At 47.3% G+C, this 57671-nt stretch carries 46 protein-coding genes (2 of these 46 cut by a window edge); 1 reads left to right on the top strand and 45 read right to left on the bottom strand.

Annotation, left to right across the window (positions count from 1 at the left end):
- The 15 genes from JYE50_RS12345 to JYE50_RS12275 form a co-directional block, all read right to left on the bottom strand.
- Positions 1–100, bottom strand: partial view of a glycosyltransferase family 4 protein gene (locus JYE50_RS12345; RefSeq protein ID WP_084096317.1) — the 5' portion only. 1193 nt of this gene lie to the left of the window's left edge; the window shows 100 of its 1293 coding nt (coding positions 1–100); the start codon lies at positions 98–100; its stop codon lies beyond the left edge, outside the window.
- Between the two features lie 111 nt (positions 101–211).
- Complete coding sequence (rfbB, locus tag JYE50_RS12340; protein ID WP_084096316.1) at positions 212–1261, bottom strand: dTDP-glucose 4,6-dehydratase; 1050 nt, start codon at positions 1259–1261, stop codon at positions 212–214.
- 51 nt (positions 1262–1312) lie between these two features.
- Complete coding sequence (gene rfbC / locus JYE50_RS12335) at positions 1313–1951, bottom strand: dTDP-4-dehydrorhamnose 3,5-epimerase (protein ID WP_084096315.1); 639 nt, start codon at positions 1949–1951, stop codon at positions 1313–1315.
- 19 nt (positions 1952–1970) lie between these two features.
- Positions 1971–2858 carry a glucose-1-phosphate thymidylyltransferase RfbA gene (gene rfbA / locus JYE50_RS12330; RefSeq protein ID WP_084096314.1) on the bottom strand — a complete coding sequence of 296 codons (888 nt, stop codon included), beginning with the start codon at positions 2856–2858 and terminating at the stop codon, positions 1971–1973.
- Between the two features lie 100 nt (positions 2859–2958).
- Positions 2959–6828 carry a glycosyltransferase gene (locus JYE50_RS12325; protein ID WP_084096313.1) on the bottom strand — a complete coding sequence of 1290 codons (3870 nt, stop codon included), beginning with the start codon at positions 6826–6828 and terminating at the stop codon, positions 2959–2961.
- 14 nt (positions 6829–6842) lie between these two features.
- Positions 6843–7670, bottom strand: a complete 828-nt coding sequence (locus tag JYE50_RS12320; protein ID WP_084096312.1) for a methyltransferase domain-containing protein — start codon at positions 7668–7670, stop codon at positions 6843–6845.
- A gap of 22 nt (positions 7671–7692) precedes the next feature.
- The gene (locus JYE50_RS12315; protein WP_179138371.1) at positions 7693–8625 is read right to left on the bottom strand and encodes an acyltransferase; all 933 of its coding nucleotides are present in this window, start codon (positions 8623–8625) and stop codon (positions 7693–7695) included.
- A gap of 114 nt (positions 8626–8739) precedes the next feature.
- Entirely contained in the window at positions 8740–11454 is a 2715-nt protein-coding gene (locus JYE50_RS12310) for a leucine-rich repeat protein (RefSeq protein WP_084096310.1), read from the bottom strand.
- Between the two features lie 259 nt (positions 11455–11713).
- The gene (locus JYE50_RS12305; RefSeq protein WP_283399232.1) at positions 11714–12898 is read right to left on the bottom strand and encodes a glycosyltransferase family 4 protein; all 1185 of its coding nucleotides are present in this window, start codon (positions 12896–12898) and stop codon (positions 11714–11716) included.
- Positions 12899–12926: 28 nt separating this feature from the next.
- Positions 12927–13997 carry a glycosyltransferase family 4 protein gene (locus JYE50_RS12300; RefSeq protein ID WP_084096309.1) on the bottom strand — a complete coding sequence of 357 codons (1071 nt, stop codon included), beginning with the start codon at positions 13995–13997 and terminating at the stop codon, positions 12927–12929.
- 1 nt (position 13998) lies between these two features.
- Positions 13999–14373, bottom strand: coding sequence for a hypothetical protein (locus JYE50_RS12295; protein WP_084096308.1), 375 nt, complete (start codon positions 14371–14373; stop codon positions 13999–14001).
- Between the two features lie 19 nt (positions 14374–14392).
- Complete coding sequence (locus tag JYE50_RS12290) at positions 14393–15568, bottom strand: ABC transporter ATP-binding protein (RefSeq protein ID WP_283399236.1); 1176 nt, start codon at positions 15566–15568, stop codon at positions 14393–14395.
- Between the two features lie 113 nt (positions 15569–15681).
- Positions 15682–16461 carry an ABC transporter permease gene (locus tag JYE50_RS12285; RefSeq protein WP_084096306.1) on the bottom strand — a complete coding sequence of 260 codons (780 nt, stop codon included), beginning with the start codon at positions 16459–16461 and terminating at the stop codon, positions 15682–15684.
- A 2-nt stretch (positions 16462–16463) separates the two neighbouring features.
- The gene (locus JYE50_RS12280) at positions 16464–17540 is read right to left on the bottom strand and encodes a mannose-1-phosphate guanylyltransferase (RefSeq protein ID WP_084096305.1); all 1077 of its coding nucleotides are present in this window, start codon (positions 17538–17540) and stop codon (positions 16464–16466) included.
- A gap of 262 nt (positions 17541–17802) precedes the next feature.
- Positions 17803–19026 (bottom strand): glycosyltransferase family 4 protein, encoded by a 1224-nt coding sequence (locus JYE50_RS12275; protein ID WP_084096304.1) that lies wholly within the window; start codon positions 19024–19026, stop codon positions 17803–17805.
- Positions 19027–19207: 181 nt separating this feature from the next.
- Between JYE50_RS12275 and JYE50_RS12270 the strand changes: the two genes are divergently transcribed.
- Positions 19208–21412 (top strand): hypothetical protein, encoded by a 2205-nt coding sequence (locus tag JYE50_RS12270; RefSeq protein ID WP_084096303.1) that lies wholly within the window; start codon positions 19208–19210, stop codon positions 21410–21412.
- A gap of 279 nt (positions 21413–21691) precedes the next feature.
- Here JYE50_RS12270 and JYE50_RS12265 read toward each other — a convergent pair whose 3' ends face one another.
- The 30 genes from JYE50_RS12265 to JYE50_RS12120 form a co-directional block, all read right to left on the bottom strand.
- Entirely contained in the window at positions 21692–23761 is a 2070-nt protein-coding gene (locus tag JYE50_RS12265) for a sulfatase-like hydrolase/transferase (RefSeq protein WP_143763653.1), read from the bottom strand.
- An 82-nt stretch (positions 23762–23843) separates the two neighbouring features.
- On the bottom strand, positions 23844–25244 hold the full coding sequence (locus tag JYE50_RS12260) for a hypothetical protein (protein ID WP_084096301.1): 1401 nt from the start codon (positions 25242–25244) through the stop codon (positions 23844–23846).
- Positions 25241–26818, bottom strand: coding sequence for a hypothetical protein (locus JYE50_RS12255; RefSeq protein WP_084096300.1), 1578 nt, complete (start codon positions 26816–26818; stop codon positions 25241–25243). The genes JYE50_RS12260 and JYE50_RS12255 overlap by 4 nt, the downstream gene beginning before the upstream one ends.
- A 262-nt stretch (positions 26819–27080) precedes the next feature.
- Positions 27081–28208: a UDP-galactopyranose mutase gene (gene glf / locus JYE50_RS12250; protein WP_084096299.1), complete on the bottom strand. Its 1128-nt coding sequence runs from the start codon at positions 28206–28208 to the stop codon at positions 27081–27083.
- A 31-nt stretch (positions 28209–28239) separates the two neighbouring features.
- Complete coding sequence (locus JYE50_RS12245) at positions 28240–30393, bottom strand: glycosyltransferase-like membrane protein (RefSeq protein ID WP_084096298.1); 2154 nt, start codon at positions 30391–30393, stop codon at positions 28240–28242.
- Between the two features lie 45 nt (positions 30394–30438).
- Positions 30439–30630, bottom strand: a complete 192-nt coding sequence (locus JYE50_RS15580) for an NAD(P)-binding protein (RefSeq protein ID WP_084096297.1) — start codon at positions 30628–30630, stop codon at positions 30439–30441.
- 40 nt (positions 30631–30670) lie between these two features.
- Complete coding sequence (locus JYE50_RS12235) at positions 30671–32248, bottom strand: ABC transporter permease (protein ID WP_084096296.1); 1578 nt, start codon at positions 32246–32248, stop codon at positions 30671–30673.
- Positions 32241–33035 carry an ABC transporter ATP-binding protein gene (locus JYE50_RS12230; RefSeq protein ID WP_084096295.1) on the bottom strand — a complete coding sequence of 265 codons (795 nt, stop codon included), beginning with the start codon at positions 33033–33035 and terminating at the stop codon, positions 32241–32243. Before JYE50_RS12230 ends, JYE50_RS12235 begins: the two co-directional genes overlap by 8 nt.
- A gap of 86 nt (positions 33036–33121) precedes the next feature.
- Positions 33122–34156: an extracellular solute-binding protein gene (locus JYE50_RS12225; RefSeq protein ID WP_179138370.1), complete on the bottom strand. Its 1035-nt coding sequence runs from the start codon at positions 34154–34156 to the stop codon at positions 33122–33124.
- A gap of 90 nt (positions 34157–34246) precedes the next feature.
- On the bottom strand, positions 34247–35140 hold the full coding sequence (locus JYE50_RS12220) for a phosphocholine cytidylyltransferase family protein (protein ID WP_084096293.1): 894 nt from the start codon (positions 35138–35140) through the stop codon (positions 34247–34249).
- A gap of 57 nt (positions 35141–35197) precedes the next feature.
- Positions 35198–37438, bottom strand: a complete 2241-nt coding sequence (locus JYE50_RS12215; protein ID WP_084096292.1) for an iron-containing alcohol dehydrogenase — start codon at positions 37436–37438, stop codon at positions 35198–35200.
- A 44-nt stretch (positions 37439–37482) separates the two neighbouring features.
- Positions 37483–38604, bottom strand: a complete 1122-nt coding sequence (gene aepY, locus JYE50_RS12210; protein WP_084096291.1) for a phosphonopyruvate decarboxylase — start codon at positions 38602–38604, stop codon at positions 37483–37485.
- Positions 38605–38654: 50 nt separating this feature from the next.
- Positions 38655–39836: a saccharopine dehydrogenase NADP-binding domain-containing protein gene (locus tag JYE50_RS12205; RefSeq protein WP_084096290.1), complete on the bottom strand. Its 1182-nt coding sequence runs from the start codon at positions 39834–39836 to the stop codon at positions 38655–38657.
- Positions 39836–40597 carry a DUF6564 domain-containing protein gene (locus JYE50_RS12200; protein ID WP_084096289.1) on the bottom strand — a complete coding sequence of 254 codons (762 nt, stop codon included), beginning with the start codon at positions 40595–40597 and terminating at the stop codon, positions 39836–39838. The genes JYE50_RS12205 and JYE50_RS12200 overlap by 1 nt, the downstream gene beginning before the upstream one ends.
- 2 nt (positions 40598–40599) lie before the next feature.
- Positions 40600–41601, bottom strand: coding sequence for an NAD-dependent epimerase/dehydratase family protein (locus tag JYE50_RS12195; protein WP_084096288.1), 1002 nt, complete (start codon positions 41599–41601; stop codon positions 40600–40602).
- A gap of 50 nt (positions 41602–41651) precedes the next feature.
- The gene (locus JYE50_RS12190) at positions 41652–42533 is read right to left on the bottom strand and encodes a LicD family protein (RefSeq protein ID WP_283399231.1); all 882 of its coding nucleotides are present in this window, start codon (positions 42531–42533) and stop codon (positions 41652–41654) included.
- A gap of 2 nt (positions 42534–42535) precedes the next feature.
- Complete coding sequence (locus JYE50_RS12185; protein WP_084096287.1) at positions 42536–43267, bottom strand: metallophosphoesterase family protein; 732 nt, start codon at positions 43265–43267, stop codon at positions 42536–42538.
- Positions 43268–44128 carry a LicD family protein gene (locus JYE50_RS12180; RefSeq protein WP_084096286.1) on the bottom strand — a complete coding sequence of 287 codons (861 nt, stop codon included), beginning with the start codon at positions 44126–44128 and terminating at the stop codon, positions 43268–43270. It abuts the gene before it with no gap.
- A gap of 12 nt (positions 44129–44140) precedes the next feature.
- On the bottom strand, positions 44141–45433 hold the full coding sequence (gene aepX / locus JYE50_RS12175; RefSeq protein ID WP_084096285.1) for a phosphoenolpyruvate mutase: 1293 nt from the start codon (positions 45431–45433) through the stop codon (positions 44141–44143).
- 22 nt (positions 45434–45455) lie between these two features.
- Entirely contained in the window at positions 45456–46382 is a 927-nt protein-coding gene (locus tag JYE50_RS12170) for a LicD family protein (RefSeq protein WP_084096284.1), read from the bottom strand.
- Between the two features lie 57 nt (positions 46383–46439).
- Complete coding sequence (locus tag JYE50_RS12165) at positions 46440–47939, bottom strand: flippase (protein WP_283399230.1); 1500 nt, start codon at positions 47937–47939, stop codon at positions 46440–46442.
- A gap of 39 nt (positions 47940–47978) precedes the next feature.
- On the bottom strand, positions 47979–49136 hold the full coding sequence (locus JYE50_RS12160; protein WP_084096282.1) for a hypothetical protein: 1158 nt from the start codon (positions 49134–49136) through the stop codon (positions 47979–47981).
- Positions 49137–49213: 77 nt separating this feature from the next.
- The gene (locus JYE50_RS12155) at positions 49214–50320 is read right to left on the bottom strand and encodes an acyltransferase family protein (protein ID WP_084096281.1); all 1107 of its coding nucleotides are present in this window, start codon (positions 50318–50320) and stop codon (positions 49214–49216) included.
- 173 nt (positions 50321–50493) lie between these two features.
- The gene (locus JYE50_RS12150; RefSeq protein WP_084096280.1) at positions 50494–51498 is read right to left on the bottom strand and encodes a glycosyltransferase family 2 protein; all 1005 of its coding nucleotides are present in this window, start codon (positions 51496–51498) and stop codon (positions 50494–50496) included.
- Between the two features lie 8 nt (positions 51499–51506).
- A complete protein-coding gene (locus JYE50_RS12145) occupies positions 51507–52610 on the bottom strand; it encodes a glycosyltransferase (protein WP_179138369.1) in 1104 nt (367 codons plus the stop codon).
- A gap of 259 nt (positions 52611–52869) precedes the next feature.
- On the bottom strand, positions 52870–53760 hold the full coding sequence (locus JYE50_RS12140; RefSeq protein ID WP_084096278.1) for a glycosyltransferase family 2 protein: 891 nt from the start codon (positions 53758–53760) through the stop codon (positions 52870–52872).
- 10 nt (positions 53761–53770) lie between these two features.
- Complete coding sequence (locus tag JYE50_RS12135; RefSeq protein ID WP_084096277.1) at positions 53771–54526, bottom strand: DUF4422 domain-containing protein; 756 nt, start codon at positions 54524–54526, stop codon at positions 53771–53773.
- Positions 54527–54545: 19 nt separating this feature from the next.
- Positions 54546–55985 carry an exopolysaccharide biosynthesis polyprenyl glycosylphosphotransferase gene (locus JYE50_RS12130; protein ID WP_084096276.1) on the bottom strand — a complete coding sequence of 480 codons (1440 nt, stop codon included), beginning with the start codon at positions 55983–55985 and terminating at the stop codon, positions 54546–54548.
- Between the two features lie 41 nt (positions 55986–56026).
- Complete coding sequence (locus tag JYE50_RS12125; protein WP_084096275.1) at positions 56027–57415, bottom strand: O-antigen ligase family protein; 1389 nt, start codon at positions 57413–57415, stop codon at positions 56027–56029.
- 32 nt (positions 57416–57447) lie between these two features.
- A protein-coding gene (locus JYE50_RS12120) for a nucleoside-diphosphate sugar epimerase/dehydratase (RefSeq protein WP_143763651.1) crosses the window boundary here: on the bottom strand, positions 57448–57671 show its end. It continues 1597 nt past the right edge of the window; 224 of the gene's 1821 nt are visible here — the last part of the coding sequence; its start codon lies off the right edge, out of view — the gene reads right to left on this strand; the stop codon is at positions 57448–57450.

The raw sequence follows: 57671 nt of genomic DNA, 5'->3' as shown, positions 1-57671 counted from the left end.
GGATATTCGCCGGAATCACTTTCTTAAACCACACGTCCGGTGACATCATCAGCCGTTTGACCCACATCCGGATATCATGCCTGACCCGATTAATACCCATGCTTTTCCCTCGCCTTTAGATTATTCTGAATATCCACAGACTGCCATGGACTTTCATTTCTCAAAACAGCACCCTGTGCTGTTTTTTCCGCCATTATTCATTGTTCAGTTTTCATTTTTCATTTGCGGAAGATGATTCCAACATCTTCGCACTGTACATTTTTTCGTAGTAGTTCCGGTACTCCCCGTTGACGATCTCTTCCCACCACTCACGGTTGTCCAGATACCACCGGATCGTCTTTACAATGCCGTCTGCGAACTTTGTTTCCGGCAGCCAGCCCAGCTCATTGTGGATCTTTGCCGGATCGATCGCGTAACGCATATCATGGCCCTTGCGGTCTGTCACATAGGTGATCAGGCTTTCCGGCTTGCCCAGCTCCCTGCAGATGAGCTTCACAATGTCGATGTTCGCCATCTCGTTGTGCCCGCCGATGTTGTACACTTCACCGACCCGGCCCTTATGGATGATCAGGTCGATCGCCTTGCAGTGATCTTCCACATACAGCCAGTCCCGCACGTTCTTTCCCTCACCGTATACCGGCAGGGGTTTGTCATTCAGCGCGTTGGCGATCATCAGGGGGATCAGCTTTTCCGGGAACTGATACGGGCCGTAGTTGTTGCTGCACCGGCTGATCGTGCAGGGCAGCCCGTAGGTCCGGTGATAAGCCATTACCAGCAGGTCCGATCCCGCCTTGGAGCTGGAGTAGGGACTGCTGGTATGGATCGGCGTCTCCTCCGTGAACAGCAGGTCCGGCCGGTCCAGCGGCAGGTCTCCGTACACTTCATCCGTGGACACCTGGTGATACCGGGTGATCCCGTATTTCCGGCAGGCATCCATCAGCACAGCCGTACCCATGATGTTCGTCTGCAGGAAAACGCCCGGATCATCAATGCTGCGGTCCACATGGGTTTCCGCCGCGAAATTCACAACCATATCCGGATGTTCTTCCTCAAACAGCCGGAACACTGCTTCCCGGTCGCAGATATCCTCCTTCACAAACCGGAAATGCGGGTTATCCATCACGCTTTTCAGCGTAGAGAGATTCCCCGCATAGGTCAGTTTATCCAGGCAGATGATCCGGTATTCCGGATATTTCTCCAGCATATGGAATACGAAATTGGATCCGATAAAACCCGCGCCGCCGGTTACGATGATCGTCATAGTTCAATTCCTCCGGAATCGATTATCAATTCATAATTCACAATTCATAATTCATAATAAAAGCAACTGTGAATCCCGATTGCTGCATTTGTGTATATATGGGCCAAACTTATAATTCTGAATTCTGAATTCTGAATTAAAAACGAAATTGCAGTCACTGTCTTCAAGCAACGGTGATTTCGTGTCTTTCTCACTCAGCAGTTCCGTCCTCACTTCGCCCCAGTCCACGCCGATAGCCGGATCATTAAACCGGATGCCCCTGTCACATTCCCTGCTGTACAGGTTATCCACCTTGTATACAAACTCCACATCGTCTGTCAGCGTCTTGAACCCGTGGCCGAATCCCCTGGGGATCATCAGCATCCGCCGGTTTTCAGCGCTCAGTTCCACGGCAACCCACTGTTTATATGTGGGGCTTCCCTTCCGCAGGTCCACCGCCACATCCAGCACGGCGCCGCGGTTTGCCCGAACCAGTTTGGCCTGCGCCATGGGATTGTTCTGGAAATGGATGCCTCTCAGTATCCCTTTCTGTGAGGAAAAGCTCTGGTTATCCTGCACAAAGTCATAATGGAGATCCAGCTCCTCAAAGTTCCGGGTGCTCCAGGTTTCCATGAAATATCCCCGCGCGTCTCCGTGCACATCCGGCTCAATAATGTATACTCCCGGCAGTTTCGTTTCGATTTTCTTCATTGTCTTATTCGTCCTGTTTTCAGTATATAAATTTCCTTTCCGCTACGGCCTTCAGATGTCCGCCGTAGGGGCTCTTTCCGTATTTCGCCGCGCTTTCCAGCAGCTTGTCGCGGTCGATCCAGCCGTTAATGAACGCGATCTCCTCCGGGGCGGAGATGACCACGCTCTGCCGCTGCTGGATCATCCTCACGTAATCCGCCGCCTCCAGCAGGCTGTCCATCGTGCCGGTATCCAGCCAGGCATATCCCCGGCCCAGGATCTGTACATCCAGCAGGCCATCCTGCAGATACATCTCATTCAGTGTGGTGATCTCCAGTTCCCCCCGGGCGGAAGGTTTGATCTGCCCAGCCCGGCTGCTGACTCCGGCCGGATAAAAGTACAGGCCTGTCACAGCGTAATTGGACTTGGGTTCCACCGGTTTTTCCTCAATGCTCAGGACTTTTCCGTTGTCATCAAACTCAACCACGCCAAAGCGTTCCGGATCCGGAACATAGTATCCGAACACAGTCGCCCTGCCGTTTTGTTCAGCGTTTTTCACCGCGGCCGTAAGCGTTTTGCGGAAGCCGTTTCCGTAGAAAATATTATCTCCCAGGATCATAGCTCCGGCTTCCCCGTTCAGGAATTCCTCACCGAGGATAAAGGCCTGCGCGAGGCCGTCCGGACTGGGCTGCACCTTGTAGGAAAGCGTCAGGCCAAACTGGGATCCGTCTCCCAGCAGGTGCTCAAACCGCGGCGTGTCCTCCGGGGTGGAAATGATCAGGATATCCCGGATTCCGGCAAGCATCAGCGTGCTCAGCGGATAATAGATCATCGGCTTGTCATACACCGGCAGCAGCTGCTTGGATGTCACCATCGTCAGCGGATACAGCCTTGTTCCGGCTCCGCCGGCCAGGATAATGCCCTTCATGCCGTTCCTCCTCATCCTTCCCTGTACGGTTCGTTACAGATTATTGTACCATAATCATCCGGTTTTATGAACTCAATCCCGTTCCCCCGCAGGCTTCCGGTCAGGAGATCCGGTCAATCGTATTGATAACCTGCAGCTGATACCGCTCCACAGTTTCTTTTTCCGCGTCGGTCAGCGTTTCCCCGTCTGGCACCAGGACCGCCTCCGTCCGGGCATAATCCTCTCCGTCCACGATCCAGTCCATGGGGATCACATCATATCGTGTCATCCGGTCCATATACAGAGGCAGCTTCTTTCCCTTCACCAGGAGGATCTTCCTGCCCTTCACCGGTTTCGCCGGACGGATCCGGTCAAACAGTTCCGCCATATTCCGCGCGTGGCAGTGGAAATCATTATCCGCCATGCGCTGTTTTCCGGTCTCACCCATCCGTTTACAGGCGTCCGGGTCATTGCACAGCAGGCGGATCTTCGCTGCCAGGTCCTCCGCGTTTCCCGCTTCGACCAGGTATCCGGTCACACCGTCCTCCACCAGTTCCTTCACGCCGCCAACATCGGAAGCGATCACGGGGATCCCGCAGGACATCGCTTCGGTAATGGTCACCGGCTGGTTTTCCGGTGAAAGGGCGGGAAGACAGAACAGGTCTGTTTCCCGGTATATCCCGCGCATTTCCTCGTTGGACAGTTTCCCCCGGAAAACAATCTTTCCGGTCAGTCCCAGCTCTTCTATCAGTTTCCGGTAATAGGGCTCCTCATCGCCCTTTCCGACCAGGTTGATCAGGATACTCAGGCCTTCCGTCAGCGCCGCCGCACGGATCAGCACGTCCACACCCTTATGCGGGCCGAAGACACCCGCGTATGTGATCCGGAACTGTTTTCCCGGAACCTTTTCCAGGTTCGCGTAGGACGCGTAATCAATCCCGTTCTTCACCACGTGCATCTTGTGGGCGTCAAACCCCGCGGCTATATAAGCCCTCGCCAGGTAGGCGCTGGGCGAAACAAAGGCATCCGCTTTTTCAAAAACATGCCGGTAATAGCTCTTCCGGACCCCCATGGGAACCTGCATGCCGTCGGATTCAAACATCACCCGGCAGTTCTCACAGGCAGTCACGTCGCTGCACAGCCGCCCGTTCTCCATAAGCCTTGTGTTCTTATAGCAGAATCCCCAGTTGTCATGCAGCGTGAAGACCGTCTTTGCCTTATACTGCCTTGCAATCTCAACCATTCCCATGGACATTCCGGTCACATGGTGGAACTGCACAACCTCAGGTTCCCAGGCTTCACACAGTTCCCGGAATACCTCGTTCACCATCGGGTCAAAGAAGCAGATCCCCCGCTGTTCCATGCAGGTGATATCCCGACAGATCCGGATCACCTTCACCCCGTCAACGGTTTCACCGTATATGGTCCCAGGCACATGCTTTCCGTCCACGTCCAGCGAGAGCACAATGCCCGTTGCCAGTCCGTCCCCCTGTATGGCCCTCAGCTGGTGATGCGCGATGATCTCCGCACCGCCGATAACTCCCGGGGGATACAGGTGGCTCACTGTGACCATACGGCGGCCTGTATGGTTTGCGCGCATCCGGCTGATCTCGCACAGGATCCGTCCGGGGATCCTTCCGCGCGCCGGATCAGGCGTATACCTGGGCAGGCCGCGCAGCCAGTCTGCCATCTCATCCGCATATTCCGCCCAGCCGCGGATCGTCCGTTCCGTTGCTTCATGCTGCAGGCGGACCAGGTATTCCTCATCCGTCAGCATTTTGTACAGGGCATCCGCCATCGCTTTCCGGTCTGTCACATCCGTCAGGCAGCAGCCTCCGGCCGCCGCCAGCTCCCCGATGCTTCCGTCCCGGCTGCACAGGCAGGGTTTTCCCGCCCACAGGCTTTCGATGATCGGCATACCGAAACCCTCAACCTCTGAGGGATAGGCCGTAAACGTACAGGCTGTATATTCCGCCCGGAGTGTCGCGTCATCCACGACCCCCAGCCATTTCACATTCCTGTGGTCCGCGCAGAAAGCTTCCACAAAGGCGGGGATCTCTTCCCGCTCCTCATATCTTTTGCCGACCAGGTGCACGCTTGTTGTCTTTTCCAGTTCCGGATGCGCCGCAAAAAGCACCTCAAGCGCTTCCAGGAAACGGATATGGTTCTTCCGGGGTTCCAGGGTGGAAACAAACAGGATCTGTTTGTTTGCCGGCATACGTTCCGCCTTCTGCTGTTTCCGGGGCATGCCGTCTATTTCAGCTGCCAGGCCGACAGCCCGCACCCGGGTGCCGGTTTCAATCCCGTTCTGCGCCCAGTATTCCGTCAGATCTGTTCCGTTATGCTCCGCCGTGGGCATAACACTGTCCATCTCCGCCAGGCAGAGCATATAACCCCTGTGGTTGGCCAGGATCTCATCATTGCAGAATTGCGGATAGAGCACCGGGATCGCGTCATGAAACACCGCGGAAACGCTGATCCCGTGGTCATGAAGCCAGGGGATCGCGCATTCCAGCATCCTGTACTGTGCCGTCTCAATGACCAGCAGGTTTCCCGGTCCCGCCGGAAGCCTCTGCAGGATATCCCCCATCTTCGTGCGGTTCTGTTCCGAACCGGACCGGTAAAGGATCTTTTTCGGATCCGGTCCGTCAAAACGGGACAGGGTATCAATTTCCTGCTTTGTCGGAAGCACAAACTGTCCGATGCTGTCATCCCACAGCACAAAAACCGTATTCACCCGCTCCTGCAGGTGCCTGGACAATTTCCGCGTCACCCGCATAATGCCGCCGTTGGCGGTATCCCTGCACGCGTTGGTCACGTCAACATAAAGGACAAAGGCAGACCGGACGGATTCCTGTATCTCATCCATCATCTGCTTTGCCCGGTTTTCCCAGGTAAACTCCCTGCGGTACTGTTCACAGAGCTGCCGGAACCGGTCCTCGTCAAAAGCCTGTCCGCCGCTCAGTTCCCGGATCACTTTTTCGGTCATTTCCCCCATATCCCTGCACAGGAAATAAGGATCCACCACCACTTCCGGATGCGCGCCGATATCCAGTGCGAATGTCTTGGTGCCCAGGAACTGCATCTCGCCCAGCGGAAGATCAAACCCTTCCCACAGGCTTGGAATGATCCCCACGTCCGACAGCTCCATCAGCTGTTTCATGGTCTCATCATCCACAAACCCAGTGCACAGGTAATTCCGCCGGATGTCCTCCGGTACTGTCTCCAGGCTCTTTTCGTCCGCCAGCACCAGGATCCGGTGATCAATATCTTTATCTGTCAGTGCCTTCGACAGCTGTACTGTCGCGGCGCAGTTTTTATAGTTTCCGTTTTCCCACCGCCCGGGCTGGAAAAGGATCCGCATTCCGGCTTTCTTCAGTGCCCGGACTTCCTCCACCACATGGTTGTCCTGCAAGTCCAGTTCCTCATTGGCCCACAGCCGTCCCGCAATATGGTCCACGCCGTTGAGCACGCAGGTGGTCGGCACTTTCCCTTTTGTATCCGGTTTGCTCTGGGTCTCCTCCAGGAAGCGGCTCACCGCGATGATCTTGTTTGCCTGGCAGAGGGTTTCCTTCCGCAGCTGTCTCAGACGCTTCTGGTTTTCCAGGTTCGGACCGCTCATTCCCTTCACGGGAACCGCCCCGTGGTCATGCGCAACCACGCATCCGCACTTTTCCCGCAGGAACGGAATGCACAGGTAAAAAGGCCAGCCCGCCACCAGCGCGGCGTCAGGCCGGTTGCTTTCATTAAACCATTCGTCCCAGTGCTCCCGGAGATAGTCCAGGGTATACTCATTCCAGGTACGGTAATCCGGCGCGTCCGGAATACGGATAAAGCGGTCAGAGCATTTGCTGACAGAAGCCGGATCCATCCGGTTGCCCATCATGATGATCTCATGACCGTCCTTCCGCCACTGGTTCCCCAGCATCAGCAGGCACCGGTCCACGCCGAAGCGGAACAGGAACCGTTCATTGCAAACCAGTATTCTCATGAGCAATCTCCATCTTATTCATTCCGAAGGATAGCAATGCTGTTTCCGCTGCCCGCCTGTACCGTCTCCGCGGCTTTCAGCCCTGCGCGGCCGGCGAGCCCGGTCACCGTTTCCGGAGTCATCACGGTCGCAAAAGCCGGATCCCGCAGCATGCTGTATTCTCCGGCCTGTTCCGGATCCGCTGTCTCAATGATCAGCGTTCCGTCTTCCCGCAGCACGCGGGCAGCCTCCTCCAGCGCCCGGCAGACCTGTTCCGGTGCCAGGCGTTCTGTCAGGTGGATCATTGTGATCAGGTCCGCCGATCCGCTCTGGCAGTTCCGGAGCCAGGTGACCGGCTCAGCATAAACGGCTGTCAGGTTCTTTTCAGCGCATGCGCTGACCGCGGCCGCGTCATCGTCCACACCCAGTGCCTGTATCCCAAGGCCTTCCAGTTCAGCCAGGGTATCCCCCCGGCCGCAGCCCAGGGCCACCGCCTGGAACACTTCATCCTCCCGGCGGTTCTGCTCGATCACCTTCCGGTATATCTCAAGGCGTTCCGGTTCATCTGCCTGCCGCTGTGCTTCCTCCCGGAGCCAGGTCCCGCTCAGGGAAACCTCCCGAAGATCCCGAAGCGCCTCCAGGCGGCGGATCCTTTCCTTCAGTTCCCTGTTCTCCGCTTCAATAACAGACTTTTCCTGCTCCAGTTCACCCACACGCGTTTCTGTCCGGGTTGCGTGCAGCATTCCCTTGGCTGTCACACCGGCAGCATGAACAGGCGGAATCCTTTTTACTTTCCGCCATAAACCCTTCAGCAGCTGGACAGGATGCCGAAGATAATACAGGATCAGTTTCAGGTAAAACAACAGTATTTCCTCCCCGGAATGCTTAATAGACCGACAGCAGGACCTCTGCCCCCGGCGTCAGGAGGCGGAAACGGATTTCCGTCACTTCATCCGTTAATACAGGCAGCCCGGTCTCCGTTTTTCCTTCCATGCCGGAAAGCACCAGCCGCTGTTCCCCGCCGGGACCGGAAATGAGGATCTCCGCTTTTTCAGTATCCTTCATCCGGTATTCCACCGTTGCCTGGCTCAGGCGTGTCAGCGCAACGCCTTCCCCTTTCAGGAACCGTGCGGGATGGGACAGGATCCCTGTTGATTTGGAGGTCCATCCCGCCGTAAACAGGATTCCCCCGTTCCGCTCCAGCGCGCTGAGGACTGCCGGCGCTTCCGCCCCGGCGCCGTCCGCCGGATCCAGCCGACCCGTTTCCTTTGCGGGAATGCCTGCGTAAACAGCGCCCGCGGGCACAACCGTTCCGGGAACCACCACCGCGCCGGCCGCGATCACCGCGTTATCGCCGATCTCGCATGGGCCCAGCACAATACAGCCGGAGGCCAGCCATACCCCGTTTCCGATGGTGATGTCACAGCCCTCCGACAGTTCCGCGTCCCTGCGCAGGTAGCCCGTCAGTTTCGGATCGTGGCTTCCCGCCAGCAGGCTCACGTCGGACCCGGCAAAGGTATACTGCCCGATCCTGATCCGGCCTGAATTCGTATTAAAAAAGCAGGTGAATACATCCGCCGTTTCATCGATCTCCAGCCGCGCCGGATCACCCCACACCGTGGGCGTGATACTCAGCTGCCGGTTCAGTTTCTCCAGCAGTTCCCGGTTCCCGAGCAGCTGTTCCATAAACCAGTCTATGTTCAGCTCATCCACCCGTTTGCCCAGGCTGCTGTCCGTTTTCGCGATTCTTCCGGCCAGCTCGTCAAAACGTTCCGGCGCATGGAGGAACGCGCCGAGGATCTTTTTGATCTTTCCCATCTTCACTCTTTCCGGAATACTTTCCTGATACTGTAAATCTCCCTCCAGGGGGCAGCCCGGAGCTGCCCCGCAGGAGGGAGCGTACATGTTTGATTTTACGTTCAGTTTCGGAAATTACTTCTTTTTCTTCGTGTTCTTGGCCGGCTTGATGTTATCCAGGTTGTACTTCTTCAGCAGCACCTTGAACTCATCGGAGGAAGCGAAGCCGTTCACAACGTTTTCTCTCTTCATACCGGCGTTCAGCTTCGGCAGCCAGTAGGCCATACCGACAGAATCGGGCTCACGGTCAAAGAAGAGGTGATACAGCACTTCCAGGAACTGGGTATTGTTCCAGTTCTTCTTCTTCGCTTCATCGGAGAACACGAAGCCGGAGGCGACCTTCGCGGGAGTATCCTTGCCCGTCAGCAGGCGTTCGCACCAGTATTCGATACCGGTTTCATCATACTTCCGGCCCAGGGCCTTGGTGTAGCAGCGGGCAACGAACGCGGTGGCCAGCTTGTTCTTGTCGCGGTACTTGGTCACGGCAACGGTGCCGGGCTTCATCTTGTAGAAGTCACAGATACCTTTGAATTCATTGGAAGTAGCGAATCCGTTGATCACATAGTCAGTGGTGAATCCGCTTTCCAGGAAATCCAGCCAGTATTCAACTTCCCATGCTTCGGGGGTACGGGCCTGCATAACCTGATACAGGAGCTTAACCTTCGCTTCATTGGAAAGGTTCTTCTTCTTGAACTCGTTACTGTCGAAGAAGTTCTTCACGATGGAGGCACCGGTTTCCTTGCCGGCGGAAATGGGCTTCGCCCAGTACAGCACTTCGCTGTCAGCGGGTGTACGGCCCTGGATCAGATTGTAGCAGCGAACCACATAGTCCCAGACTTCGGAGGTGATCAGGGTGACGCCGGCGTGATCCTTGGCGTAATCAGCAGCCTTGGACTCCTGCGGCGCAACGATATAACCGGCGCTGCCCAGGGCGTTGGTGCCCAGGTAGACCTTATCCTTGCCCTGGCACTCTTTCCAGAACATAACGCTGTCAGCGTTCCGTCCGGTGAAGGCGTCATTACCGACCTGCACCAGTTCCTTGGGCAGGCGGATGATAGAAGCGGCAGTGCAGTTCGCAAAGGCTTCACGGCCGATTTCAACCACATTGGAGGGGATATTGATCTCTCCGATGCTGCTGCAGCCGCTGAAGCAGTAGTTGTTGATCACAGTCACGCCCTTGGACAGGGTCAGCTTGGTCGCGGCAGAGCAGCCTTCGAAAGCACGGTTGCCCAGCACGGTCACGCTGTCGGGGATCACGATCTCCTGCAGCTTGTTGCAGCCGGCGAAAGCACCCTGGCCGATCTTGGTCAGCGTGGAAGGCAGGTCAGCATAGGTCAGCGCGGTACATCCCTTGAAAGCGTTGTCGCCCAGGGTTTCCAGCTTTGTACCGGACGGAACACCGGTCAGGCTGGTGCAGCCGCTGAAGGCGTCATGCTCGATCGTCTTCAGACTTTCCGGCCAGGAAACGGTCAGCAGGGCAGTACAGCCTTCAAAGCACTCCGCGGAGATCGTGTCGATGCTGTTGTGCATGCTCACGCTCAGCAGGGAGGTACAATTCCGGAAAGCGCCGGCATCCACCATGATGCTGTCCGGCAGAGTCACGTTCAGGATCTTCTTGTTGTTGGCGAAAACAGCCTCGCTCAGACGTTTCACCGCAACACCCTTCACAGTCAGCGGCAGGGTGATGGAGGTGGAGGTACCGTTGTACTCGATGATCGTACCGTCATCACGAACCACATAGTCGTCAGGAGAAGCTCCTTCCAGGGCCTCTTCCTCAACGGTCTCTTCTTCGATCTCGGCTACCTCGGTAGGAGTAGCGGCTTCTTCTTCAGCAGCGGGCTCCTCAGCAGCGGCAGGCGCTTCTTCGGCCACAGGCTCTTCAACCACAGCGGGTTCTTCCGCGGCGGCAGGAGCTTCTTCTACAGCTTCCTCAGCAACCACTTCTTCAGCAGCGGGGGCTTCCTCAGCTTCCTCAGCGGCGGGTTCTTCCTCCGCAGCTTCTTCAGCAGCGGGTTCCTCAGCAGACTCTTCCTCTGCGGCGGGCTCTTCTTCAGCTTCTTCCGCGGCAGGTTCCTCAGCGGCTTCTTCAGCAGCAGGTTCTTCAGCAGCGGGTTCTTCTTCAGCAGCTTCAACCGCAACAAAAGCAACAGCCTTCAGCTGGGCTTCGGTCAGGTCTTCCTCACCGGCATCCTTCAGCGCGTCAGCCTTAACCCAGGCGGTCTTAACCACGCGGGCGCCGTTCTCTTCCACAGCATAGCGGATGCTGGCAGCATCTTCTTCAACACCGGTCAGGATGACCAGCGCGCCGCCGTTCAGGGTACCGATCTCATTGGTCAGTTCCTTGTCAGCATACAGCACAGTGCCGCCGGCGAGTTTCCTCGTCATGGATTCTTTCTTCTGCTCTTCAGCGGGAGCAGCTTCCTCGGCAGGAGCAGCTTCCTCAGCGGGAGCAGCTTCCTCAGCAGGAGCAGCTTCTTCAGCAGGAGCGGCTTCTTCAGCGGGAGCGGCTTCCTCAGCAGGAGCGGCTTCCTCAGCGGGAGCAGCTTCTTCAGCAGGGGCAGCTTCCTCAGCGGGAGCAGCTTCTTCAGCAGGGGCAGCTTCCTCAGCGGGAGCGGCCTCCTCGGCAGGAGCAGTTTCTTCAGCCGCAGGCTCCTCAGCGGGAGCAGCTTCTTCCGCGGCAACTTCCGCAACAGGTTCTGCCGCTTCAGCAACGGGTTCTTCCGCAAGCGCGGTCAGACCGATGCTGCTCACAAACAGACACAGCGCCAGGAGCAATGCAAGTTTCTTCATCGTTCTCTTTCTCCTTCTTACCAGTTGGTTTGCTGTTAACTCCGGGGAAATAAAATTTTCCTCTTTTGTAACAACTCATCATACGGAGTTAATTTATTATACTCTCCGCCTGTAAGCTTTTCAAGCTTGTTTTCGCTTTATATTTTCTTGTTTTCAGGTATGTTTTCGCCTATTTTGTGGGCGGTTTTTGCCCCGAATGTCCGCAAATACTACATCTTGTGTTGTAAAACTTTATTAACACTTATGAAATTTTTTGTATTCACATTCCCGCAAACATTTGCAGGAGTGATATGTATTTTTTGGTTATTACATCCCAGGTAAACCGGCCGCGTACATATTCCCTTCCGTTCTGTCCCATCGCGTCCGCAATCCGGTCATGGGAAAGCAGGTATTCCGCGCATGCGGCGAATTCCCTGTAGTCCTTGTAATATAAGCCTCCGTTGGCATCCTTAACAAAATCCGTTGTTACCGCGCACTTGCCGTTCACCAGCACCGGCCGGCCTGCGAACCAGCTTTCCATCAGCACAATGGAAAAGCTTTCCATTTCGCTGGGATTGCAGAAGAATGCCGCGGCAGCATAAGCGTCATATTTATCCTGCTTATCCACAAAGCCGAGATCAATGATGTTTTTCGGATCCGGGTTTTCCACCTTGCCCCCGCCGATCAGCACCAGCTTGACTTCTTCTTCCCGTTCCTTCCGGAATTGGGCGAAGTATTTCACCAGCACGTCAACCCGTTTTCCGGGTTCTTTTCGTCCGGCATACAGGATAAACGGATCCCGGATGCCGAACTTGCGGCGGAACCGCTCCGGATCGGCTTCCCAGTCCGTATCAATTCCTTCTCCTGCCACAGGGAACCTGTCTCCCTGCACACCGTAAAGCTTCCGGGCCAGTTCCTGCTCCGGACGCGCGTGAAAGATCATGCCGTGCACTTTGGAAAAAGCATCCCGGAAGCAGCGCATATAAGCGTATGCTTCATCGTGCAGACAGGGGATCAGGACGGACTTTTCCGGATGGATCTGGCAGCCGTAATACGTTGTTCCGAACATATAGGGGATAAAAACAAACAGGCCGTATTCATCCCCGTGCTCACGCATGTATTCATACAGGTCCGGGCTGTTCACCATTTCCCGGCAGTAGATGCTTTCTTCGGCAATGCTGACACTTCTGCCGTTGACGAGTTTCCGGTTCACCCGCTCAAACAGCTCCTCGTTGCGCCTCCGCGTCCGGAACCTGCGTACGGGGATACCCGCCTCAACGGTCAGTCCGGGTTCATGATAGTCCAGGCTCCAGTCGCTGGCAAAGCTTTCCGCGCAGGTCGTCAGCACTTCCAGCGGCACACCCGCGTCCGCCAGGTGGTGGATCAGTCCCCGCAGTTCCGCCTCCGCGCCGCCGCCGATCTTTTCACCGTACCAGGGCGCCACAAAGCCTGTCTTTTTCATCATCCTCTGTTTCCCTTTCTCCCGGCTGCCTTTATTCCGTCATGTGTTTCAGGCATTCCAGGAACCTGGCCTTCACCGTTTCGTAAGCGTATTCCTTCAGTTTTTCCTCCTGGCCCTTCCGCAGTTCCTGCCGAAGCGCCTCATCCGTCAGCAGCCGGTTAACCGCGGCTGCCGCGACTGCCGGATCCTTTTCCGGCAGGAGCAGTCCGCCTTTTCCCAGCGTGTCCGGAATGGCGGAAGAACGGAAGGCCGCAATCGGAATACCAAAATACATCGCCTCCACAAGCGGCACGCAGAACCCTTCATGCTCGCTCATGCAGACAAACACATCCGCCAGGTGATAGTAAGCCAGGATCTCCGCGAAAGTCACATGCCCCGGCATGATCACGCTGTCTTCCACACCCAGCAGCCTGATATAGTTTTCCAGCGCCTTGTCATACAGCTTCACACCGCCCGTGCGGCCGATCAGGAAAAGACGGCTTTCCGGTTCATAATCCCGCTTATAGCAGGCAAACGCCCGGATAACATCCTCCGCCTTTTTGTTCGGGGAAACGCGGCCAAGGAACATCCAGTTTTTCTTTCCGTCCCCCCGGTACCGTGCCAGCACTTCCGCATCCGGTTCCCGGTCATAGTCCGCGAACGGGATGATGATCGGACACACGTCGATCGGGCAGGTATACCCCATCCGCCGGAGTTCCTGCCGGTTATAGTCCGATACCGCGACGCAGTATTCCATTTTATCCGCAAGATACCGGATCCCGTCATATCCGTATCTCACATTCCGTTCCGTATCACGGCTGTAACGGCGGAAAAAACGCGGCGGGGTGATGTTGTGATAGATCATCATCTGCCGTCCGCCGAATTCAGGCAGTTTAAAATTCAGGTCGGTTCCCACCGAACCATGATAGATCAGCACGTCATCCGCGGCCAGCACGGGCATCTCACGAATGTCCAGCGCTTCCGCCTCCATCCGCGGTCCCATTTCCTCCGTGTAGATGGCGGTCTCATAGCCCTCTTCCCGCAGGATGTCCCGGATCGCCAGCGTAGTGTTTCCGATCGCGTCCCCGAAGTACAGCGCGGGGAGCACCTGTATCACCCGCATGTTATTTCCCTTTCTCCAGCTGCTCTATTCTCAGATACAGGTCATCGATTTCCTTCTGCTGATCCTCGATCATGCCTGTCATCTCATCCATCCGCAGGCTCATCTCTTCATGGATCTGCGTCAGCCGGTTCGTCAGCGGGAAAAGCGCGCACCGGACCGCTTTGGAAACCAGTTTCGTATACAACCGTTTCAGCGGATTGCCGCCTTCCGCCGGATAAGCGCAGCTTACAGTCCAGTCGGTTTTACGCAGCACGGATGTGGGAATGTCATCCAGGCCGGGGATCGGTTCATAGGGGCCCTTCTTCCGGACCTCCTCCCGGATCTCTTCCATGATCGCCTCAATATCCACCTGCGGCTTCTCCATCTTTTCGCTCATCCGTCTCGGCCTCTCTTTCTCAGCGTATCTCCCACCGGTGCGGCAGGGCAATCTCACCCGGCGTCTGTGTCCTGCCCGCGATATGCAGCGTGCAGATGTCCCGCCGGAAGTCATAGTTGAAACCGTCCGGCCGGTGAATGGCCAGGTCAAAGGTATAGTCGCCGTTGGTCACCGGCAGGTTGTCCACGATCAGGTCGATCGATCCCTCCCCCTTCAGCGTCAGCGGCGAGGAGGTATCGATCAGCGTGTTTGTTCCGTACACCAGCGCCCCGTCCCCGCGGTAGACCGCCAGGCCGACCACAGCGTCTGTCAGTTCCTTCTTCGCGGTATATTCAATATGGATCGTGAAAGGATCTTCGGGAGAGAACTCCTTTGCTTCCTGTCCGTCTTTTCCGATCACCGTAATCGCGGTCATCCGGGCCTCCCCGCTGCCCCAGCGTTTCAGATGGCCTTCCGCGTCTATCTCCGCGTCCTTCAGGTCAGATTCCCCGCCGCTGTTTTTCTGGCTCATCCAGGCCATATAGTGCGGATGAACATCCCGCGGCGCGCCTTCCATCCGGATCAGGCCCTCGTCGATCCAGATACTCCGTTCACAGATCTGCTCGATCTGGGCCATCGCATGGCTCACGATCACGATCGTTGTTCCCTGGCCCTTGATCTCCTGCAGTTTCCGGAAACACTTGGCCTGGAACGCAGCATCACCCACCGCCAGGATCTCATCGATCAGCAGGATGTCCGCGTCCACATTGATCGCTACAGCGAAGGCCAGCCGCATATACATACCGCTGGAATAAGTCCGTACCGGGTCATCAATAAACTCTTCCAGTTCGCTGAAGGCGATAATGGTTTCCAGCCGCTCGTCGATCTCCTTCCTGCTCAGGCCGAAGATCGACGCGTTGGTATAGATGTTTTCCCGGCCGCTCAGGTCCGGATGGAAACCGGCACCCAGTTCGATCAGGCTGGATACCCGGCCTTTGATCTGAATGGAGCCCTCATCCGGATACAGGATCCGGGTCAGCATCTTCAGGGTTGTACTCTTGCCGCAGCCGTTTTCACCGACCAGGCCGACAGCTTCTCCCTTTTTCACCTGGAAACTGATCCCGTTCAGAACCCAATGTTCTTCATACCGCCGGCGTCCGGCAAACAGGAGTCTTTCCTTCAGGGTGTTACCCCGGTCCCGGTAAACCCGGAACATCTTCTTTACATTCCGGACATCAATAACAACCTCACCGGTCTTTTCCGACACCGCGTTTCCTGCCCCGTCATCCTTTAATTCTGAATTCTTAATTCTTAATTCTGAATTCATAATCACATCACCTCCGAGAACCGCCGCTTCAGCTTTCCGAAGACGATAAAGCCGATCACAAGGAACACCAGGCCTACTCCCAGGGAAATACCCAGGGCTCCGATTTCCGGAACACTGCCCCGGTACAGAATGTCCCGGTATGACGTCACAATGCTCGTCATGGGATTCAGCTGCAGGATCGTTTTGAGCTTTCCGTCACCGATATTGATGTCATACATGATCGGCGTCATGAACATCCACGCCATGGCAATGATGCCCATCACGTGTTCCAGGTCCCGGAAGTATACGTCAACCGCGCTCAGGATCATCGTAATGCCCAGCGCCAGGATATATTCAATGATCATCACAACCGGCAGGCACAGCAGGCCCACCAGGCTGAACTGTACGCCGGAAAACAGCGCCACAATGATCACGATGATCTCACAGTACAGCATGTTCACAAAAGAACTTGTCACATAGGAGATCGGCACCACTTCCCGGGGGAAATAGATCTTGTTCACCAGGCTCTGCTGCTGGATGATGCTGCTGGAGCCGCCCGTCAGACAGGCGGAAAAGAAGTTCCACGGGATCAGCGCCACAAACAGGTACAGTTCGAACTTCTCAATTTCGTTTTGCAGGATGCTGCCAAAGACAACCGAATAGACAAGCAGCTGGCACAGCGGCACGATAAACGTCCACAGGAATCCCAGTACGCTCGCCTGGTACCGTCCCCGCAGGTCCTTGTGCACCAGGGACCGGATCATGCTCCGGTACGCCCAGATCTCCTTCAGTGTTTCCTTCATTTTCACAGCAACTCCGTTCTGTTCACTGCCCTGAGCACTTCCAGCACCTTCTTGATGTCTCCGGCGCTGTCCTTCGCGCATACCAGCAGCGCGTCCTCCGTATCCACCACGATCGTGTCTTCCATGCCGACCATGGCGATCATCTTTTTCCCGCCCTGTACAATGCACCGCGCGGTGTTCACCGAAACGATATCACCCTTGATCACATTGCCCATATCGTTTCCGGGATTAATCCGGCCGACCGCAAGCCAGCTGCCCACGTCATCCCATCCAAAGCTGGAGGGAAGCACATAGACGTTCTCCGCCTTCTCCATTACACCATAGTCAATGGAAATGGACTGCATCTGCGCGAAAGCGCTTTCCACGGTTTCCTCTTCCGCTTCCGTTCCGATGGCCTTTTCGATCTTCTCCAGCAGTTCGTAATTCCCCGGAAGCTTCTCTTCCATTTCCTTCAGGATCGCGGAAGCCTTCCAGATAAACATACCGCTGTTCCACAGGTATTCCCCGCTGGCCAGGTATGCTTTGGCGGTTTCCAGGTTCGGTTTCTCCACAAAACGCTTCACGCGGAAAGCGCTTTCAAATCCTGTCCCTTCCTCCGTGTCATACTGGATATAGCCGTAGCCCGTATCCGGCGTCTTGGGAGAAATGCCCAGCGTCACCAGGCCGCCGGTCTCCTCCGCCGTCCGCACGGCATTCTTCAGCACCCGCCTGAACAGCGTCTGCTGCTGCACCAGGTGGTCCGACGGGAGTACGATCATCATCGCGTCCCCGTATTTCTTCCGGATGGTCACCGCGCCCCAGCCAATGCAGGGAGCTGTGTTCTTTGCCATCGGCTCGCACAGGATGTTTGCTTCCGGAATCTCCGGCAGCTGTTTCCGGATCAGTTCCCGGTATTCCCGGTTCGTGGCAATATAGATATCCTCCATCGCCACCAGCGGCAGGATCCGTTCCACTGTGCTCTGGATCATCGTCTGATCCGTTCCCGTCAGGGAAAGGAACTGCTTCGGCATGCTCTTCCGGCTCATCGGCCAGAACCGCTCGCCCCGGCCTCCGGCCATGATCAAAGCCGTCGTCTTCATTCCTGTTTTCTCCTTCTGCCCGTCTGCGGGCAACTCTTCACTCTACACTCTTCACTGGTCACTTATCACTTAATCCGTTCCTTCCCTCGTTGTCATCCTGAGCAAGTGAACGGAGTGAACGTGTCGAAGGATCTCCTCCGGGGCCTTGTTAAGACATCATTGTCCGCAGGCACACGCCCCCATTGTCATTCCGACCAAGGGCACTTTGTGCCCGCGTGGAGGAATCCCTTACTAAGCGCCGCAGGCGCACATTTTCAGGTTCTCAGCAGAGCCCCGCCCGCAGGCGAACCTCCTGCCTCCTACTTCCTACCTCATTCTGGATCAGCTCTGAAAACTTGTCCAAAATCCTTCCCCAGCAGTAGTTTTCCTTCACATACCGCCGCCCGTTTTCACGCATAACCTCATATGCTTCCGGATGTGCCAGCAGCCAGCTGACACAGCCATCAAACTCGGCATATCCGTTGAAATAGAGACCCGCGTTGCTTCTCACGCAGTGCCCTTTCAGCACCTTGCACTGTCCTGTCACGATCACAGGCCGCCCCATCATCATGCTTTCCAGCACGACCATGCTCAGGCTCTCATACTTGCTGAACAGCACCAGCGCAAACGCGTCCCGCATGAGCGCCAGTTTCATCTCGTCGCTCACAAAACCCAGCGGAATAATATCCGGGTCTTTCGGAATATCCATCACCGGCTTCCCGACAAGCACCAGCTTCAGCCCGCTTTTGCTGTTATCCCTGTACCTCCGGAAAGCTTCCATCATCTCCCGGCAGCCCTTGCTCTCATCGATCCGCCCGGCATAAACCAGGTATCGGGTTCCCCGGAGTTCCTCCGGAATCTCCGGCAGGGGAACAGCCGGTTCATCTATCCCGACGCCTGCCAGGATGCCTTTCTTTCCCCGGATGGAAGGGAAGCGTTTTTCAGCGAACGCCTTCTCTTCTTCCGTGTTCCAGGCAATGGCTTTGGCTGCGTTGAACACTTTTTCATAATGACGCAGATAGACCGGCGGTTCATCATGCACCGTCGGGATCAGCATCGCGTTTTCAAAATCATCCGTCAGCCCGGTTGCTGTCAGATAATACAGATAAGTCATAAAGAACACAACCCGGTATGTCCGGCGTTCTTCCCGCAGCACCCGGATCAGTTCCGGACAGAAGGGGCCCTGTTCCTCAATCCATTCTTTTTCTTCCTCATCCGTATGGGACGGATCGGAAAACACCCGGTCAGAGATCCGGTCAAAACGTTCCTTGTTACGTTCCCGCTCCACCGGAAAGCGTTTCACCTGCACACCGGAGATCATTTCCTCTCCCGCGGCATAGTGGTTCTTCCAGGTGATATAGTCCAGCGCGCAGGTTGTGTACACCGTCACGTCATACCGGGCAGCCATCCGTTCTGCAAGCTGCCTGCAGTGCAGTTCAGCGCCGCCGTTGACTTCCAGTCCATACCGCTGGCATACAAAGGCTATCTTTTCCCTGCCGCCTGTCATGCATTTCCCTCCCCGGTTTAACGTTTTGATTATATCCCACAACCCGTTCGTTGACAAGGAAAGTGTACTTTCCCTGTCCTTTATGGTATATTGTTTTCAGTACAATTCCGCTGTGCCGCCATCCTTTCGCGGCGTATTCACACAACAGATTCTGATTGATCAAGGACGGTGCAAAGAACGTATGACAGAAAAGCGACAGAATAAACTCACCCTTTTCTTTCTTCTCCTGCTGATCCTTTCAGCCGTTCTTCGTGTTATTCTTTCAATCTTTCCGAAAGCGGCCGTCACCTACAATGACGAGCTCTTCTACCTGGAGCTGTCCCAGAATATCTTCCTGCGCGGCTCCCTGAATGTTTACGGGACACCGCTCCATTTCACCAAGCTTCTTTATCCTCTCCTGCTTTCTCCCTTTTATGCCGTTTCAGACGGTGTCCTGCGCACACAGCTGATTTCCGCTTTCAACGCGCTGCTCGTTTCCTCCGCCCTGATCCCCGGCTACCTTCTGGCCCGCCGGATACTGAAGAAAAACTGGCAGGTTATCCTTTCCCTTCTGGTCCTGGCCTTCTCCCCGAACCTGCTCTTCTCCCTGACCTTTATGGCGGAAAACCTGTATCTTCCGCTGGTCCTCTGGGGTTTTTACGCTGCCTACCGTTTCTTCACTTCTGAAAGGAAGCCCTTCCATGCTTTCCTGCTTGGTGTTCTCGGTTTCCTGCTTTACTTTGCCAAGGAAGTCGGTGCCGCCTGGATCGCGGCTGTCGCGGTCGCGCTTGCCGCAGGCCTTTTGAATCATAAAACCGGCAGGAAGGCCGCCCTGCTTTCCCTCGGCTGTTTCATCGCCGGTGTTCTGGTGCCCTTCCTGTTCACGCGCTTTGTCCTGCTGAGCGGTATGACCTACTCCTATTCCGCCCAGGTATCCGCGGACAACCTTGCCGGCGCTTCCCGGATGATGTACCTCCTGTACGCTTCCGGCATCCTGCTTCTGTTCTTCCTTCTCTCCGCGGGCTTCTTCCCGGTCGCCCTGCCCGCTGTGCGGTACAAGAAGCTGGCTCCGGCCAATCAAAGCCTGTTCCTGCTTTCCCTGTGCTATGTCCTTTTCGTCACGCTGGGTGTTGCTTTCGGTGTATCGCTCTACGCGGATTTCCCCAGGATCGCCCTCCGTATCCACCTGCGCTATTTCCTGGGTGCCGTCTTCCCCTTCCTGCTGCTGGGTCTCACCGCGGCGGAAGAGACGGAGCCCTTCTCCATAAAGAATCCCCTTACGCTGGCAACCGCGAGCTTTGCCTGCCTGCTGGCGCTTTTCCTGTTCATTCCTTCTGCCGGCAGCCTTGTGGATTTCCCCGTGCTGCAGTTCACCAAACGGTTTGACCAGGCATCCTCCGGGGCACTCTGGCTGTGGAAGCTTGTTCCGATCATCCTGCTAGCGGTTATCCTGATCCTGCTAAGCAAAAAAAGAGCCCGGGCATTTGCCTGTCTCCTGCTTCCCCTGATGCTCGTGCTGGAAACAGCCTCCGGCGTCGTCTTTGTCCAAAGCGCGAAAGAGGAGGAAGAGATCACCGATGCCGGCCTGATCGCCGAAGCACAGATCCTGGACCGTCATCTGGATACGGCGGACGGCACTGTGCTCGTCCTTTCGGAAACAGCTCATGATCCCGAGCTACGTGCCATAAACACGATTATGAATGACGATTATGCCTTTGCCACCTTCAGCGGTGTACGGGAAACACTCCTTAAGCAGGAGAATCCCGCCGCCGCGCAGTCCCTCCCCCTGGGTGAAGGCTGCCTGCCTGATACCCTGGCTTATTATACCGGCAGTGAAACGCTTAACCTGGATTCCATCAGCCAGATCGTCACCGTCGGGGAATTCTCCCTGCTTGATCCGGAAATGAACGAGGAGATCACCCCGGAAGGCCTTACCTGGTATCACGTATACCGGGCCAAGGATCCGTCCCGTCTTTCCATGCTGGATCCTTCCCTTTATCTCCTGGATGAAGAGATCTTCTTCTACGGGGCGGACGCGCCGTTCCGGAATTACCGTCCCACCGGTTTCTCCAATCCTGAGAACGGCTTTACCTGGACAAACGCGGAAGAGGCTTCCCTCACCTTCCGTCCGGATGTTTCCGAACCTGTTGACCTCCGCGTTTCCTGGGCCTGGAAAATGACCATCGGAGAGCAGGCCTGCCAGGTCTTCGCCAATGATGTTCCTGTCCTGGACGCCATTATTACCGGTTCAAACGACTATATCTTCTTCACTGTTCCCGCCGATGCCTACGCGGAAACAGGGTCCCTTACCCTTCGTTTCCTCTTCCCCGATGCCCGGCAGCCCGGAAACGGAGATTCCCGCACCCTGGCTGTCGCCTTCGAAAGCATCATGCTCTCCGAAAAATAAACTGTCATACCAAACACAGCAAAGAAAAAAATCATGTTTGCAGCACAAACATGATTTTTTATATTCAAAAGTGCCCGCCCTCCATTGTCATTCCGACCGAAGCCGTAAGGCGAAGCGGAGAAATCTCCTTTCCGATCAAGCGTTAGCACGGAGGATTGAAAACCGCTGCGAAGCAGCACCATCTTGCACATTCGGCGGCAGCCGAATATTTCACATTGAACGCCTGCGTTCAATATTTCACACGCCGAAGGCGTATTTCACATTGCCGAAGGCAATATTTCACCGGGCTGCTTCAGCAGCCTCACGCTCTCTGATCACAATCGATTTCATCGACAGCCCGAGCAGCCGCCCGTCATCTCCCGTGCCCAGCGCCAAAGGCGAATTGGCGTCCGGAAGATGCAGCCGTACCCGCAGCACATTCCCGTCCGTCATGCCCGCGGGAATCGCCACGGAATAGTATCCTTCCCCGTAGGCGTAATAGGTTTCAATCTTCTCTTCGTTGACCCACACTTCCACGGTCTGCTCGCCGTTGAATGTCCCGTGGTCCAGCAGCATTTCCAGGTCGCCCAGCGGCGTTTCCGTAAACTCAAAGAGCATCTCCGCGTCATGTCCGCTTGTCCAGGTATAATACCCTTCGTTTGCTGAAAAACCGGATACAATGCAGCTGCGGCCGGTGTCCCGTCCGTTGAAATACAGCACGGTCCCCAGGGTATAATCCCTGGACCGGTTCAGCGTATCACCGTGGTAAACGACCCCTGTGGGTTCCACGTCTTTTCCGATGCCGGGGCTGTCGATCACATATTCTGACAGGTCAATGATTCCCTCATGCTCCCTGGAACTATAGAAATACCTTTTCCCCTCTGACCGCCACGCTTCCAGGGAAGTCAGCTGCCCTTTCACCGCATGTGTCAGCAGATCAGCCATAGACGCCTGGGAGAAAGGCATATCCGACACCTTAAAATCATGGGATTCTCCCGGAAGCTTCACCATGAAGAGCGGACAGTGTTCCATATTGCTGTGAGCACCGTATCCGTGGTCCGCCATCACAATAACCGTTGCCCGGTCATATAATCCCAGATCCTTCAGCTGCCTCATATACTCCGTCACGATATACAGTGCTCCGAGCGCCTGCTCCTCTTCGGTTCCGCCTTCTTCATCAACAGGAGCCGCTTTGCGATCCAGGATATAGGGACTGTGGGCACCCTTCAGGTGGTAAAACCGGAACGCCGGTTTCTTTGCTTCCGCCTTTAATCCTTCCTCAAGCAGCTGCATAAAGAACATGTCATCGTCTATGCGGTAACCCGCATTGGCGTCTGTGTTCTTCCAGTACTCAAAATCCCCTGTATACATCCAGAAATTCGGTGCCAGGATCGACGGCGCGTACCGGAATGCAACCAGTTTCATGAACTGCTTGGTCAGGCCGAACAGGGATAAGGGCTTCGGAGTACCGTCATAGATGTTCTCAACGGCGTCATCCCGGGACAGATCCATATACTGCTGGATCGTGTAAAAACCGGTGCTGTATTTTCCTGTGGCCAGTTCCTGCATAAGCGGCGAGGCACCGTATGCTTTGGACAGGTATTCATTGTAGGATTGTTCTTCCCGGTTAGTATCTCCGGTCAGGATGAAAGGAATCGCGTACTTGGTCCGGGCCGCTGCCGCCACCGTATCCGGATAAAAGGTGAAATCAGGAAATTTCTCAGACGTGTCTTCCGGATACTCTTCCAGCAGCGTGGTCATCAGGTTTCCATCAAAACAGTCCAGCACAAACACCAGGGTATTCTCTTCCGGGGATATAACAAATTCATTCTCACGGGAAAGATAGCGATCCCCCTGTTGCTCGGCTTTCTGCGGCTGCCGGATCAGCAGCACGCCCAGCGTCACGATCTGGGTCGCCAGCAGGATGCACGCAGCTGCTTCCACAACCCCGCGGAACTTTTTCCGCAGCCGGAGCATCAGGAAAATAAACAACGCGATCACCGCGATCCAGATCAGCGCGTTCAGGATCCCCGGCACTCTGTATTCAGCCCAGTGAACCTTTTCTCCGTCCAGGGTGCCGTAGTCTGTTATCAGCACGTTTCCCTGCAGCCACAAAAGAAAAGAGCAGGCGTATACGCCTGCCCTGAAAATCACAGAAAGCTTCTTCGGAAGGATACAGCAAAGCAGAGTGATTCCCGCAAAGGTCACCGCGGCAAAGATCAGCAGCCACGGGATCAGGTCCTTCAGGGAAAACCACAGCTCATCCGCTGTCGAAAGGTACATGTCCACAGGTGCGAAGACGAAAAGCACAAAGGCGCAGAACAGCCCCGGAAGAATCGTATGAAACGACAACCGGCTATTCTTCTTCACAACATACAGCCCCTTTCTGGTTTTCCCGGATTGGAATCTGCTCTTTTATGTCATTCCGAACGCCGCATCCCGGCGGCCACGCTTACTTCTGTATCGCTTTATATTCTTTCCTCCTGGAAAGGATCAGCAGCACCATGCACACCATAAATCCAACCGCGCAGATCGGTCCGGCCGTCTTGATCGCTTTCACAATAAACGCACCGGAAAGCAGCGTCGGCGCTTTGTATTTCAGTCCGCTCACAGAAACCGATTTCTCATTGATCTCCCTTGCGGAATAGGCATCCAGCATGGCCGCGAAATCAGCCGCCACAGCGGTCTTCTTGGCAATCAGTCCCTGGATCCTTGTTTCCACCGTTTCGGTCAGTTCTTTCAGTTCGCTCTTGCTCAGCTTTTCCACCGCAGTGGCATCTTCCGATTCGTTCTCCGTTTTCACGGAAGCCGCGCCGGTCATATCATCCAGCCGGGCCTGGTAGAGTGTGATCGTGGCGTTGATCTCCGCGATCTTGTCTGAAACGCTCTTGCGCTTCTCTACCAGCTTGTCATAAGTGTTGGACGTTTCATTGCCTACCTTGCTTAAGTAACCGTTGGCACTGACATAGATGATGCCGTCCTTGTCGAAGCTGTTCACCTGTTCCTCGATCAGCTTCAGTTCTTCCTTCATACTTTCCAGCTGGAATCCCTGGGAGCGGATCTCCATCTCATACCGTTTCTTCAGCCGGTCCTGATCCTTGGAAACCGCGTTCAGGGTAATGGTGGCATCCAGCCGGTTAATGTCGCTTTCCAGGCCCTGGTACCGCACCGCGATATCCCCGAAGCTTTTGCCGTCCAGCAGGAAATCCGGTGCCAGTTCCTGCATTTCCGCCGCAAACCGGCTTTGCTGTCTCACGGTTTCCAGGACAGCCTCCAGTTGCTGGGCATAGTCATATTCAGAAAGGTTGTCGATAGGATCTTTCTTCTCCAGGCTTGCTGTGTAGGTCTTTGCAAAATAGCCGCGGTATGCTGTCAGAATATTGTCCAGCAGTCCGGTCAGCTTACCGGCGGAGATGTTCCGGTCAAAATCGTTAAACAGCGTCACCCCGTACTGAGTCGCGTGATAATCCGTCACAGCCGCCTGACTGCCCGCGCTTGCGTCCAGCAGGGACACATATTGGGTCATCTGCTCTGCGATCCGTTCCGGATATACGCCGGTCACGCGGAGGTTTCCCCTCAGCTGTTCCGCTGTATAGGTTCCCGTCAGTTCAGAGGCTTCCAGTGCCTGTTCCAACACTTCATCCGAAGCCAGGCCGCTCACGTCAAAGGGATAGCCGTTCGGCGCCTTGCCTTCGGCCGCGCCTTCAAAGGAAAACAGAAGGGACGCTGAAGCATAGGTCTGGCTGTTCTCCTTAAAGAACAGCACCGCTGCCAGCGCGGATCCGATCAGGCCGCAGATGATCAGGACAATCAGTGTATTCCGGAGCCAGTGCGTTTTCTTCATGGTAGTCATTTCGCAGCCGCCTCCTTTCCGGTTTCCGTTTCTTTTCTGCTTTTGGAGAACTCAGGCGCAAGCCCGGCCAGGAACCACAGTCCGAAGCCAAGGGCCACAAAGAGCGCCACGAAGATAATGATCTTTTTCACATTGGCCGCGATAAAGCTCTGTTCTTTTCCCTGCGCCGCGCTGTGATCCTCAAACGTCGTGTACATCTGGCTCTCAAACAGCTCTTCCATATGTTCACGAATGTTTTTGTACATGCTCTGTGCGGAGGCGATCGAGCGGGCCAGCTCTTCTTCCACTTCCGCGGTCACATCCGTCCTCGTTTTCGCGTCCAGCCGGAGGATCCGGTCTTCATAGTCCGCGATGGAAGCCTTCAGTTCTGCCGCCTTTTCATAGTTTTCTGTCTGCTGGAGGATCAGGTTGTTATAATACTCTGTCGCCGTTTTGGTAGTCTTGGCTGCGTCGCTTTCCTGCATGGAGATGAACACTTCATCATTCTTGTAGGTTGCCAGCAGCTTTTTCGTCTCGGCAATATTCTCGTTTGTCCTTTCCAGGTCACTTTTCGCCATGCGCAGCATGTACTTCCAGTTGGTCAGCAGCTCCGCCTTGTCCCGGGTGATCGCGTTCTCACTCACCATGGCATACAGGTAATCCACATTTATACTCTTGAAGGTCTGCAGTGTTTCCATCCAGTCCGTCAGGGAGCGGCCCGTCTGCCAGGACCGGTATGCCTTGACCGTATCGGTCTTTGCGTCGCAGTAGCTGTAAAGGTCATCCAGGCCCTTCCGGAGCTGGTCCAGACTGTCCAGCACATCCAGATCCGCCGTGTCGATAATGGAGAAAGCATCTTCCGGCAGCTTCACGTCCGCGTATGTCCGGACCAGATAGTCGTTATACACCGTCAGGATCCGGTCCAGCAGCTGCTTCAGTTCCGCATCCTTCAGCTCAATCTTGACCCTGCTGTCCTCATCGCCGAAACCGTTCGTCAGGGAAACCACAAACCGGTTCTGATATTCCATCTCCGCTGTCTGCAGCTGCCTGTAAGCATCCGCGTTTTTCGCGTCAGCCAGGCCTGCCAGGGCTTCCTTCGTCCGTTGGCTTTCGTCTGTCAGAATTGTACGGATCGCAATATTATCCCGCAGCACCGCAGCGGTAATAGGCTTTGATAGCGTCATACCATCCAGCGCCGTCTGGAGCACATAGGAAGAAGTGATCTGGTTCAGATCCAGTTCTGTTCCGTCCGGCGCGCTCAGATCCGTCACCGGGGCAAATTCCGCTTCCGCCAGGGTCTTCTTCCCCTCCCGGATATCCTCTGCGTCTTCTTTCACAGGTGCTTCATACCTGAGCGTAACCACAGAAGAAACCGTCAGCGGAGTCTTTGTGAGCTGATAAAGCAGCAGCGGCGCGCATACGCCCAACACCAGGCACAGTACCAATACCCAGGCAAAAATGCGCTTTTTCAGCTTCATGTTATGAAACACGTTGCCCAGGTCGATAGAATCCTCTTCCTGGCTGTTCACCACCAGCTGGATCTGCCGGTCATTACCCGCCGGCATCATGTCCAGCCTGTTCTCGTTGTTATCCAATCTACTGTCCCTCACTCTCTGAGCTCTATTCTCAACCAGAACTATGTTTTTTCTAATTGCTTCTGCCAGAAACAAAAAGAAAAGGACCCATTTGTGTTCTGCGCCTTCTCTATTTGTATGATATCAATATATCATATTCTATTACGGAAGGAAAGCACAGTAAAAGAGATGATATAATATACGCTCAAATTGAGTCGTATTATGCATCATATAGTTTTTTCGTATGACATTTTATTTCATCATACTTTTTCAAAATATATAGTTAACAAAAAAATGAATGTAAAAGAATCTGGGTTTTGTCAAGCGCCGCCGCAATCACCTGATCCATATCGTAATACTTGTATTCGCCCAACCGGCCGCCAAATACCACATTCGTTTCTTTATCCGCCAGCTTTTTATATTCCTGATACAGATTGCCGTTCTTCTCGTCATTCACCGGGTAATACGGTTCATCTCCCAGTTTCCACTCAGAGCTGTACTCCCTGCTGATCACAGTTTTCGGCAGGTCATTGCCGTTTTCGTCTTTCCCGAACTCAAACCATTTATGTTCAATAATTCGGGTCCAGGGTGTCTCCGCGTCTGTATAGTTCACCGCGGCATTTCCCTGGAAATTCGGCTTATCCAGCACTTCCGTTTCAAACCGCACAGAACGGTATTCCAGGTTGCCGAGGCAGTATTTGAAATAAGCATCAATAGGCCCGGTATAGATCACCTTTTCAGCCACACCGTCCCACTTTGCCTTGTCTGCCAGATAGTCAACGTTCAGCTGAACTTCAATCCCCTTCAGCATATTTTCAACCATCTTCGTATAACCGCCCACCGGAATGCCCTGGTAAAGCGCGTTAAAGTAGTTGTTATCGAAGGTCAGGCGAACCGGCAGCCGTTTGATAATAAATGCCGGCAGCTCTGTGCACGGCCGCCCCCATTGTTTCTGGGTATAACCCTTGATCAGCTTTTCATAGATATCTGTTCCTACCAGGGAGATAGCCTGCTCCTCCAGGTTCTTCGGTTCCGTGATCCCTGCTTCCTTTCGCTGCTCTTCGATCTTCGCGGCAGCTTCCTCCGGCGTCACCACGCCCCACATTTTATTGAAGGTATACATATTGAAGGGCAGGCTGTACAGTTCTCCGTGGTAATTCGCCACAGGACTGTTGGTAAAGCGGTTGAAAACGGAAAACCGGTTCACATAATCCCAGACCTGCTTATTGTTTGTATGGAAGATATGTGCACCGTATATATGAACATTAATACCTTCCGTCTTCTCGGTATATACGTTTCCCGCAATATGAGAACGCTTGTCGATCACAAGGACAGAATTCCCAGCATCTGTTAATTCCCGGGCAACAGTGGCTCCATAAAGACCAGCGCCAACGATCAGATAATTGTACATTTATTTACCCTCCATTTCTTTAGTTAGCACATTAGTAAACCAATGTCGTATCATGCTTTTTGATTGGTACAAAACCTATAATCACACCCAATAGGAGTATTAACGCTATCAAAGCAATCCTCATGGAATCATTGTAAATTGTTGTTATTTCGGCATCATATACATCCATCATTATATCATTAGGATAATCTGAACCTTCATCAACCCTCAAGACTCCTCTGTATTCATCCACTCCATATGAGTAATGTGTATAGAAAAGAATCGGTTCCTTCTCCGGTTCAGTCTTGCATAGTCTCACATGATAATGATTATAACCGGATATTGTATCGAAAGATACTTTTATGCCATTTCCATTAATCTGATCAGGAGTTATATGAGTGGAAAACAAGCTCACACCTTCATCATTCCAGATGCTTAAATCATATCCCGAACATTCATCTTTTGTCTTTTCTTTGGGTAATCCTGCTTTAAAGAAAAGGGTATTAAACGGCTTTTCTCCATAGAAATCCTGATCCAGTTGACGAGCTTCATATGGATCTATAGCATCACACAGCCGGACATTTGCTGTTGATACCACACTATAAGTATTGACAGGTCTTTCTTCAAGTAGCAGAGTATTCAAATTGGAACAAACAACAGCAAGGAAACACATTAAAGCCAGTCCCATAGTTCGCCTTTGTGTTTTATTAATGATAATATGTTTTTCAACATATCCCTGCGCTTCTGTGATTCCAAACTCCATCGCAACAAGCATAGGAAGCATAAAGGGAATAGAATACCTTGCATTTGCTTCCCAGATTGAATGAAATATGACACCGCCAAAGATAGTAATCAACATGATTAATGTTATCTCTGGCACATTGCGTCTGGATAAAATAAATATACAAGCCAGCAAAACTCCAAGAATCATCAGCATTCGATATGCGCGACTGTTTACCATTGTCAATTGATTTTTGGATCCAAACCCCAGGACATATTCAGAAAACGCATTTCCTTCGCTCATAGATGGCTCTCTGATAAAAAAGCTGCCATCTGCCCAGGTTGTTATCTGCTTCTTGTTCCATAAATTCAGTATTCCAGCGATTCCCAGCGATTCATAGTTCATTCTTGTCTGTTCCAGTGCGTATTGTTTCTTGTCTGTCTTATCTTCAATCTCCAGCATAGCCTCCAGATCTTCGCCATCCCATATACCTTCCCCATGAGAGCCCATCATAAGCCAGAAAGACAAAGGAAGATTCAGATGTTTAATCTTTCCGAAGTGTTTATTTATCTGATAATTGACAAACAGGAAAACAAGGACCATCGCCAGAAAAGCGCAAAGAATCTGAATAACCCTTTCACGACTAATCTTCTTTTTAATAAAAGAAGGTATCCAGACCAGTCCGGCTGCAATCAACGGGAAAACGGCTGTTGGCCGAATCAAATAACCTGCCCCCAACAGCAAACCCTCGGTCAATGCCAGAACAATTCCCATGGATCGTTTTTTCTCTTTTTTCAGGCGTATCGCCGCGTATAATAATCCCATCATAACCGGTAAACTGAATGTCATTGAATATGTCCAGTTCACGATCAGATAAAAATATGGATTCAGCAGACAAACAGTCGCTGTTTTTGCAGCCGCTCTTATACCTTTAGTGTCCTTCACTATAAACCAGGTCAGTACAACCGCAGCAAACAAGAGAACAACATTGAAATGTGTTATAACTCCAACGCAATTACGAATTCCCAGCTTTAATAATATTTTGATTATAAAGCTTTCGAGTAAGATTATGGGATAATTATTTCCAAAGCTGCCAACAAAAGGAATGTATAATAAATCCTCTGTTGCCTCCACGTTCTTTCGGAGATAGAACGCTGTATCCAGCACATCATAAGAATCACTGAATTGTACGACTCTAGCACTGAAACTAACTGCTGTCAGAATACCTGCTGTCAGTCCCATAGCAACCAGCGAAAAAACAAAGCAGCCTTTTTCAGTTTGTTTGTCCAGCCATCGATAAATCTTACAAATGAATAATAACCCAACAAGCAGAAAAGCCAGACCCCACAGAAGCACCCTATTTGTATCATTGGTCATTCCTACGGTTTGAGATCTTAAAATATCAATTGATCCAATGAACACACACACAAAACTAATCAACAGAATAAAAACAAGGGATTTATAAAACCTGTTAACCGAAACCATTATGTAGTTTTTCTTCCTTCCAATATGCCAGTATAAGCACCATACTTATTGTCTTCCGCCGGTATATTCTTCGTATCCCGGATAATGTGCATAACTATCATCAACAGCTATCAATTCCATAAAATTAGCAATCTGCGGGCGTTTATCAATCACCAGGACGGAATTCCCCGCATCAGTTAATTCACGGGCAACTGTAGCTCCATAAAGGCCAGCACCGACAATCAGATAATCGAACATAAAAAGCCTCCATTCATAAGCCTGAAATATCACGTATTGTTTAATCCACAACAACCTTTTTCACTCTGTACACAACATATTTCATGATCACATTTACTGCAAGAATAACCAATGAGACAAATGCCGCACATTCCAGCTGCATTTGGCCCTCAAACTGTGTAATCATCAACGCAAGCGGTTTATTGGCAACAGTAGACAGAAAAGAAACCGCCGATATGGTCATCATACAGTTTACAAAGAAATAACTCATCATTTCCAGGATGGTGCCTCGTGCCTGAGGTAATAATACATCCTTTATAATACTCCATGTGCTGATTCCTAAAGTAGAACCTATATCCTCTAGATTCTCATTAATCTTTCCAAAAGTATTATAAGCCATCAAATAGGGAGATGAAAAAAAGTGCATGGAATTAACAAGGAAAAGCATAGCCATAGTACCATATATAAAGCTTCCTTTAAAAAACATTACATAAGAAAGGCCAAGAACAATACCTGGAATGGCAAGAGATGTTATAGATATCAGATGTAAGATATAGGAAAGGCGTGTCTTCTTTCTTGCTGTCATATAACCATTAAAAACAGCCAGCATTGTTCCCAGCACAGAAACAACTAAAGCAATGATCAATGAATTCCTCAGGTAATTCAAAGCGCCCATATGAATGGCCTGATACATATTGTCCATCGAAAAAAACATACTGATAGGATACTTTTCAACAAAACTCAACACAATGAAAGAACCAATCGGAAGGAACATAAGAACAATAACCACAGAACAAATTGCCCGTGCAATATTATCCCTGATCTGACTTGATTTGATTCCATACGGTTTCCCAACAAATGCGCTGTTTCCTTTATCTCTGTTCATCATATCAAGGATGCAAGCAATCAAAGCCGGTATGAGGAGGATCATGCCAATCACACTTCCCTTGCCGAAATCCAGCATGCCAATTACATCCTGATACATCATTACAGGAAGTGTCATATATTTACCACCAACCATCAGTGGTACACCATAGTCGGTTATGATCATCGTAAATGTTGCAAACACAACAGAAATGAGCGGTTTCCTTAGATAAGGCCATGTGATGGCCTTGAATTTATCAACCTGAGAAAGGCCCATAACAATTGCCGCTTCATATGGTGTACCATCTTCATATCGTAAAATATCATATAACATAAGGTACGCAACAGGAAATGAATACATCACAGATCCTAATACTATACCCCAAAATCCGTAAATACCGCCTTGAATCCCTAATAATCTGGAAAGCCACCCATTTGTCCCCAGAATAATAATTAATCCCATACCATGAGAAATAGATGGGATAAGCATTGGTACAGTAATTAATGTATTAAGAAATGTTTTATGTCGAACATTAGTCCTTGCAACACAAAATGCCAGCAATCCAGCAAGAGCAATGGAAATCAGTGTTGATGTTGAGGATGCAATCAAAGACTGTCGCAATGCCTTAGCGAACTTGCGTGTTGTCATTACAGCCCATACATCAACAGATGCCATATTGGAAAGCATCCTGATCAATGGCAATATAATTGCAAAAAGCCAAAAAATACAAAGAAGAATCTTTAAAGCTGTAGAAGGAGTCCATTTTTTATGCATTTTGTCCTCCTCCATTTTTCCTGGCAAACTGAATCAAAGAATCAATCTTGGTATTTATATTCTTAATTACAAACTTTTTGACATATTCATCTGCCGGATAATCAATAATGTTATGAGGTGTATCCAATTGATGAATATAACCGGCATCCATGACCATAATGCGGTCAGACATTGCAAACGCCTCTTCCTGGTCATGGGTAATATAAATCATTGTGTTGCCAAATTTCTTCTGCAGATCTTTCAGCTCTCCGCGAAGGGCTAATCTGGTATCTACATCCAGTGCAGACATCGGTTCATCAAAAAGAATTACATCCGGGTTTAAAGCGAGTGTCCGTGCAATAGCCACTCTTTGCTGTTGCCCGCCCGAAAGCTGTCTTGGTTTCTTTTCAAGATGTTCTGCTAAACCTACAAGTTCAAGCATTTCTTTTGCTTTTGCAGTTGCTTTCTCTTTATTGTTATATTCAGCTTTTGTTGACGGACTTTTTCGGAGGGCATATTCTACATTTCCCAGCACGGTCATGTTTTCGAATAATGCATAATTCTGAAACACGATACCCATTTTTCGGTAAGCTGAGGGAGTATTGGTTATATCGATACCGTCCTTCAGTATAATGCCCTGATCTGCCGATTCCAATCCAATAAGTATTCTCAGAATTGTGGTCTTACCACAGCCAGATGGACCAAGAATAGACAAAAACTCTCCATCTTTCACAGTAAAGCTGACATTATGCAGGACACCAGTTCCATCAAAAGTCTTTGACAGATTCCTGATTTCAAGTTTATCCATATTCCTGCTCCCATCTGTTTGATTTTCTAAAGCTTTCAGGGAGGAAGGAATACTCCTTCCTCCCTGTTAGTCTATTGATTTTCTGATTAGTATTCCCAATTGTCCAGCAAGCGGCTCTTTTCTTCCGTGGTATTGTTATTCATATCACCATAAGGTATATTTTTCGGATAATTCGCTATATTATTCACTTGATTTACAAAGACTTGTTCAGGATAATACAGCTCCTTATCTTCAAGCACCAACGTGGAATAGAAGAAATCAAACACATCCACAACTGCTTTCCGGTTCTGTTTTCCTTCAGGAATGGCATATCCATATAAGGAATAAGGTGAACCTTCTTCGAAGAACAGTATCTTCAAATTAGCCCCGTCATTAATGGCGGTTACAGCCTGAGCTGTCATTCCGAGTCCTACGGCTGCTTCTCCCTGGACAAGGGCATTCACCGGGCCGGAACCAGAAGAGGTATACTGAAGAATATTCTCATTGAGATTGTCGAAATATTCAAAGGCTTTTTCTTCACCCCAGGCATTGACAAGGTTTTTAACAAACATGTATCCGGTTCCGGAAGATTTGGGACTTGGCATGGAAATAAGACCTTTAAACTCCGGTTTCAGAAGATCCTCATATGAAGTCGGTTCTTCAATTCCCTTTTCTGCCAACACATTCGGATTGACAATTACAGCACCTCCGTTGCGGGTTGCTGCCAGATAGTGAGCGTCCTCAACTTTACAATCATCCACATAGACGGACTGATCATAGGCAGAAACATCTGCAAGATACTGTTTAACCAATCCGGCATAGCTGAAATCCAGATCGTAGAAAATATCCATATCCGTATCGGTGCCTTCCGCAGCCAACTTTGCTGCCAGGTTGCCGGTGGGCATATACTCAATTACGATTTCATAATCAGGAAATGTTTCAGTAAGTCGTTTCATGAAATATTCATTCCGGTATTCCTCCGCGCCGGAATAAATAACGACTTTGTTGCTGCTTGTGTCCAGATTGTCTGCTTGGACAGGGGGCTCAAACTTTATACCGGAAACCGCTGTTTCAGCCATAGAACAGGACATCAATAGGAGTGCTGTCAGAAGTGCAAGCAAGATAGTGACAACTTTTTTCATAGTTTTTCCCTCCGAATGTTTTATATTGCATATGCTTTCCATCCTTACCGCACAGAAAACATATTCAATTCTTTCTGACAATACCGGAAATCATACATCATATGTCTTGTCGATTGTTTTCAGTTCATTAAAGGTATCAATCTCAACAATATCTTCCTCTTTACATTCTCGAACTTCGACCTGATAATGATCCTTTCTGAATACTAATGGCACCTGTTCCCAATATCGATCCTTGCCTCCGGGAGATTGAAAAACATCCTGAATATCCTGTATCAGCCTGTATCCGTCTTTCTCATCCCAATAAGAAAAACCCACCATCTGATAAACATCATCGCCTTCAGCGCTTACAGTTTCTTCGTAAATAATTCCATTCTTTGCACGAACAACCCAATCGTCTGAAAAAGGCTTTTTGATCCCAAGATAATTAGAGGTGTAATGATACTTTTTAATGACCGCCGGATTCGAAAGTAACATATCCGCCTCCAACACATAAGCATTGGGAATGAGATATCTGGCTACAAGAGCGGAACTGATGTTGTTTGCCTCATTATACATAGGATTCTCAATAAACTTAATCATAGGATACTTATAAAGCAGCTGATCAAAAGTCTCTCCAAGATAACCTCTGACAATATATATATCCTGAATATCCGCAGCAAGACAAGCATCAATCAGACGATCTATGATACGAATTCCGTGAACTCTGACCAACGGTTTCGGTGTATTAAAAGTTATGGGAATCATTCTGGTGCCAAAGCCAGCTGCCAGAAAAATTGCCCGCTTTACCTTGTACGGTTCCAAAGCTGAAATACCACTGTTTGTGATAGCGCCATTGCTCACGTAACCTTTTTCATCTAATTCCCGTAAAGCGTCTGCAATCTCTTTTTCTGAATGTGATGTGCTTATCATCTCTGCAGACGAGAATGGTTTACGTTCTCTCGCCATGGTTTCTAATATATCAAACTGTATTCTGGATAAAGCCATCTTATCTCCTGCTTCCCATTAATCTATCTTCTTTTTTTCTGGTTTATACTTGCTATGTCAACGAAGAATCTGATGATATAGTTCATCAATATCTTCAACAGACAACTCCACAGGATTGTTTTTCAGTCTGATTACATTTACCGAATGTGCCAGAATCCGGTACTGTTCCTCAGTAGGCTCTGGAATATCAAACTCCAACGCGTTTATCATGTTTTCCAAATACAAAGCGCCTTCTTCGGGATTCCGACATCCAAGGCATTCCGATATCTGCTGAAAAACATCCCTGAGATAACCTTTTCCTCGTGGATCAACTGTTTTATCCAGATGCTTCAGCATATAAGGGAAAATCTTCCTAAGGCAAATAGCCACAGCATGTCCGTGCGCTAATCCGAAAAGACTGGTAAGTTTATAACTCATGGCATGAGCACTGGTAGTCTGGGAAATATTGATGGCTTTACCCGCCAGATAAGCTGCCTCCATCATCCCGCGATTGCCTTGCTTTTCATTGTTTAGATAAGCATCTTTATACTTAATCACAAGTTCAATCGCGGAGTGAGCATATTTACTGCTTTCTTCTGTACTGTTTATAGACCAGCTGCTTTCAATCGCATGACAGAGCGCATCCATCATGGTAGCCTTTCTCTGATACAATGGCAGGGAATCAAGCAAAGATACATCAAATAAAGTCAAAGCAGGAATACAACTTGAATCCGTAATGGAAAGTTTTTCTCCTTTCCGGTAAACAACCGCAAATCTCGTCGCCTCTGAACCCGTTCCAGCTGTTGTAGGAATGGCAATCAGCGGAATCTCATTGGGCACAATTTTCTGGTCCAGAAAATCCTCGTCATCCTTCATGTTAGCAAACAGTTTAATGCATTTGGCAACATCCATTGCGCTTCCGCCGCCAATAGCAATAATGCCGTCACAGCCTGATTCCTTAAAAAGCCGAACACCGTTAACCACAGATTCGTAAGCGGGATTGGGTTTGAAATCGCTGAAGTAGACGATTTGTGTGTTAAGCCTGTGAGGTAGTTGATAAAAGTATTCTTTCAGAGGAAAACGATTCAGAGAAGCACCATGAACCAGCATAATTTTATGTAATTCTTTACCGCGGATATATCCGTCCAGTTCTGCATAATTCGGCGATGCTTCCAAAACACGATGGTTTGCATAAAGACTATTTTCAATTTTACGATCGATGAACTCATATTTTTCATCATGTGTATAAGGATACTCAACAAGTTTTCCGCCATAGGTAGACAGAATGGCAATTACTTCCTCACGGATTTCTTTCTGATATCCCGTTTTCCAGTCGTCCCCGTGCACAACAATGTCTGGTTTTAGCTTAAGAAGATTCTTCTTATATGAAAGTGTGTCCTGATCCACAACCCGACTGACACCGACAATATTGCTCATCATTTCTTTACGATCCTCTGCTGAAAGAACAGAAGCCCGCCTGTATTGGGATATAGCCTCATCTGAAAGAATACCTACCGTTAGCTTTCCCAATTTACGAGCCTTTTTGATCAGGCTCATATGACCCGCATGAATAATATCGGTGGCGAAACACATATATACGCTGCGGTTTTTAATTTCCTGCAGACGATTTTTCATCACTGCCAGATCTTCCGCTGTATCCACCTCACCGCAGAGCATGTCCTTGCAATCATAAGGATAAATGCAGCAGTTCTCAGACACCTCATTGAAGGCATTTTCAGCATAACAGGATGTATTTCCTGATTCACAGTATTCAATTATCTTATCCAGCCAAATCTGCCAATCCTTTCTGTCCAGTTTGTATAAAGGCTGAGCAGCCTCAGCGTCATTATAAAACTCAATACCAACTTTCGTTATTTTACCGTTTTTTATAACAGCCTTGAAATCCTTTTCCGGAAGCGCAACTGTTGAACTAACGGCCATACAGCTTCCTTTATTGGCCAGAATATTTTCCAGAATCTCGCTGTCAACTACCAGATCTCCATGCATAAGCAGAATATCATCATCCAGATATTCCCTTGCCAGATAGATCGAATAGATATAATTGGTATCTGCGAAACGGGGATTATTGCAATAGATAATATTAATCGGCAAATCCAAAGACTCACAATAGTTTACCAGAACCTGCTCAAACCGGCCGGTTGTCATAACTACTTCACGTATTCCCGCCTCATATAATTGATTGAGCTGTCTGCTGAGTAAAGTTTCCTGAGGAGAGATTTCGGTCATACATTTCGGATGTTCTGAAGCAAGAACACCCATTCGTGTTCCCATGCCTGAATTCAGAATCAACGCTTTCATTGCCAAACCTCGCTTATATTTTCTTTTACTCTACTTATTATGATTTACAAAGTGGATAAATAAGTCATAAAGTTCTGCTTATTTTCCCGTGCTGTTGTTGTCGGCCTTCCCAGATCCTCTCTTGCCCCGATAGAGCAGGCTACTTCAATCATGCTTAGTTCATTGCGTTCTTTTGCTGCTTGCAGTTCTTTATCAAGCTTTTCAAAACTATCCACCCTTACAGCATACGGATAACCGCAGGCCTTCGCAATACCCACCAGGTCAACACTGCCTGCCACTGTGGGCATTCCTCCGACAGTTTCATGGGCACCATTATTGATGACCACATGCACAAGATTCTTCGGTTTGTTTACCCCCATGACTGCCATAGCACCCATATGCATCAATACAGCGCCGTCACCGTCCACACACCAGATCTTCTGTTCCGGCTTGTTGATAGCTACTCCCAATGCAATAGAGGAACTATGGCCCATGGAACCAACCGTCAGGAAATCATATTTATGGCTCTGTCCGTTCGCTACTCTCGTTTCAAACAATTCCCGACTGGCTTTGCCCGTAGTGCTGACAATCGGATCTTCTCCGCTCGCCTTAACAATATGCTGGATAATCTTCTCTCGCACCATGGTATTGTTGTTTTTGTATTCCACTTTAGGTGCATTCGTCAGAGCACCCTTCCGAATTACAAAAGCAACATCCTTGCCGGTTGCCAGAACGGCCCTGAAGCTTTCCATTGCCTCCTCCACTTCTTCATCCGTGGTATCCTTCCCAATGATGAAGGTAGCAATATCCATATCCTCCAGGAGCTTGACCGTTACTTCGCCCTGATAAATATGCTGCGGTTCATCATGAATTCCGGGTTCGCCGCGCCAGCCCACAATAAAAACCACAGGAATAGCGTATACCTTGTCGTTCAGCAAACTTGCCACCGGATTGATGATATTACCCTCTCCGGAATTCTGCATATAGACAACCGAAACTTTTCCGGTCGCCAGATGATATCCGGCCGCCAGTGCAGTACAGTTGCCCTCATTTGCGGCAATGATATGATGCTTTGGATCTATACCATAGGTTGCCATCAGATAATTGCACAGTGCTTTGAGCTGGCTGTCCGGAACACCGGTATAGAAATCAGAACCAATAATTTTAATCAATTTATCAACGTTCATATTATTCTTCCAACTCCCAGACTTTCTAGTGTTTTGAATTCATTCAGATATTATTGCCCCAACTGTGGTTTTATAATCCTTTCAATAATAAATCTGGCAACATCCTCAATATCCTCAAATGCGACTTTTTTGGGAAGTTCCACTCCGAAAGCCTTTTTGGCTTTGGCAATCAATTGTTCTGTATAAAAAAGTGTTCCATCCCTGACATCTTCCACGCCATCCAAAAACATGGATGCTCTGTTGGCTCTGTTCATTTCATCAAATGTGAAGACAGATTCATCTATCCAGGCATCTGTCTTTCCATCCCGGCAACCAATCAATACAGGATAACCACCGATTTCACCAAAGACACCAGGAGAAAAAATTCTCTCTTCTTTTCCGGTGCGGATGGCTGATATGATTGCATCAATAATCCGGTAATTACTCGAGGCGTTCATCATGTTCCGCTGTGCATCTACAGGCATCGGAATTTTACAGCGGCTGTAGATCTGCTGATGATCCAATGTCTTTTCTTCTCCGTGGTAATAAATCTTCAGCGGCAACTCCACCCCCTCCGTCTGGCCTTCCTTGCTGATACATACATCATGGAAATGGCCTGCAGCAAAAGCAACATCTATATTCCAGAAGTCCTTCACATCAAGCATTTGGGCTGCGGCAAATTTAATACGAGGGATCAGATGATTCAGATTCCCGGAACCAAAGTCCGGATATGCTTTACCCGCGCTTTTCAACCATGGAATAACAGCATCAGAATATGATGTATTGATTACAATAGCATCAGAGTCTGCTTTATTGCAGGCTTCCATAACATTTTTCGTAAAGCGGATAGAAAGAGGCGTCCAGATTCCGTAAGCACGTACATTGGTCCAGCTGATACTTCCGTATTTCAATCCCGGATAAGCTCGGCTTGAATTCACAATAAAATCCGGCTTTTGCTTTTCTATGGCTGCCTGAATAGAAGCAATATCCTCAAGATCCACACCATCCTGGATATCAACTCTTGTTTTGTTCCGACCACGAATCAGAGCAGCAACCCGAACTATATTCACGTTCTGCTCCATTTTGTCACGGTTCCGTCCGACAACAACTACTCTGATAGCTTCATCGTTGCTTCCCACAAGATAATCCAGCAAATATGTACCAACGCTTCCCAGTCCAATAATCATCACGGTTATAGCCTGGCTTTTGATATTTCTCTCAACCGTTGCCAGCCTTGTCTGCAATGCCTTCATTATTTTTTCCTCCAGCCTTCCAAGATTTTATTGTAATCTTCTCTGGTATTACAGTTAGTCCATCTTTCCAGCTTAACCAAGCTGATAGTATCCGAAGGCACGCTGTCTATGTATTGCTGAATAATCCATAGATTTGTGCCATCTTTTTTCATGCTGAAAAACAATTCATTGGCTTTTTTAAGCGCTTCCATATTATCAAATTTCCAGGCTTGGCCAGAGTTTAAAATACAGGAAAAGGCATTATCAATACGCAGCAACCCATGGACACTGTTGAATGCATACTGAAAACGATCCTCCTCATTTTTATACAAAACAACTGCCTTGTTAGCATAAATCGGTTCAGTTGTGTACGTTAATACTGTATGTTCTGCATCCACAATCTTTTTAAAGGACTCGTCATCGATATCCAGATCACCTTCTACAAAAAGCAGCTCATCTGCACCAAGATCCAACGCTTTGTTAATTCCAAGATAAAGGCTATAACCGGAAGCAAGATCCGCATAGTGATCATTCCGGACGAGAACAAGCTGCGGAAAGCTTTTCTGCAGATTCACAGATACAAAGCTTTGCAGCTGATCAAACATATATCCTCCAACAATAATGATCCGATCAGCAAAAGCACATTTTTCAATCAAGTGAACCAAAAGTGTGTCTTGTGGATTATGTTCATTATAGATTGCCTTAAGTATTTTCTGCTCTTCGGGAATTCCTTCATTGAATCTGCTGGATATTCCGGCCACAGTAATAATTGCTGCTCTCATAATCAGTTCTCCGCCAGATAGTTTTCAATGCATTCATTCAGACCCTTCTCCAGATCAACCTGAGGTTTCCAGCCCGTTCTCTCACGAATCTTCCTGGTAGACAGCAACCTTCTTTCCGGATCAGATTCCCGATAACCGCTGAATTCAATCTTCGGATTTTCTATTCCCATCTTCTTTGCACACAGCCGTGCCAGATCAATAATGGAAATCTCCTCATCCGTAGCCACATTATAAACTGTCCCGTCCAATGCACTGTTCGTTCCTGCCAGAGCAAGGACGGCACTACAGCTATCATAATTATTTAGAAAAGTCCTGCGGTTCTTTCTGCTGTTTTCAAGCAGAACTACTTTCCCTTCATTTTTAAAGCTGTTAATAATGAAAGGAATAATATGTTTGGGAAATCTTTCATTCCGGCTATAAACATTTGCAAAGCGGATAGAGCAGCCCAGAATCTTTCCGGTATCCACCGCATCTTTGATGAAAAACTCTGTCAACAGTTTACCTGTAGCATAACTGGTCCTCTGGCTATGTTCTGCAACTGCCATGGTAAGATAATCGTTTTCTTTCACACCGCCGTCTTCATTCCAGGAATTCATGGAATAAACCTCCGAAGTCGAACAGTTGATAAATTTATGTGCTCCGACTCGGATGGCCTGCTGAAGAAATGCGTTCATTCCTTCAACGTTGGTCTCAAAGGTTTCATAAACATGATAGAAATGTTCAGTATGAACAACAGCAGCACAATTGATATAAATTACTTCATCATATTGGCTCTTCTGTGCTTTTACAATCTTTTCAATCTCCGCCATCTGCTGTTTATTGTTCAGATCATATTCAAAAAATATAAACCGCTCGTCATCAATATGGTCACTGACCGTCTCAATTGAGGATGCATAGAAATTATCAAAACCGATCACCTTATCCTTGGATCCATCCACCAGAATCTGACGCACAAGTTCATTACCTGTCATCCCTGTTACACCACTAATTACATACAGTTTCATTTTTCTGTTCTCCTTCCGATGCCCTTTCAGGCGCTTATTTATTTAACATATTAAAAACGGATTTTTGAAAATGATACTTTGGGAATACGTTTTTCCTCCGGCGGTGGTGTCATATAGTCATCATACATGTATTTCATGGCAGCATCATAATCTCTCATTCCTCGAAGCACAGTATCTTCAAAAGGATAATCAATGAGATCTGTATACCATTTTCTTGGCATTCCAAAACGGGTTTTCAGTGTGTTTTTTACATAAAGCTTTCCAAATGACGGATACATAAGCAGTCTTACCCTTTCCGGGTTTTTCTCGTTATACTTTTTGATCATTTTGTTTAAATGCTGATAGATTTTTTCTACGGGAATATGAGAAACACATTTATACCATATTTTCAGCAATCCTTTAGCAGTTTCCTTGCCGACCCGGGCCCACAGCATTTTACGAACAAAAAAACAATGGATATCCTGCATAATCTGTCCAACCGTGCTTCGCGGAATTCCATCCAGCGGAAATATATCAATATATACTCCGTTTTTGCAATTAATATGTTCCTGCCCTGAACGGATATGACATGTTCCTGTTTTACGGATTTTCCCATAACCCCAAAGATATCCCGGATCCGTATTATGATCCTGAAAAAAACATATATCCGGATCCATCTGATTCGCTACTTTACGGAACTTCTCATAGTCTTCCCGCAACATGGAAATATCCGCATCATCATCCCACGGAATGAATCCCTTATGTCTGACAGCTCCCAGAAGGGTGCCGCAACTGATGGTATAATTTATTTGGTTTTTCCGGCATATCCGATCAAATTCCTTCAGGATACATAATTCGACCAGCTGCAGCCTTCTAAATTCCTCCTGGGATAAAGGCGCATCATTTTCCTTATCCACATAGATTCTGCTAAAATCAGTCAGCATTCCTTCCATACTTATACTCCAGTTTCAAGTCTTGTCCTGTAAAACGAATCAACACTATCATCATACAGTGCCATTGCTGATACAACATCATATTTTACTGCTATAAGACTGACAGAAAAAGTATCGGTATCCAGAATGGCATATTGTGCAGCGGGATTGTGATTTCTTGGCTGTCCTACCGACCCCGGATTGATAAATATAACCGCATGCTTGTTCCTGTGTACCGGGTCCTCGTTGTCATAGAACTCTGTTAATACATGGGGATAATGAGAATGGCCGGACAGCACAATGTCATATTCCCTGTAATCCCCGCGCAGATTACCGGGCATAATCGCTTTCCAGTAGGGATTATCAAGCGATCCATGAATCGCCAGAGCTTTTTTATTATCCAGACTGAATTCGCAGAAACCATCATGAATCAGTTCCCGGTTCAAATAATCAGTCGTTTCAGTGGTAAGTAAAGAGGCGGTATGTTTAGCACAGTCCACCCCGCGTTGGCTGGAAAAGCCATTGAAATTTGAAGTCAAAATGGCTTTTTCATGATTCCCCCATATACTGCATACAAGAGGATAATGAAAATGGTTCATAATATAAGCAACCACTTCATTTGACTGCATGCCATAGTCAATCAGATCACCCAAAAGAATCGCCTGATCAATACAGCGTGAGTCCATATCTTGTACAACTTTCTCCAGTGCGTATAAATTTCCGTGTATATCTGACAGGATTGCTATTCTGCTCATTTAAAACTCCCAGATTGACGCAGGGGCTTTTCCAATCCGTTTCTCCTCCGGAGGAAGAGCCATGTAATCTCCATAACGTGATATCAGGTATTGATCATAGTTTTTCGTTCCATACAGTTTATGCCCTTCAAAGTCCATTTCTATCACATCCAGGTACCATTCTTTGGGACTGCCATATCGGGTAGACACACTATTTTTCCCGGAATATAACTTCCGTTCTTTTCCACCTGATGGCAACATCAGTACCCGAACAAGATTTGGACTTTTATTTGAACTTCTCGCAGCCATTTTACCAATACGTTTAAACACGAATTCCGGATTAATCCTTGACAGCATTTTATACATTATCCTCTCAAGGATTGGATTTTTCGTATCATCTTTCCCGATGTTGGACCAGAGAATCTTTCTGAGACAAAAGCAATAAAAATCCATAATCATCTGACCGGGAACCGACTTGGGGATATCATCACAGGGCATAATATCCACATAAACCCCAGTTCTGAACTTCTGTTTTTCCTGGCCGGGCCGGATATATGTCGTTCCTGTCCTTCGAAGTTTTCCGTATCCCCATATGTATTCTTTTTCAGTATCATGATCCTGAAAAAAACATATTTCAGGGTTCAATTCATGGGATACTCTCCTGAACTTTTCATACTCTTCCCGTAGCATTGCTACATCTGCATCGTCATCCCAGGGTATATATCCCTTATGTCTGACAGCACCCAGAAGTGTTCCGCTTGTTATAGTATATCGGATATTATGTTTCCGACAGATTCTGTCCATCTCAACCAACATATCCAATTCCAGCAGCTGCATTCTACGGAAATCTTCACCGGTTATAACCCCTGTGCCTTTTTTCATAGCAATTCCTCATTACAGTTCATCGATTAATGTAATAATCTGCTTGATCGGCATTAATTCACTGTCGATTTCTTTAGCCCTATGATGAGTAAGGATACTTCTGGCCGCATTCTCCATAGCCGGGAAGGCAGCCCTGAGAAGCTGATTGGCATAAATACAAATATTCACTCCATGCTTTGCCAATTCTTCTTCTGTAATTACATTAAATGAACTTGGAACTACTACAATGGGTGTTTTCTTATTTTCTGCGCGGAACCTGTCGCAGAATTCCAGAATCTCATCGGGTTCTTTACGGCGGCTGTGAATCATAATACCATCTGCTCCGGCTTTAACAAATGCCCTGGCTCTCGCCAATGCATCTTCCATACCCTTTTCGAGAATCAGGCTCTCGATCCTCGCAATAATCATAAAATCATCAGATAACTGTGCATTTTTCCCGGCCGCAATTTTAGCACTGAATTCTTCAATACTAGCTTGAGTTTGTTCAACCTCTGTTCCAAACAGGCTGTTCTTTTTCAATCCTGTTTTATCTTCGATAATTACAGCGCTGACGCCCATCCGCTCCAGACTGCGAACAGTATAAACAAAATGCTCCGTCAGGCCCCCAGTATCACCATCGAAAATGATCGGCTTTGTTGTTACTTCCATTACATCTTCAATTGTACGAAAACGGCTGGTCATATCAACGAGTTCTATGTCGGGCTTTCCTTTTTCTGTGCTGTCACAAAGAGAGCTGACCCACATAGCATCAAACTGATCTATTGCTTCCCCATTACTGACCACTGTTTTCTCAACCAGCAGACCAGTCAGCCCGCTATGAACCTCACAAGTTTTCACAATAGGGACTATATTAATAAGCTTCTTGAGCCTTCCCCTCCGGAATTCAGGCATAGAGAGTTTCTCATGCATTTGTCTGTCAATCTTCTGGATGTCAGGATTTCTTGTATAAGGAACCTCAACAAGTTTACCACCGTGCTTCTCTATGAGACTTTCTATATTCTTTTTGATTGTCTGCATAGAATCAGATGACCAGTTATTGCCATGAACAATATAATCAGGATGTAAGTTTTCGAAGATTTCATCGTAAAAAATATGGTTTTGCACAACAACTTCGTCAACACCGGCAATCGATTTTACAAGTTCAACTCTCTCTTGCTGAGATATTGTTGGAAATCTGTTGTATCGCACCATTTCTGAATCGCATAAGACTCCGACTACAAGCTTTCCCCCAAGTTTTTTGCATTCGTTTATGATGTTCAGGTGTCCTTCGTGAATAATGTCTGTGCAGAAACATGTGTAAACCATTTTTTATACCTCCTGATTATCTTTATCGGGAATGCTTTCCCTTAAAATACTCTGTATATGGTTCAGTTGCAGAAAAAATAACTTCACCGTGGTCATTTTCACCAACAACAATCTTTCTCCAATCACCATAAACCCTGGTTAAAGCATCTTCATAGTTTTTAGGTACCGGTATTTTTATGAACTCAAAATCCATATCAATGGATTCCTCAAAATCCTTTCTTAACCTATATGCGCGGTCATTAAAACCCAAAGTTAACATCGCTACATATTCTGTTTCTGAGTCATTATATTGCTTACATATGTTTTCAAACTCATAATAGTATTTCTGGTATCCATTTCTATTAATATAATACAGAGCTTGATTCCGTAAAACTATCAGCCTGTCCCGTAACGTAGGATTTTCCGGATGATATTTATTTAAATGCATGAGTAGTTTTCGATGTATTTTATTGCCTTTTTCTCTTTGTTCCTCGAACAGTTTTTTGTCGTCAGGAATATTGTCCAGCGGGAAAATATCCAGGAATATTCCTTGATTATATTTAAAGCCCATGCTGGCTTCACTTTTTAATATGGCTGTAGTTTTACTGTTGCGAAGCTGTGCGTGTCCCCGCGCACTGCCTTTGTCCGTCTCTTCCGTCTGGAAAAAATAAGGATAGGCAAATAACTGTGGCGCAATCTTACATAGTTTATCGTATTCATCACGCAGCATCATTACGTCGACATCATCATCCCACGGTATAAAGCCATGATGTCTTACCGCTCCCAGTTTTGTTCCGCAACTGGCAAAGTATTTTAATCCGTTTTCTTTACAGACTCTATCAAATTCCACCAGCAAATCCAATTCAACAGCCCATATTTCTTTCATTTCATGACTGATTGTGTATCCATTTCTTATTTCTTCGTCAAGGAAACCGTCCGGAAGGTGTATTTTTATTGGTAATTGGCTCATATTCTACTCCTGTTCCTCCTGCCTTTAGCATCTATAATTCAAGTGCGAATAACACTGTTACTTTTTGATCAGTTTTTTCAGATTCAATATAACTACATCAGTCATGAACGAATCTTTCATTAAAAGAAGACTTACGCAGTAAACAATACATCCTGTAAGTATTTGAACTATTACAGATACAAAAGCATTATCAATCGCACTTCCCAATAATAATACTACAATCATCATTACTATACCAGCAAACAGTTTTCGTGATATCTGTCTTATAAATACATTTAGACGATAATATCCACTGCAATTGCTAAAATATAAAACAGAGATAACCGTTTCAGCTATAAGTGTTGCTATTACGGCTCCTGTACTTTTTAATCTTGGTATAAAAATAAGATTTAGTATTAAGTTTATAACAGACCCGGTAATAATATATTTTGCACTTTGCGCCCTTAATCCCGCCGGATTATAGTATTGATCTCCCAAGCAATTGCTAATCCCAACGATTATGATTAATGGGGACATTAATTGGAGCAATAGTATGGTTGCTTCATAGCCGGGGCCAAAATATAGCGGTACAAATCTCTGAGCCACACCGATTATTCCAAAGCAGATACCTATTCCAATAAAAAGAATATAATCCATGGATGCAGATATTCTTTGTTTAATCTCTTCATATTTTTTCTCTGTAAAAAGATAAGAGATTCTGGAATGCAATACTGCGTTTACACCTGCAAAGCATACCGATTTAGCCATATTAACAATCTTTGTCGCTTGCTCATAGTTTCCGTTTTCGCTTGTGTCTTGTGTAATCAATCCTATGAGTGTTTTATCGAGAATGGTGTAAACCGATATGGCAATTGTAGGTATGAAATATATAAAAGTTTCCTTTAGATGCTTTTTCAGCCGTATTCCCTTTAGAGGCACCTTATTCACAAACTTTGGCAAATATATCCACATTGATATATTTGCCAGACATGCGGTTAAAGACATGATCAGTATATAGATCCAGAGATCTTCCGCTTTTTTAACAAAAACAAAGATTGATATTGTACCGAGAATTTTGAAAAGACTATTCTGCGTGACCGTATACTTAAACTCTTCCATTCCACCATAGAGCCATGAAATATCAAACATGGTCCCCACAAGATAAAATGTAAGAATAATGTAGTATATCCTGTATTCTCTGTTAAACAGAATCCATATTCCCCACGCCAAAAGAGAAATTGTCGTTGTGATAAATGTCAATATGGCAATTTCCCAGAATATCTGACTCCGCTCATCTTTATTATTTCGATGCCTGGCAATTTCTCTTCCGCCATATGACACCATGCCCAATGCTCCAAACAGCATAAAATACGTTACATAAGCGTGTGTATAACTATATATTCCGGTTCCATCCACTCCAAGAACACGAGCCGCATAAGGAGCTGTTATCAATGGCAGAACCATCTTTAGCACTTGATAAAATGTGCTTAAAAACAAATTTTTCTTTAGTCCAGATTTCTGTGGCATTTCTGTTCTTCTTTCCGTTTTTTCATAGTACATTCTGTTCGTTTTATTCACAATTATTTAACCGTTATATTATTCTGTTCTATCTATAGCCTAACATAAAGCGATGTCAAATTCGCTTTTTGCATTTCCGAATAATGCTTTTTTCCTTCTGTATTCTTTCAACACAATTGGGAATAAAAGAAGAATCGGATTGTATTGTATGCTGATCCATGTGTTATTACTAAAGCTGAACGCTGCTACTGCCGTCAGCCAAATAAATAGTATTTTATTATTGGTACGGGCAGAATAATTATGCAGGAAAACATAAAAGACCAATACCAATCCTGTAAAAATAAGGCCATATCCCAAAAGGGAATACAAAAATCCACAATCAACGTAAAAATATTCTGATGGACCATTATTGTACGTTTCGATTTTATTACCAAATAGTTTTATTTTGTACAACGTCATCGCTTGATGGCCTAAATATATGCGATCCGAAAGCATCTTATTTATTGCTGCCAGTCTGGGATTATCGAAAGTAAATGCATGATTAACCCATATTGATACTATAAATGTGATAGGGTACACAAGGATGGTCAAATAATGCAAAAACTTTTTCTTTAAATTGAACCAATTGAATTTTATTAATACAATATACAAAACAATTACAAGATATATTAGATAATATGTAAGTCTCAATGTGCTTAATTTATAGATTATATAATTTAAGCCCAATATTACAATCAATTCAGACCATGCCGCTTTCTTTTTCTTAAGATAAAGGTGCTCCAGTACCAAATAAAAAAAAGCATATGGCAAACCCGAATAATAACCAAATCCAAAGGTCCAAATGACTACACCATTTCGCTCCCACTCGCCGGTATTAGGAAGTATGCCGACAAAACTTAACAACATTGTACACACAACAATTATTAAGCTAGTCCAATAACTGCATTTAATAATTCTGCGAAATGAAGTCATATCTGCTCCGCACAAAAGCGCTGCATATACTAACATCTTAGCATTTGAATCTACTATTGCAGCCATTCCGAATATCAGAATAATTGAAATACGCAATATCATCTCTTTTTTTGTACATTGGTTGTTTAAAACAATGGATAAAATAACACCAATTGCTATAATCGGACAAAACAGCCATATGGCACGGGGTTTATAGAAAATCTCTTGAAAAATATAACAAGTCGCTATAAATAATATATAGCAACCTATATATATTGTTTCATTTGTTCGCATCTTTATCTTCATTACTAGTTTCTCCATAAACTATATATCTGATTATATACGATTATACAATTTCTTCCTTTTGCCCTAAATAGAATTTATTAAAGTATACATTTTCTTCTCGTTATGATTTTTGTTACTCCATAATAAAGACTTAGTTTGAAAATGAATATCAATATAAATGCAATAGCATAAAATGGAACATAACTATAAATCTTGTCCCAAGGCATAATATTCATGTCAATTAAATGTATGCAAAGAATAATATCACTATAAACACCAAAAAAAACCAGTATACGTTTTATTATATGCAACGTGGCTTTTTTCTCGCTATTTTTTTCTATTTTTATCATTCCCTGCACAATTAACCATGATACAGAAACTGCACCGACAATGTCCAATATAGGATTCGAAAACCAGTTTCGTACAAGTGACATTGAAGTGTCATCTTCAACATTTATAGCTCTAACAATAGATTGTAGCCACAATAATATAGCTATTATAGCAATTATCCATTGTGACCACTTGGACTTATTATATTCCTCTTCTCTCTTATGATCTAATTTCCACAAACGATACATGTATCCAATGTAAAGAAAGCCAAGTCCTGTACAACCTGCTTGAATTGATAACGGCCACCACGAGTACTTTGCAGAAAACCAGCCAACAAAAAAAATAATACCAACTATACATGTTTTAATTACTCTTAACAGCGTTTTACTCCATGTTTTTATATCTAGTTTCTCTATTAAAAACAGTAGGATTATCGCCCATAATAATGCGATAAAAAACCAAGTTGCACCTATAATAGGAATATCGTTATATCCCCAAAAACTGTTAGCGTATGTACTTCCTCCGCCATAAAGTCCTGCGACTAGCCAATACTTTATGCTATAGGTAATTACACCCCCTACTTCTTCCGAGTTCGCTATGGCTTTTACTCCAGCTTTTATTGTGCATAATACAATAAGTAAAATCCAGGTAATAAAATAAGGTTTCAAAAGTCTACAGGCATATTTTTTTACTGTTTCTATTTTATCTTTATAGAAAAAACCACTTATCAAAAAGAACAATGGCACATGATAGGTAAATACAATATCAGAAACTACTGAACTTCCCATATGACCAATAATAATAGAAAGCATACCTAATCCACGAGCCATATCAATATAATCAAGTCGACCTGTATTTTTACTCGCCAAATGCATTATTATGCCATCCTTTTATTATTCATTGAATTTATATATCTGCTTTACAATAATACAAAAATAATATATGCCCAAATGTCTTTTTACACATAGCTTATATACTACATTATTTCTGTATATAGTCCCTGTAATAGTAAATATATCCTTTTACTTAAGTGTTATGCCCTTTGCGTTTATAAGTTTTCTTTTTTAAACATGTTTAATGCTATACTGCATAATATTCTATACGGTCTGAAATGAAGTTTTCTTACCAATCTAACAAGTTTGCTCTTACTTCCAATTTGATAAACTATAGGATATTTTTCATATATGTCTTTATCGAGCTTTATAAGATCGTTTCGGTAATCCTCAGGATCTTGTATCAGAAGAAAAGATCGATATGTATGATATGTTATATTGGTTATGCACAAATTAAGAATGTCTTTTTTCGCTCCAGAATTTTCCGGATCTGCTCCCACATATGCTGACATAATTCTTCTGGCTACAATCGGCAAATCTTTTTGATGCTTACGTATTCCTTCAAGACTAACGCTTTGACCTTCAACTCCTAACCTGTAACGATATATGGGGCTTTCATAACGCGATATGCTCTTTGCTGCAATTATACAATAAAACACATATTCAGAATCAGTATAAAAACAATGTTCAGCTATTGGCTTATTCAAATTTCTGAGTGTTTCTGTTTTGATTGCTATCTCATGCATCAAAAAAGGCTTTTTATCTATATGAAGGTCAATTATAGCGTTATCATCCGACGATATTTCAGGATGATTATCAATTAGCTTCTCTTCCTTATCTCTTATTTCTATATATGGCGTAACAACTAAATCGGCCTCTGTCTTGTCTAAAAACTTAAGAAAAGACGGTAATTCGTCTGTTTTGAACCAATCATCTCCGTCCAGCAGTTTATAATACTTCCCTTTTGCTATGGAAAGAGACGCGTTGATAGTAGATCCATAACCACCGTTCTCTTTATCAATAACAATGATGGATTCTGGAAACCGACTGCTCAGTTCATGCGCTATTTTATTCGTATTGTCTTTCGAACCATCATCCACAATGATGATTTCCATTTTTTTTAAATCATCATTGTTTACAATAAGTGACCCTACAGTATCGCGTATAAATCTCTCAATATTGTAAGAAGCTATTGAAATTGTTAATAGTTTATTATTCATATCTGAATTTACCCTTCATATAGATTTTTGATTTTTGCTGCTGTTTGTTTAATGTCATAGCCTTTTTCTCTGATGACTGTGGAATTATCTACAGGTTCGATATCTTTGTAATATATAGCTCTTTCAATCCATCCATTTATGTCTTCCAGACTTATTTGATCAACATTCTGCCCGAGTACTACAGTTTGGGGAACACCTGTAGATATTATACAAGGCAGTCCTGCAGCCTGTGCCTCTAGTGTTACAAAAGAAAACCCTTCATAAAGAGAAGGAAGAACAAATATGTCCATTACTTGATAATAATCCGGTACATTATCAACATTCCCAGTGAATATCACAGAATCCTCTAAATGTTTTCTTTTAACTTCTTCTTTTACATCAGTAAGCAGTTCTCCATCTCCCACTAACAATAATTTGCTTATGGGAATTTTCTCATGAATCTCACCAAATAGACTTACTATAAATGAATGGTTTTTTTCTTGTGAAAATCTTCCAACATGACCTATTACATAGCTGTCATCCGCTATATTTAACTCATTTCTTTTGCTTTTGCGTATTTCATCATTCCTTTTATATTCATCAATGGAAATACCATTTTCGATAATTTTCAAATCGTTCTTAACTATCGATCTTGGATACTTCATTTCCCCCGCCTGCTTTGAGCAAGCAAGGAAGTCTGTGGCACACTTCTTCAGTAAAAAGCCAAAGATAAAACGGATCACTTTATGCTTTATTGATGAAATCCCTGTACTATGTGAATGAACTATTATTTTCCTGGCACTCGCATGCTTAGCTGCAAGAGCTGTATATGCAAGAACAGATATTGATCCTGAATGTATATGAACAACATCATAATGGTGTTCCTTAAGAAACTGCGTAATTGGATTTAAGAGTAGCTTTCTACTCTCTCCAGGTTTAAACTCCAAGCCTAACTCGTATACATTTCCTCCCTTGGATATGAGCAGTTTTCGAAAGCCTTCATTATCACAAATATAGGGAGTTAATACATCTATTGATAAACCAGAGTAATCTATGTTTTCAATTACATTCAATATAAATTTTTCCTGGCCTCCATGTAAAATAGGCTCTCCTGTGATTTCTATTACATTCATTCGCATACCCTTTTCTGTATAATAATATCACTTAGTATAACTTGCACCTCTATTATTTTACATTTTCTAAATGCTCTTAAAATCATCTGCTTTACGCAAACTTATACCTCTTAAGGCAACAATCTCTTAGCATTTATAAATGTAGACCGAATAATAAAAGAATATTGGTTCGGCAACATACTATACAAGATATATCTGCTAGCCTTGTACATATCAGCTTGCTAGTTTATCATTTTATTAAACTACATAATTAATTAGGTCACGTTATGTATTCAATCTCAGGTTTAAACTTAAGCCCAGAGATTGTTCCCTTGTATATCTTCGCTAAACGTTTCCCCTTGTTATCCTTACTCTTTGTCAGCACTCTTATGCAATGGCCTGTCAGGCGAGTCGCTTCATAACAGAATCCCTTTATTCCCTCACGCCTATAAAGATATACATCATTCCTGTAGAGATAATTAAAACGGTCCAAACGGTCCGCGCTCTCAGAAGCTATGTTTGCACCTATATTGCTTTTTGATTTGTGAATAACAACACTGTCTCTGACTGCATAACAGGGATACTTTAATGATATTCTTCTGGTATATTCCCAGTCATCCGTCCAAATGAAAAACTCTTTTATCGGAAGTCCCATTTCCACTACTATTTCACGTTTAAGAAACAGGGAAACAAATGAAGCCATTACAACTTGATTAATATTATTATCAAAGCATTCAAGAGTTTTAGTTAGTGTTTTTCTTTGCAAATTCATAGTACAGATGCTTCCATCTTTCCATAGAACTTTGCTTGACAAAAAACCATATTGGCCATTCAATTCTTTATCTGCTTTTATAAATTCTTCCAGAGCGTTTTCTGTGGGCATGCAATCATCATCCATCACCCATATATAATCATAGTCCTTTTCAGCAGCATATTTTATGCCGAAAGAAAAGCCTCCAGCTCCCCCAAGATTTGAGCCGGTATCACAATATTCTATTTTCTCCTCGGAAATATAATCAGCTATATACTCTTTTGTACCGTCAGTGCTGTGATTATCAATGATAATAATATGTGGTATCACTGGTCTCTGAGACAACAAACACTCAATGTTTTCTTTAAGAAGCTCTTTTCTATTATAGGTTACCACAATTACAGCATATGATTTTTCCATAGAAAACACCTCATTTCCTTCCAAGTTTTCTCTTGATAAAGTTTCCGCCTTTAACAAGCCAGTTCTGGTTTTCCATGAATACATATCCTGTGTCTTTGTATGGGAGGTGGTTTGTTTCAAGCCATACATCCAGAAGCCGTTCGCTGACAAATCCGAATACACGGCTGTCATTCTTGTTGTAGGAGCTGATGTCCAGCCTGTTTTCCAGTTCAAAGAGCACATCAAAGAGCCATTTGCAATATTGATCAAAGAGCTCTTTCTTCATCACGAACATGTTAAAGCGGTGTCCGGTAGTTTTTTTCATGCTGGAATCCCAAGCCGCGATATGCTGCGGATATTTCTCCTGCAGAATCTCCCGGGTTATGTCAAGGTCGATGGCATGATGTGCGTGAGCATACTGGCTGTAGTTTGTCTCAATCCAGTAGTTGCGGGGAGTAGGCAGCAGAATATCCGTTTCCTGCAGTTTCTTTTCCATTTCCGCGCCATTGATGACTTTGTCTTTCTTGTCCCCGAACCATTTCCCGTTTGAAAAATGCCTGCGGTAATGGGCAAGTCCGACATAATCCGCATTTAGGTTTTTCCATGCCCAGTACAAGCCTGTCAACTCACAGTAATTGGGATTCTTTGCGCTGATATTCTCTCCCTCATCATCCCGCTGGTAACCTATGCTCTCTTTTCCGGCGGCACCCACATGAACGGGAAGATACATGGGATCATCCGGCATCCAATACTGCTTATGTGTGGCAATAATAATCCTGATACTCATTGCTTCGTCCTTCTTCCCTTTACTGTGCACCGTCTTTTTTTATAACCGCCAGAGCTGTCCTGATTATACACAGAGCATCCAGATACAGGCTGCAGTTCTTCACATAGTAATATTCCAGTTCCAGGCGCTCCCTGTAATCAATGTTGCTTCTGCCGTTGCAGCCCCACCAGCCGGTAATACCGGGCTTCACCTTCTGGTAAAGCTTTAGTCCGCCATGCTCTTCCAGTTCTCCCTCAACCAGAGGCCGCGGTCCAACCAGGCTCATATCGCCTTTGAGAACATTCAACAGCTGTGGCAGTTCGTCGATACTGGTTTTCCGCAGAATCTTTCCGGCTTTGGTTATTCTCGGGTCGTTTTCAAACTTTTGGTTTTCTTCCCACTGCTTCCGCCATTTTTCTTCCTTAAGCATTTCCTGGAGGATATCATCCGCGTTGGGAACCATGGATCTGAACTTCCAGATTTTGATTTCTTTACCATTTTGTCCGACACGCTTCTGGCGGTAGAAGATCTTCGCCTTGTCACCGGTCAGCAGATATACCAGTTTCACAATAATCGTTATCGGAATCAGCAGGATCGTACCGATCAGGCCGCACACGATATCCATAAATCGCTTGATTCCCAGATATAGCAGCTGACCAGGCCGGAAAGAGAACGCGCCGATACTCAAGGCTTTATAGACGCCGAAGTTCTGGATGTACTGGTCCTCCGGCTGGAAGCCGATAGCGGATTCCACAACCATATTCAGGCCCACACCGTTGGCATTCAGTCGTTCCATGACACCCGGTTCAACCTCTCCGGGACGTACCGCGATCAGCACCTCTTCAATGTTATGATCCAGGATATGTTTCTCATATACATCCCGGCCATATACCGGAATAGTACCGATTTCCTCCACATCCAGGCTTTCCTGTTCACTGTCGATCAGGTGAATGCCAATAATATCGTAAAGTTTGAAATCCCCGGCTGTAACGTTCCGGATTGTTTTTTCGATACTGTCTATTTTGCCAACTACAAACAGCGGAATCTGTTTTGTTGTCTTTACTACGACCTTTCCGGACACCAGCAGCTTTTTCCACAGGAACTTCAGGATAACAGACAAAACAAAGTAGATGCCATACATCACAAAAGACATTTCCCGGGAATAAGTGGCGCCGATCTTAAAGGCATAAAAGATCAGGCTGGCGATCAGCAGGTTATAGATCGTCAGTTGAAACGCCCGGATCAGCTCCATATAATACGAGCGGCGCATAATACCGCTGTACGGATTCACAAAGAAATTAATCACAATACTGAGGATCAGGACAATGAACAGATATCGCGTCCATTCATCATTTGTATAGAAATCCCATTCGTGGAATTTCAGAAAATAAGAAATAATAAACGCGATAAACAAGGCAACCAGGTCCACAACCATAAAATCCAGATGCTTCGCCCAGGAATACTTGCTCTTAATCTGCATTAGCTGTCACCTCATTACAGGAATTCGGTCATCTCTGTCTGTTACTCCGCGGTTTTTCGGCCGCTTTTCGCAGCGCTGATAATTCCAAGTGCCACGAAGAAGAAAGGAAGAACACAGGTCTGTCCGGAACGCAGCCAGGTAAAGCACTCGATCAATTCTCCGGCTGCAATGGAAATAACGATCGCAATAGCTGTTTTGTCCCAGGTATATGATGTATCCCGGATCATCCGGAACATCTTCACAGCAATCGTTACCAGGAAAGCACCCATCAGCAGAACACCCGGGATCCCGCTTTCCAGAAGGATCATCAGGGGCATGCAGTGACAATGTGCCGCTTTGAATGTCATCCACTGGGAAGCGTTGATTTCATTCATCGGGTTCAGTATGGAGGTACCATACAGCAGATACCGGGGATTCGCTTTAATGATCTGAATCGCCGCATTCCAGATCATCGGCCTGCTTGTCAGAATATTGGTGCCGGTATAGCCGCGGTTGGAAACCAGTGTGCCGCCGTCACCCGTATCAGCAAGTGCGTGCGGGATCAGTAACCCTCTGGTTCTGGCCTGGTTAAACAGGGAGATTGTTTTCATGCTGCACAGGACCACAGCAACAAAAACAACACCTGTTACCGCGATCGCGGGAATCCAGGCCTTCCATTCCTTTTTCCCTTTTTCCCGGAACCTGTCCCTGAGCTTATACAGCACAAAGAGGCCGATCAGCACAGCGATGCCGGTTGCCACAGTCACCTGCGCGCAGCGGGAGTCTGTGAGGCTCAGCGCGATCATCATGGGAATGAGGGAAAGGAAGTAAAGAAGTTTCCCTGTTTTATTCTTCAGGATGAATATACAGCTCAGGGCAACGAGAACAGAAACGCTCAGCACCGAGCCGGAATTGGTCACATAATAGGTCAGCCACAGCCGTCCGTCTACAAGGCCCCAGATGGCGCCTTCGCCTATCGTATAAATCCATTGGTCTTTCCAAGCAGCATAGATCCCCAGGCAGCTGTTGGCCACCATGCCGGCGGTCCACAGGGCAGCGTTAATGCCCAGGAACTTTTTCAGCTGTTCTTTCGAAAACACCCTGGCAAGACCGTAGCAGGCGCAGAATACCCAAAGTCCGGTCAGAAGGTCATCGCTTACGCTCTCAATAAACAGATTCTGCAGATTTGGAACTGCCACCCGGACTGTTTTCAGGAGCAGGTAAACCATCAGGAGCCAGAAACCTTTATCCTTCCACAGTTTGCCCAGCCAGACCGCCAGCACGGCGGTGATGATACGGATCACCCAGACAAATCCCGGGAAATAGAAAGTTGTCCCGGTTGTCGTGGGATCCTTGTAGGTAGCTATGACCGCCATATAGCCCAGAAGCAGGCCGCTCATCAGAACGGCATAGATGATCCTGGCCGGGGTCCATGACTGCTGTTTACTCAATGCTGTATCCTCTCTTGCCGGTTATTGGATGTTTACGGTGACGTCTTTTCCGGTTCCCGGAAGGTTGGAAGAAGCTTATGGAGGCACTGGCGGATATCACCATGGCGCTCCAGGGTATCCTCTAGTTCGCGGAGCATCTGCTCAACAGTCTCCCAGTCATAATGGTCCTGTTTTGCGACGTAGATCCGGTCCCGTTCAGTTGCCTGGTCATTTTCCTTGTCAAGGAGAAGCTCCTCATAGAGCTTTTCCCCGGGGC

Origin of the sequence: Aristaeella lactis (assembly GCF_018118585.1) — a bacterium.
GTDB classification, from domain to species: Bacteria; Bacillota; Clostridia; order Christensenellales; family Aristaeellaceae; genus Aristaeella; species Aristaeella lactis.
Note: the sequence above shows the minus strand (reverse complement) of the source record. Positions and strands in the feature narration are given on the sequence as shown.

What these genes read in the sequence shown, in the direction of transcription:
- JYE50_RS12130 (WP_084096276.1), bottom strand. Translation starts at nt 55,985, where the DNA reads ATGCAGATTAAGAGCAAGTATTCCTGGGCGAAGCATCTGGATTTTATG.
- JYE50_RS12290 (WP_283399236.1), bottom strand. Translation starts at nt 15,568, where the DNA reads ATGTTCCGGGTTTACCGGGACCGGGGTAACACCCTGAAGGAAAGACTC.
- JYE50_RS12220 (WP_084096293.1), bottom strand. Translation starts at nt 35,140, where the DNA reads ATGGCTTTATCCAGAATACAGTTTGATATATTAGAAACCATGGCGAGA.
- JYE50_RS12155 (WP_084096281.1), bottom strand. Translation starts at nt 50,320, where the DNA reads ATGCATTTGGCGAGTAAAAATACAGGTCGACTTGATTATATTGATATG.
- JYE50_RS12150 (WP_084096280.1), bottom strand. Translation starts at nt 51,498, where the DNA reads ATGAATAATAAACTATTAACAATTTCAATAGCTTCTTACAATATTGAG.
- rfbC (WP_084096315.1), bottom strand. Translation starts at nt 1,951, where the DNA reads ATGAAGAAAATCGAAACGAAACTGCCGGGAGTATACATTATTGAGCCG.
- JYE50_RS12225 (WP_179138370.1), bottom strand. Translation starts at nt 34,156, where the DNA reads ATGAAAAAAGTTGTCACTATCTTGCTTGCACTTCTGACAGCACTCCTA.
- JYE50_RS12205 (WP_084096290.1), bottom strand. Translation starts at nt 39,836, where the DNA reads ATGAAGGCATTGCAGACAAGGCTGGCAACGGTTGAGAGAAATATCAAA.
- JYE50_RS12245 (WP_084096298.1), bottom strand. Translation starts at nt 30,393, where the DNA reads ATGGTTTCGGTTAACAGGTTTTATAAATCCCTTGTTTTTATTCTGTTG.
- JYE50_RS12200 (WP_084096289.1), bottom strand. Translation starts at nt 40,597, where the DNA reads ATGAGAGCAGCAATTATTACTGTGGCCGGAATATCCAGCAGATTCAAT.
- JYE50_RS12325 (WP_084096313.1), bottom strand. Translation starts at nt 6,828, where the DNA reads ATGAGAATACTGGTTTGCAATGAACGGTTCCTGTTCCGCTTCGGCGTG.
- JYE50_RS12180 (WP_084096286.1), bottom strand. Translation starts at nt 44,128, where the DNA reads ATGAAAAAAGGCACAGGGGTTATAACCGGTGAAGATTTCCGTAGAATG.
- JYE50_RS12235 (WP_084096296.1), bottom strand. Translation starts at nt 32,248, where the DNA reads ATGCATAAAAAATGGACTCCTTCTACAGCTTTAAAGATTCTTCTTTGT.
- JYE50_RS12270 (WP_084096303.1), top strand. Translation starts at nt 19,208, where the DNA reads ATGACAGAAAAGCGACAGAATAAACTCACCCTTTTCTTTCTTCTCCTG.
- JYE50_RS12305 (WP_283399232.1), bottom strand. Translation starts at nt 12,898, where the DNA reads ATGATGAAAAAGACAGGCTTTGTGGCGCCCTGGTACGGTGAAAAGATC.
- rfbA (WP_084096314.1), bottom strand. Translation starts at nt 2,858, where the DNA reads ATGAAGGGCATTATCCTGGCCGGCGGAGCCGGAACAAGGCTGTATCCG.
- JYE50_RS12295 (WP_084096308.1), bottom strand. Translation starts at nt 14,373, where the DNA reads ATGAGCGAAAAGATGGAGAAGCCGCAGGTGGATATTGAGGCGATCATG.
- JYE50_RS12185 (WP_084096287.1), bottom strand. Translation starts at nt 43,267, where the DNA reads ATGAGCAGAATAGCAATCCTGTCAGATATACACGGAAATTTATACGCA.
- JYE50_RS12260 (WP_084096301.1), bottom strand. Translation starts at nt 25,244, where the DNA reads ATGACTACCATGAAGAAAACGCACTGGCTCCGGAATACACTGATTGTC.
- JYE50_RS12310 (WP_084096310.1), bottom strand. Translation starts at nt 11,454, where the DNA reads ATGAAGAAACTTGCATTGCTCCTGGCGCTGTGTCTGTTTGTGAGCAGC.
- JYE50_RS12135 (WP_084096277.1), bottom strand. Translation starts at nt 54,526, where the DNA reads ATGAGTATCAGGATTATTATTGCCACACATAAGCAGTATTGGATGCCG.
- JYE50_RS12170 (WP_084096284.1), bottom strand. Translation starts at nt 46,382, where the DNA reads ATGAGCCAATTACCAATAAAAATACACCTTCCGGACGGTTTCCTTGAC.
- JYE50_RS12160 (WP_084096282.1), bottom strand. Translation starts at nt 49,136, where the DNA reads ATGAAGATAAAGATGCGAACAAATGAAACAATATATATAGGTTGCTAT.
- JYE50_RS12140 (WP_084096278.1), bottom strand. Translation starts at nt 53,760, where the DNA reads ATGGAAAAATCATATGCTGTAATTGTGGTAACCTATAATAGAAAAGAG.
- aepY (WP_084096291.1), bottom strand. Translation starts at nt 38,604, where the DNA reads ATGAACGTTGATAAATTGATTAAAATTATTGGTTCTGATTTCTATACC.
- JYE50_RS12195 (WP_084096288.1), bottom strand. Translation starts at nt 41,601, where the DNA reads ATGAAACTGTATGTAATTAGTGGTGTAACAGGGATGACAGGTAATGAA.
- rfbB (WP_084096316.1), bottom strand. Translation starts at nt 1,261, where the DNA reads ATGACGATCATCGTAACCGGCGGCGCGGGTTTTATCGGATCCAATTTC.
- aepX (WP_084096285.1), bottom strand. Translation starts at nt 45,433, where the DNA reads ATGGTTTACACATGTTTCTGCACAGACATTATTCACGAAGGACACCTG.
- JYE50_RS15580 (WP_084096297.1), bottom strand. Translation starts at nt 30,630, where the DNA reads ATGTTCGATTATCTGATTGTCGGTGCTGGCCTTTATGGAGCTACAGTT.
- JYE50_RS12315 (WP_179138371.1), bottom strand. Translation starts at nt 8,625, where the DNA reads ATGGGAAAGATCAAAAAGATCCTCGGCGCGTTCCTCCATGCGCCGGAA.
- JYE50_RS12275 (WP_084096304.1), bottom strand. Translation starts at nt 19,026, where the DNA reads ATGACAGGCGGCAGGGAAAAGATAGCCTTTGTATGCCAGCGGTATGGA.
- JYE50_RS12190 (WP_283399231.1), bottom strand. Translation starts at nt 42,533, where the DNA reads ATGGAAGGAATGCTGACTGATTTTAGCAGAATCTATGTGGATAAGGAA.
- JYE50_RS12145 (WP_179138369.1), bottom strand. Translation starts at nt 52,610, where the DNA reads ATGAATGTAATAGAAATCACAGGAGAGCCTATTTTACATGGAGGCCAG.
- JYE50_RS12300 (WP_084096309.1), bottom strand. Translation starts at nt 13,997, where the DNA reads ATGCGGGTGATACAGGTGCTCCCCGCGCTGTACTTCGGGGACGCGATC.
- JYE50_RS12280 (WP_084096305.1), bottom strand. Translation starts at nt 17,540, where the DNA reads ATGAAGACGACGGCTTTGATCATGGCCGGAGGCCGGGGCGAGCGGTTC.
- JYE50_RS12215 (WP_084096292.1), bottom strand. Translation starts at nt 37,438, where the DNA reads ATGAAAGCGTTGATTCTGAATTCAGGCATGGGAACACGAATGGGTGTT.
- JYE50_RS12230 (WP_084096295.1), bottom strand. Translation starts at nt 33,035, where the DNA reads ATGGATAAACTTGAAATCAGGAATCTGTCAAAGACTTTTGATGGAACT.
- JYE50_RS12285 (WP_084096306.1), bottom strand. Translation starts at nt 16,461, where the DNA reads ATGAAGGAAACACTGAAGGAGATCTGGGCGTACCGGAGCATGATCCGG.
- glf (WP_084096299.1), bottom strand. Translation starts at nt 28,208, where the DNA reads ATGTACAATTATCTGATCGTTGGCGCTGGTCTTTATGGAGCCACTGTT.